The sequence below is a fragment of the Candidatus Woesearchaeota archaeon genome, assembly GCA_021735165.1.
GTDB lineage: Archaea > Nanobdellota > Nanobdellia > Woesearchaeales > 21-14-0-10-32-9 > JAIPET01.
Genome location: JAIPHP010000004.1, coordinates 1 through 57,671 on the forward strand (window position 1 = coordinate 1; position 57,671 = coordinate 57,671).

54 protein-coding genes and 1 tRNA gene (1 of these 55 running past the window's edge) are annotated in these 57,671 nt (G+C 30.8%); 29 read left to right on the forward strand and 26 right to left on the reverse strand.

The genetic code is table 11. The features are described from left to right. Nucleotides 1-187 precede the first annotated feature (187 nt). Nucleotides 188-1,177 (forward strand): SMC-Scp complex subunit ScpB, encoded by a 990-nt coding sequence (gene scpB, locus K9L97_01415; GenBank protein ID MCF7871668.1) that lies wholly within the window; start codon nucleotides 188-190, stop codon nucleotides 1,175-1,177. 38 nt (nucleotides 1,178-1,215) lie between these two features. Here the strand turns inward: scpB and K9L97_01420 are convergent, their stop codons facing one another. From K9L97_01420 to K9L97_01435, 4 genes are all read right to left on the reverse strand, one after another. Beyond that, nucleotides 1,216-2,085 (reverse strand): TIGR00269 family protein, encoded by an 870-nt coding sequence (locus tag K9L97_01420; GenBank protein MCF7871669.1) that lies wholly within the window; start codon nucleotides 2,083-2,085, stop codon nucleotides 1,216-1,218. 8 nt (nucleotides 2,086-2,093) lie between these two features. Then, entirely contained in the window at nucleotides 2,094-2,288 is a 195-nt protein-coding gene (locus K9L97_01425; GenBank protein ID MCF7871670.1) for a MoaD/ThiS family protein, read from the reverse strand. A gap of 55 nt (nucleotides 2,289-2,343) precedes the next feature. Further along, nucleotides 2,344-2,526, reverse strand: coding sequence for a hypothetical protein (locus K9L97_01430; protein ID MCF7871671.1), 183 nt, complete (start codon nucleotides 2,524-2,526; stop codon nucleotides 2,344-2,346). Between the two features lie 227 nt (nucleotides 2,527-2,753). Continuing rightward, entirely contained in the window at nucleotides 2,754-3,020 is a 267-nt protein-coding gene (locus tag K9L97_01435; protein ID MCF7871672.1) for a hypothetical protein, read from the reverse strand. Nucleotides 3,021-3,117: 97 nt separating this feature from the next. Here K9L97_01435 and K9L97_01440 point away from each other — a divergent pair, with 97 nt between their 5' ends. Beyond that, the gene (locus K9L97_01440) at nucleotides 3,118-3,978 is read left to right on the forward strand and encodes a stage II sporulation protein M (protein MCF7871673.1); all 861 of its coding nucleotides are present in this window, start codon (nucleotides 3,118-3,120) and stop codon (nucleotides 3,976-3,978) included. 20 nt (nucleotides 3,979-3,998) lie between these two features. Here the strand turns inward: K9L97_01440 and K9L97_01445 are convergent, their stop codons facing one another. Then, nucleotides 3,999-4,655, reverse strand: coding sequence for an OB-fold nucleic acid binding domain-containing protein (locus tag K9L97_01445; protein MCF7871674.1), 657 nt, complete (start codon nucleotides 4,653-4,655; stop codon nucleotides 3,999-4,001). A 406-nt stretch (nucleotides 4,656-5,061) separates the two neighbouring features. On the opposite strand from K9L97_01445, the gene K9L97_01450 reads away from it, so the two are divergent. Both K9L97_01450 and K9L97_01455 read left to right on the forward strand, forming a co-directional pair. Further along, nucleotides 5,062-6,369, forward strand: coding sequence for a DNA primase (locus K9L97_01450; GenBank protein MCF7871675.1), 1,308 nt, complete (start codon nucleotides 5,062-5,064; stop codon nucleotides 6,367-6,369). Nucleotides 6,370-6,456: 87 nt separating this feature from the next. Continuing rightward, the gene (locus K9L97_01455) at nucleotides 6,457-7,044 is read left to right on the forward strand and encodes a peptidyl-prolyl cis-trans isomerase (GenBank protein MCF7871676.1); all 588 of its coding nucleotides are present in this window, start codon (nucleotides 6,457-6,459) and stop codon (nucleotides 7,042-7,044) included. 36 nt (nucleotides 7,045-7,080) lie between these two features. Here K9L97_01455 and K9L97_01460 read toward each other — a convergent pair whose 3' ends face one another. From K9L97_01460 to K9L97_01480, 5 genes are all read right to left on the reverse strand, one after another. Further along, nucleotides 7,081-7,467 carry a hypothetical protein gene (locus K9L97_01460; protein MCF7871677.1) on the reverse strand — a complete coding sequence of 129 codons (387 nt, stop codon included), beginning with the start codon at nucleotides 7,465-7,467 and terminating at the stop codon, nucleotides 7,081-7,083. 130 nt (nucleotides 7,468-7,597) lie between these two features. Continuing rightward, on the reverse strand, nucleotides 7,598-8,365 hold the full coding sequence (locus K9L97_01465; GenBank protein ID MCF7871678.1) for an alpha/beta hydrolase: 768 nt from the start codon (nucleotides 8,363-8,365) through the stop codon (nucleotides 7,598-7,600). A 9-nt stretch (nucleotides 8,366-8,374) separates the two neighbouring features. Then, complete coding sequence (locus K9L97_01470) at nucleotides 8,375-9,295, reverse strand: Fic family protein (protein ID MCF7871679.1); 921 nt, start codon at nucleotides 9,293-9,295, stop codon at nucleotides 8,375-8,377. An 85-nt stretch (nucleotides 9,296-9,380) separates the two neighbouring features. Continuing rightward, complete coding sequence (locus K9L97_01475; GenBank protein MCF7871680.1) at nucleotides 9,381-10,598, reverse strand: replication factor C large subunit; 1,218 nt, start codon at nucleotides 10,596-10,598, stop codon at nucleotides 9,381-9,383. A 31-nt stretch (nucleotides 10,599-10,629) separates the two neighbouring features. Further along, nucleotides 10,630-11,124, reverse strand: coding sequence for a hypothetical protein (locus K9L97_01480; GenBank protein ID MCF7871681.1), 495 nt, complete (start codon nucleotides 11,122-11,124; stop codon nucleotides 10,630-10,632). Between the two features lie 53 nt (nucleotides 11,125-11,177). Here K9L97_01480 and K9L97_01485 point away from each other — a divergent pair, with 53 nt between their 5' ends. The 3 genes from K9L97_01485 (at nucleotide 11,178) to K9L97_01495 (ending at nucleotide 16,752) form a co-directional block, all read left to right on the forward strand. Next, a complete protein-coding gene (locus K9L97_01485; GenBank protein ID MCF7871682.1) occupies nucleotides 11,178-12,755 on the forward strand; it encodes a hypothetical protein in 1,578 nt (525 codons plus the stop codon). A 19-nt stretch (nucleotides 12,756-12,774) separates the two neighbouring features. Next, the gene (locus tag K9L97_01490; GenBank protein MCF7871683.1) at nucleotides 12,775-15,000 is read left to right on the forward strand and encodes a ribonuclease H-like domain-containing protein; all 2,226 of its coding nucleotides are present in this window, start codon (nucleotides 12,775-12,777) and stop codon (nucleotides 14,998-15,000) included. Nucleotides 15,001-15,126: 126 nt separating this feature from the next. Continuing rightward, nucleotides 15,127-16,752, forward strand: coding sequence for a replicative DNA helicase (locus K9L97_01495; GenBank protein ID MCF7871684.1), 1,626 nt, complete (start codon nucleotides 15,127-15,129; stop codon nucleotides 16,750-16,752). Here the strand turns inward: K9L97_01495 and K9L97_01500 are convergent. The 3 genes from K9L97_01500 to K9L97_01510 all read right to left on the reverse strand — a co-directional run bounded on the left by K9L97_01500 (nucleotide 16,749) and on the right by K9L97_01510 (nucleotide 19,767). Next, entirely contained in the window at nucleotides 16,749-18,053 is a 1,305-nt protein-coding gene (locus K9L97_01500) for a hypothetical protein (GenBank protein ID MCF7871685.1), read from the reverse strand. The two genes, K9L97_01495 and K9L97_01500, sit on opposite strands and share 4 nt — an antisense overlap. A 14-nt stretch (nucleotides 18,054-18,067) precedes the next feature. Continuing rightward, nucleotides 18,068-19,147, reverse strand: coding sequence for a hypothetical protein (locus tag K9L97_01505; protein MCF7871686.1), 1,080 nt, complete (start codon nucleotides 19,145-19,147; stop codon nucleotides 18,068-18,070). Nucleotides 19,148-19,308: 161 nt separating this feature from the next. Further along, nucleotides 19,309-19,767 (reverse strand): DoxX family protein, encoded by a 459-nt coding sequence (locus K9L97_01510; protein MCF7871687.1) that lies wholly within the window; start codon nucleotides 19,765-19,767, stop codon nucleotides 19,309-19,311. Between the two features lie 92 nt (nucleotides 19,768-19,859). On the opposite strand from K9L97_01510, the gene K9L97_01515 reads away from it, so the two are divergent. The 3 genes from K9L97_01515 (at nucleotide 19,860) to K9L97_01525 (ending at nucleotide 21,864) form a co-directional block, all read left to right on the forward strand. After that, on the forward strand, nucleotides 19,860-21,056 hold the full coding sequence (locus K9L97_01515; protein MCF7871688.1) for a redox-regulated ATPase YchF: 1,197 nt from the start codon (nucleotides 19,860-19,862) through the stop codon (nucleotides 21,054-21,056). Between the two features lie 57 nt (nucleotides 21,057-21,113). Next, nucleotides 21,114-21,256 (forward strand) — tRNA-Trp (locus tag K9L97_01520). 98 nt (nucleotides 21,257-21,354) lie between these two features. Beyond that, nucleotides 21,355-21,864 (forward strand): hypothetical protein, encoded by a 510-nt coding sequence (locus K9L97_01525; GenBank protein ID MCF7871689.1) that lies wholly within the window; start codon nucleotides 21,355-21,357, stop codon nucleotides 21,862-21,864. Here the strand turns inward: K9L97_01525 and K9L97_01530 are convergent. The 6 genes from K9L97_01530 to K9L97_01555 all read right to left on the reverse strand — a co-directional run bounded on the left by K9L97_01530 (nucleotide 21,861) and on the right by K9L97_01555 (nucleotide 31,333). Next, nucleotides 21,861-22,184, reverse strand: a complete 324-nt coding sequence (locus K9L97_01530) for a hypothetical protein (protein ID MCF7871690.1) — start codon at nucleotides 22,182-22,184, stop codon at nucleotides 21,861-21,863. The two genes, K9L97_01525 and K9L97_01530, sit on opposite strands and share 4 nt — an antisense overlap. Nucleotides 22,185-22,188: 4 nt before the next feature. Beyond that, the gene (locus K9L97_01535; GenBank protein MCF7871691.1) at nucleotides 22,189-22,692 is read right to left on the reverse strand and encodes a hypothetical protein; all 504 of its coding nucleotides are present in this window, start codon (nucleotides 22,690-22,692) and stop codon (nucleotides 22,189-22,191) included. Between the two features lie 68 nt (nucleotides 22,693-22,760). Continuing rightward, the gene (locus tag K9L97_01540; GenBank protein ID MCF7871692.1) at nucleotides 22,761-25,106 is read right to left on the reverse strand and encodes a hypothetical protein; all 2,346 of its coding nucleotides are present in this window, start codon (nucleotides 25,104-25,106) and stop codon (nucleotides 22,761-22,763) included. Between the two features lie 75 nt (nucleotides 25,107-25,181). Next, nucleotides 25,182-26,483 (reverse strand): putative S-layer protein, encoded by a 1,302-nt coding sequence (locus K9L97_01545; GenBank protein MCF7871693.1) that lies wholly within the window; start codon nucleotides 26,481-26,483, stop codon nucleotides 25,182-25,184. Nucleotides 26,484-26,613: 130 nt separating this feature from the next. After that, on the reverse strand, nucleotides 26,614-29,550 hold the full coding sequence (locus K9L97_01550) for a PKD domain-containing protein (protein ID MCF7871694.1): 2,937 nt from the start codon (nucleotides 29,548-29,550) through the stop codon (nucleotides 26,614-26,616). Between the two features lie 25 nt (nucleotides 29,551-29,575). Then, nucleotides 29,576-31,333, reverse strand: coding sequence for a hypothetical protein (locus tag K9L97_01555; GenBank protein MCF7871695.1), 1,758 nt, complete (start codon nucleotides 31,331-31,333; stop codon nucleotides 29,576-29,578). Between the two features lie 166 nt (nucleotides 31,334-31,499). On the opposite strand from K9L97_01555, the gene K9L97_01560 reads away from it, so the two are divergent. The 17 genes from K9L97_01560 (at nucleotide 31,500) to K9L97_01640 (ending at nucleotide 50,351) form a co-directional block, all read left to right on the forward strand. After that, complete coding sequence (locus K9L97_01560; protein MCF7871696.1) at nucleotides 31,500-32,594, forward strand: NAD(P)/FAD-dependent oxidoreductase; 1,095 nt, start codon at nucleotides 31,500-31,502, stop codon at nucleotides 32,592-32,594. A 332-nt stretch (nucleotides 32,595-32,926) separates the two neighbouring features. After that, entirely contained in the window at nucleotides 32,927-35,719 is a 2,793-nt protein-coding gene (locus tag K9L97_01565; GenBank protein MCF7871697.1) for a hypothetical protein, read from the forward strand. Nucleotides 35,720-35,768: 49 nt separating this feature from the next. Next, nucleotides 35,769-36,071 (forward strand): EamA family transporter, encoded by a 303-nt coding sequence (locus K9L97_01570; protein MCF7871698.1) that lies wholly within the window; start codon nucleotides 35,769-35,771, stop codon nucleotides 36,069-36,071. Continuing rightward, the gene (locus tag K9L97_01575) at nucleotides 36,064-36,405 is read left to right on the forward strand and encodes an EamA family transporter (GenBank protein ID MCF7871699.1); all 342 of its coding nucleotides are present in this window, start codon (nucleotides 36,064-36,066) and stop codon (nucleotides 36,403-36,405) included. The genes K9L97_01570 and K9L97_01575 overlap by 8 nt, the downstream gene beginning before the upstream one ends. Before the next feature lie 2 nt (nucleotides 36,406-36,407). Continuing rightward, on the forward strand, nucleotides 36,408-37,076 hold the full coding sequence (locus K9L97_01580) for a glycosyltransferase family 2 protein (protein ID MCF7871700.1): 669 nt from the start codon (nucleotides 36,408-36,410) through the stop codon (nucleotides 37,074-37,076). Further along, complete coding sequence (locus K9L97_01585) at nucleotides 37,073-37,408, forward strand: DUF2304 domain-containing protein (GenBank protein MCF7871701.1); 336 nt, start codon at nucleotides 37,073-37,075, stop codon at nucleotides 37,406-37,408. Before K9L97_01580 ends, K9L97_01585 begins: the two co-directional genes overlap by 4 nt. 15 nt (nucleotides 37,409-37,423) lie before the next feature. Further along, a complete protein-coding gene (locus K9L97_01590; protein MCF7871702.1) occupies nucleotides 37,424-38,371 on the forward strand; it encodes an NAD-dependent epimerase/dehydratase family protein in 948 nt (315 codons plus the stop codon). 1 nt (nucleotide 38,372) lies between these two features. After that, nucleotides 38,373-40,124: a glycosyltransferase gene (locus tag K9L97_01595; protein MCF7871703.1), complete on the forward strand. Its 1,752-nt coding sequence runs from the start codon at nucleotides 38,373-38,375 to the stop codon at nucleotides 40,122-40,124. Between the two features lie 4 nt (nucleotides 40,125-40,128). Next, nucleotides 40,129-40,770, forward strand: a complete 642-nt coding sequence (locus K9L97_01600) for a class I SAM-dependent methyltransferase (protein MCF7871704.1) — start codon at nucleotides 40,129-40,131, stop codon at nucleotides 40,768-40,770. Next, complete coding sequence (locus K9L97_01605; GenBank protein MCF7871705.1) at nucleotides 40,763-42,625, forward strand: hypothetical protein; 1,863 nt, start codon at nucleotides 40,763-40,765, stop codon at nucleotides 42,623-42,625. The genes K9L97_01600 and K9L97_01605 overlap by 8 nt, the downstream gene beginning before the upstream one ends. After that, nucleotides 42,622-43,764 carry a glycosyltransferase family 4 protein gene (locus tag K9L97_01610; protein MCF7871706.1) on the forward strand — a complete coding sequence of 381 codons (1,143 nt, stop codon included), beginning with the start codon at nucleotides 42,622-42,624 and terminating at the stop codon, nucleotides 43,762-43,764. Before K9L97_01605 ends, K9L97_01610 begins: the two co-directional genes overlap by 4 nt. Continuing rightward, nucleotides 43,761-44,840, forward strand: coding sequence for a glycosyltransferase (locus tag K9L97_01615; GenBank protein MCF7871707.1), 1,080 nt, complete (start codon nucleotides 43,761-43,763; stop codon nucleotides 44,838-44,840). The genes K9L97_01610 and K9L97_01615 overlap by 4 nt, the downstream gene beginning before the upstream one ends. A 4-nt stretch (nucleotides 44,841-44,844) precedes the next feature. Next, a complete protein-coding gene (asnB, locus tag K9L97_01620) occupies nucleotides 44,845-46,719 on the forward strand; it encodes an asparagine synthase (glutamine-hydrolyzing) (protein MCF7871708.1) in 1,875 nt (624 codons plus the stop codon). Continuing rightward, nucleotides 46,701-47,552 carry a class I SAM-dependent methyltransferase gene (locus tag K9L97_01625; GenBank protein ID MCF7871709.1) on the forward strand — a complete coding sequence of 284 codons (852 nt, stop codon included), beginning with the start codon at nucleotides 46,701-46,703 and terminating at the stop codon, nucleotides 47,550-47,552. The genes asnB and K9L97_01625 overlap by 19 nt, the downstream gene beginning before the upstream one ends. Beyond that, complete coding sequence (locus K9L97_01630; GenBank protein ID MCF7871710.1) at nucleotides 47,549-48,334, forward strand: class I SAM-dependent methyltransferase; 786 nt, start codon at nucleotides 47,549-47,551, stop codon at nucleotides 48,332-48,334. Before K9L97_01625 ends, K9L97_01630 begins: the two co-directional genes overlap by 4 nt. After that, entirely contained in the window at nucleotides 48,331-49,509 is a 1,179-nt protein-coding gene (locus K9L97_01635) for a hypothetical protein (protein MCF7871711.1), read from the forward strand. The genes K9L97_01630 and K9L97_01635 overlap by 4 nt, the downstream gene beginning before the upstream one ends. Continuing rightward, on the forward strand, nucleotides 49,506-50,351 hold the full coding sequence (locus tag K9L97_01640; protein MCF7871712.1) for an FkbM family methyltransferase: 846 nt from the start codon (nucleotides 49,506-49,508) through the stop codon (nucleotides 50,349-50,351). Before K9L97_01635 ends, K9L97_01640 begins: the two co-directional genes overlap by 4 nt. Before the next feature lie 201 nt (nucleotides 50,352-50,552). On the opposite strand, the gene K9L97_01645 is transcribed toward K9L97_01640, so the two are convergent. The 6 genes from K9L97_01645 to K9L97_01670 form a co-directional block, all read right to left on the reverse strand. After that, the gene (locus K9L97_01645; GenBank protein ID MCF7871713.1) at nucleotides 50,553-50,858 is read right to left on the reverse strand and encodes an FkbM family methyltransferase; all 306 of its coding nucleotides are present in this window, start codon (nucleotides 50,856-50,858) and stop codon (nucleotides 50,553-50,555) included. Nucleotides 50,859-51,009: 151 nt separating this feature from the next. Continuing rightward, nucleotides 51,010-51,186: a hypothetical protein gene (locus tag K9L97_01650; protein ID MCF7871714.1), complete on the reverse strand. Its 177-nt coding sequence runs from the start codon at nucleotides 51,184-51,186 to the stop codon at nucleotides 51,010-51,012. A 239-nt stretch (nucleotides 51,187-51,425) separates the two neighbouring features. After that, nucleotides 51,426-51,896, reverse strand: a complete 471-nt coding sequence (locus tag K9L97_01655; protein MCF7871715.1) for an HAD hydrolase family protein — start codon at nucleotides 51,894-51,896, stop codon at nucleotides 51,426-51,428. Further along, entirely contained in the window at nucleotides 51,893-53,464 is a 1,572-nt protein-coding gene (locus K9L97_01660) for a hypothetical protein (protein MCF7871716.1), read from the reverse strand. The genes K9L97_01655 and K9L97_01660 overlap by 4 nt, the downstream gene beginning before the upstream one ends. 1 nt (nucleotide 53,465) lies before the next feature. Continuing rightward, entirely contained in the window at nucleotides 53,466-54,143 is a 678-nt protein-coding gene (gene rpe / locus K9L97_01665; protein ID MCF7871717.1) for a ribulose-phosphate 3-epimerase, read from the reverse strand. A 2-nt stretch (nucleotides 54,144-54,145) separates the two neighbouring features. Further along, on the reverse strand, nucleotides 54,146-54,706 hold the full coding sequence (locus K9L97_01670) for an SIS domain-containing protein (protein ID MCF7871718.1): 561 nt from the start codon (nucleotides 54,704-54,706) through the stop codon (nucleotides 54,146-54,148). Nucleotides 54,707-54,835: 129 nt separating this feature from the next. Between K9L97_01670 and K9L97_01675 the strand changes: the two genes are divergently transcribed. Next, nucleotides 54,836-55,477, forward strand: a complete 642-nt coding sequence (locus K9L97_01675; protein ID MCF7871719.1) for a YdcF family protein — start codon at nucleotides 54,836-54,838, stop codon at nucleotides 55,475-55,477. 56 nt (nucleotides 55,478-55,533) lie between these two features. Beyond that, on the forward strand, nucleotides 55,534-56,610 hold the full coding sequence (locus tag K9L97_01680) for a glycosyltransferase family 4 protein (GenBank protein ID MCF7871720.1): 1,077 nt from the start codon (nucleotides 55,534-55,536) through the stop codon (nucleotides 56,608-56,610). A 188-nt stretch (nucleotides 56,611-56,798) separates the two neighbouring features. Here K9L97_01680 and K9L97_01685 read toward each other — a convergent pair whose 3' ends face one another. Next, a protein-coding gene (locus K9L97_01685) for an oligosaccharide flippase family protein (GenBank protein ID MCF7871721.1) crosses the window boundary here: on the reverse strand, nucleotides 56,799-57,671 show its 3' portion. Its footprint extends 678 nt past the window's final position; the window shows 873 of its 1,551 coding nt (coding positions 679-1,551); the start codon falls outside the window, past its right edge — the gene reads right to left on this strand; its stop codon occupies nucleotides 56,799-56,801.

A 57,671-nucleotide genomic window follows, 5' to 3' on the forward strand; every position in this document is an offset into this window, starting at 1 on the left:
TAAGGCCACACATGGCTCTTAGATTTAATGTTCTGGAAACACCAGAACAAGCCTTTCAACGAAAGTTGAAAGCGGAGGTTTAATAAATGATAAAACGAAAAAAGGTATCGAAGGGAAATACTTACAGGATAACACAAAAAGAAAAAAGAGGAAAAGATTTAAAAATACAGATTCTTAATCTTTTTTAATGAGTGATTGGAAAAAAATTGAGGCTTTGCTATTTGCTTCTGGAAGATATCTTTCTGAGGATCAAATTATTGAAATGACAGGAATCCCTAAAAATAAATTAAAAAAAGCAATTAATGATCTTATTAAGCACTATGAATCTATTGATACATCTCTTAAAATTTTTCAAGAGGATGGCTTTTGGAAGATGAATCCTAAGGAAGATTTTTCAGATATTGTGCAAAAAGTTGTGAGTGAAGCTGAGCTTCCAAGGCCTGTTATGGAAACTTTGGCGGTTATTGCATATAAGAATCCTATATTGCAATCAGAAGTCAAAGATATTAGAGGAAGCACAAGTTATGATCATATTCATTTATTAGAAGACAAAGGCTATATTGTTAGAGAAAAATATGGCAGAACTTATAAAATTAAGTTGGCTGAGAAGTTTTTTGAATATTTTGACGTTGATGGAGAAAAAGATATTAGAGCCTTGTTTAAGAATGTTAAAAAACCCGACGTAAGTAAGGTCGGTGATCTTGAAGTTTATAATGCGAATGGTGAAGATAATGAATTTGATTCTCAAATTATGGAAAGAATGAAGAAATTGGAAAGTTCTGTTAATGAAGTTAAAGAAAAAGACGATTTTTTGAACAATTTTGATGAGAAGCTTAGTTTGAAAAAGTCTCTTATTGATAGTGCTGAAAAAGAGCTTGATGATTTAAGGCCCAAAGTTTTGGAAAATGAAAATGGTGTTTTTGACGATTCTGATAATTCTCAATTAGAGAACGATGAAGAATCTAAAAAAAATGATGTGGATGATAATATTGATGGAGATTCTAATAAAGATTTTTCTTTAGATAAAATTAATAAGCAAATTAATGAAATTGCAGGGGATGATTCAAAAGAAGATACTGTAGAAAGTTCTTCTAGTGACAAAGATGAGTTTGAAAATGACTCAGAAGAGGATTCAGATATTTTAGATGAAGCGACTGATGCGGATTCTAAAAATTAAATCGTGATTATGTTCAGGGAGTTGGACTTGTTGTTGGGTTATATTTCTTGTTTGAGTCTACATACTTTACACATCATTCCTGTGCAAGGTGATCCGCATAAATAGCATTTTTCTATTTTTTTTAGTTCGTTGTGTTGTTGTAAATCTTTCTTTATTGTTAAATAATGTTTTAGTATATTCAATTTTGTTCCAGGATTTTTTGTTTCTTCTTCATTTAGCAGATCTCTTACTTTAGCTCTAAAACTTAGTGGAGCATAAGGACATTCTTCAAAATCTACGTTTAGTCCTAGAAGAAATGCGTATATCATTATGTCTTTTTCTTTTGTGAAGTAAAAGGGTTTTATTTTTTGGGTAAATTCTGTAATTTCTTTAGTTATAGGTCCTTGTCTTGCGAAAAGTTTTTTTTGTGCTTTGTATATATTCATAAGTATTGCTTGGGATTCATCGTCTAAGTTGTGCCCTGTTGCTATTTTTTTGTATTTTTTAGAATGTTTGTCTAATAGATGTCTTCTGAATGTTCCACACACAGTACATGCAGGTTTATATTTTTTTGATAATTGGTCTGTTGTTTTTCCTATTTCTTTTTTGTATGTTTTTATTGTTAATTTTATTTTTTTATCTTGACAAAATTTTTTTAGAAATTCTAATGATCTATCTCGGTATCCATTTATTCCTTCATCTATTGCTAGTGCTTCTATATTGAATTTATGTTTATGTAATATGTGTAGCAGTGCTACTGAGTCTTTTCCTCCTGATGCTGCAACGCATATTTTTTCTTTTTTGTTTTTTATTAAAGAATATTTTTTTATTGTTTCAAGGACTTGATTTTCAAAGTATTCTATGAAGTGTTCTTTGCAGTATTTAGGGTTGTCTGCTACCGCCATTTTTTTGCATTTGTCACAGTTCATTTGTTTTTTTATCCGCCACTTATAACGCTTAATATTTTTATTTCGTCATTTTCTTCTAGTTTTGTTTCTAGCGTTATGAGTTTTCCGTTTTTTGCTATTATTACTTCTTCTTTGTTTATTTTTAGTTCTTTTAGAAGTTTTTCTGCTGTTCCAATGAATTCGATGTCTTTTTCTTGTTTTGTTTTTTCTATTATAATTTTCATATTGTAATGGTAGATAAAAGTTGTTTAAAAATTATGTGTATTGTTTGTTTATTTTTTAGAAAACAGAGTTTTTATTGAATGCTTGGCTCAAGTAATATTCTGCTAATGCTTTTGTTGGTTCTTTGAATTCTGATTCGTATGCTTTTGAATAATATTTATTTTGTGGAAGTAGCAAGTCCATTATATTTTTGAAGGAAGCATATGTCTTTGCTTCTGCATAAGCTATGTTATCATTCATGTTTTTTTTTGAGATTCCTTGACCGTTATAATTTGTTGCATCTAAATTTATTTTGAATTTTTTTGAAGCACTTAAAGGTAATTTTATATTGTATAAAAAGTTTAGGTATTTTATGTTTTCTTCTGGGTCTGTTCTAAAAAGTGTAAATGATTCCTGATCTTTACCTTTTGAAGATATTTTTTCATGTTTTAAGTAATTCGGGACAAATATGGGCTTGTCAAGAAAGTTTAATGAATACGAACGGAAATAATTATTTCTGAATCGTTAACTTCCAGTTCATAGTTGTGTTTTGCTTTTTCGGGTATATTATCAAATGATTCGAAAAAATTTGCGTTTTGTTCGCTTAGTCCTTTTAGTAGCTCAATAGATAATTTTATTGTGGCTACAGGTTGTGCCATTTCAAATAAGTGCATCATTTGCATGAATGGTTCGTATTTTTCTATTTTGTCTGAATTAAGAATTTCTTTTTGACTTTCTGATAAAGTATAAATCATTTGTATGTTCTGCAAATGAAACTAACTTTATTAATTCTTCAGTAGCGACTTATTTGTTGACAAAAAGTTTATAAATGCAAGATTTAGATTTGTTTTAATGGTTTTAGAATCTATCATAGATCCTGTTGTGGCTGAAGATAAAAAGTATAGGCTTCTTTGGATTGGCGCTTTATTTTTGTTTATTGCAGTTATTTTGAGTTTGATGGTTTTTGAGGCTTATGCATCTATTTTAGTAGTTACATTAACGGCCATTGCTGCTGTTCCACTTATGTATAATATTATCAAGTTAGAGGAATCTAAAGATATTAAATTGGATAATGAGCGTTCTATTTTAAAAGAGCATGGTAAAGCTTTAGCTGCATTTATGTTTTTGTTTGTGGGAATTACTATTGCTACTGCAATAATATATACTGCTTTGCCTTGGGAAACTGCAAAGACTGCTTTTAGTGCTCAGACCGAAACTTTACAAAATATCAGGGGAAGCGTTACAGGCAATACTATTTTGGAACAACTTGTTATTTTTGAGAAGATTTTTTTTAATAATGTTAAAGTTTTAATTTTTGCGATTTTGTTTAGTTTTATTTTTGGCGCGGGTGCTATTTTTGTTTTGACTTGGAATGCTACTGTTATTGGTGTTGCTATTGGAAATTTTGTTAGGGGCAATTTAGCTAGTTATGCGCATCTTGTCGGGCTTGATAAAGTTGCTAATTATTTTACAACTATAGGTATTGGGTTGTTTAAGTATGCAATTCATGGAATTCCTGAAATTTTAGCTTATTTTACTGCTGCGCTAGCTGGAGGAATTATTAGTGTTGCAGTTATTAGGCATGATTTTGGCACGCCTAAATTTGAGAAAGTTATTTTAGATACTGCTAATTTGTTGTTAATTAGTGTTTGTATTTTATTTATTGCTGCAGTACTAGAAGTTTGGGTTACACCATTAATATTTCCTTTTTAGTTAGTATGTAATTAGTTTTTTTATTCTAAAATTTTTATTTTTCCAGGTCTTGCTTCGAATATTTCTCCTTCGTTTATTAGAAGTGTTATATATTTTTCTGCATCAGAGTTTTTGATTTGATCTATTACTTGTTCTATTTCTGCTCCATCTCCTTTGTCTAGCTTTCTTATTGTTTCTACTATTTTTTGGGAGATATTTTCAGGTTTCTTTATTTCTATTAAAGGAGGTATTTGTTTTTTTAATGGTTTTTCTATTAGTTTGTCTTGTGTGTTTTCATTATCATGATGGTTTTTGTTATCTATGTCTAAGTTTAATTCCATTTTTCTATATTGTATCCATTTTGTATTTTGTATTTTTTTTAGTATTTCTGGGACGATGTATCTTTGGTTGTTGTATTCTCTTGGTTTTCCTATCACAAGTATTATGTCTGCTACATCTATGTTTTCTGCTTTTTCATGGTCTGAAAAGAGCATTAGATTTATTTGGCCAGTTCCGTCATCTATAGTTATTGTGTTGTTTTCTTTGGATACTACCGCGGCTAGTATGTTCACTCTGCTTATTTTTTTGTCATTTTTTTCTAAGTAATTTGGTTCCCAACCTTGCTGTTGTATATATCTTGATGCTAGAACTGTGTTTATGTTACATTTGTATGCTGTTTGTCTTTGGATATCTGGCATTTTATCCGGTAATCAGGGGTCATATTTAAATTGTTTCGATATATATTTTCCATATAGTTAATAAATGGAGTTTGTACATAATATTTATATACAGAGATTCATTTCCTCAGGTAAAGCCCGACACGAGAGTACTCAATGGAGCTTAAGGCGAAAGTTTGTCAAAAACGAACCACCGAAACTTATGTTTCGTGTGACCGAGCAATGAGCTTGGGAGTTAGTGTTTCGGGCTACAATCATAGTCGTAAATTCCCTTAAAGGAACAAGTCAATATCATTATCATTTATTCACAAATTGTTTTTATGTGGAAAAAAGAAGGTGAAATATCATAAACCGCCAGTAATTTGCATGGCTCTACAACTTGTTCTAAAAGGGATGACTAAAATATAGTAACGGAGGATTGAAAGAAATGGCTAAAATAGCACAAGTATCAGCAAAATATATCATACACGCAAAAATTTTTATTGAGGGCGTAGTTGATCGTCCGGATGTAATAGGTGCAATCTTTGGACAAACAGAAGGTCTCTTAGGAGCTGATTTAGAACTAAGAGAATTGCAAAAATCTGGAAGAATTGGTAGAATTGAAGTTAATGTAGATGTGAAAGGCGGTAAGACTTCTGGCGAAATAATAATACCGTCAAGTCTTGATAAAGCAGAAACTTCAATTGTTGGAGCAGCAATAGAAATAATCCAAAGAATAGGACCTTGTAATGCGAAATTACAAGTTGATAAAATTGAAGATATTAGAGTTAGCAAAAGAGCTAAAGTTATTGAAAGAGCAAAAGAGCTTCTTAAAGATCTTATGGACAAATCAATGCCAGATTCTCAAGAATTGAGTGATGAAGTTGCTCATTCTGTAAGAATGATGGAGATTACAAGTTATGGCAGAGAAAATTTGAGTGCCGGACCCGGTGTTGATGAGAGCGATGAAGTTATTATTGTTGAAGGAAGAGCGGACGTTTTAAACTTGTTAAAGCATGGTTTTAAGAATGCTATTGCAATGAATGGAACTTCTGTTCCTCAGACAATAATTGAGTTAAGTAAAGAGAAAACAATCACTGTTTTTGTTGATGGTGATAGAGGTGGTTCTTTAATAACTCAGGAATTAATGGGTGTTGCTGAAATTGATTATGTAACAAGAGCTCCTGATGGAAAAGAAGTAGAAGAATTGACTAAGAAGGAAATTCATAAGGCTTTAAGAGCTAAAGTTGCTTCTGAGCAAGCAAAACTTGAAATGACTACTGATTCTCAAAGAAGCACAAGTAGCTATTCTCAGAGGAGCACAAACAGTAGTTCTGCAAGCAATAGTCAAAGAAGACCTCCACAGTCAAGGCAGAGCAGTTATAGTTCTCAACGAAGTTCAAGTTCTTCAAGTTCAAACAGTAGCAGTTCATCATCTCAATCAAGAAGCATTAAAAAAGATGCTACTGCAGATGAGAAGAAGAAGTTTCAGAGTTTAATTGAAGATTTGATAGGCACTAGAGGCGCATATATTTTGGATGAGAAATTAAGTATATTAGGTAAAGTCCCTGTTAGTGAACTTCAAAGCACTATCAGAAGTCTTGGTTCTGGCATTTACGCAGTTGTGTTTGATGGAGAAGCAGATAAGGATCTTATTAATATAAGCGAAAGAGCAAGTATCAATTTTATAGTTGCTATGAGTTCTCAAGTAAAAGATTCGACAAGATTAAAAATATATACTGTAAATGACTTGTAAACTCGAGTGTTTTCATAATTTTTTTATTTTTTACTATAATTTTATTTTAGGGGGGATTGTATGAAAAAATTTATTGTTATACTAATGATGTTTTTGGTTTTGGTTGTTTTTGGTTGTAGTACTGAAGATAAACAAAATGAGTCTGGAGAAATAAATAATTCTGAGGTGAATAATATGAGTAATGTAGTAGTTCTTGAAACCAATAAAGGCAATATTGAGATTGAATTAGATAGAGAATCTGCTCCTGATACTGTAGAAAATTTTTTGAGTTATGTTAATGAAGGATTTTATGATGGATTAGTGTTTCATAGAGTAATTAAAGGGTTTATGATTCAAGGTGGTGGTTTTACTCAGGAAGGAATTCAAAAAGAAACCAAACAACCAATTAAACTAGAGTCTGACAATGGATTGAAAAACTTAGAAGGAACTATTGCTATGGCAAGAACCAGCGTTCCTGATTCTGCGACGAGTCAGTTTTTTATTAACACAGTTGATAATGACTTTTTAAATTATGCTATCGGCCCTGGTAGAGAAGGATATGCTGTGTTTGGAAAAGTTGTTAAAGGAATGGATGTTGTTAAATCTATTGAACAGGTCTCTACAACAACAAAACAAGGCATGCAAGATTGGCCAGTGGAAGATGTTGTTATTAACAAAGCATATGTTAAGAATTAATTTCTTTCTTTATTTTTTCTTTTAATTTATCTCAGATCAACCATAACCTCCTTTCCACGGACGAATATCTGTACTAAAAGAAGTATAAGTAATTTTGATAAAATCAACATCATTATCTTTGAATTTATGAAATTGTAATTCACATTTTTTTGTAGATGATTTATAAGATATTTTTTTCCCAACCAATTCTTTAATAATTTGGTCAGCATCCTTTTCTGAGTCCGCCACATTTAATGATAAAATAAGTTCGTTTAAAGAAGAATAAGGTATCTTTTTTTCAAAGTTAAAAAATCCGATTGTTTTTTTCTTTAAATCATTAAAAGTTGCATATTTCAACTCTTCTCCAGTCATCAATTTATTTGTATTATTTTCTTTCGCAATCGTGAATTTTTCAATTATTGAATCATCTATGTATTTACTCATACTGAATGGAAATATAAAACAACTTATAAATGTTGTTATCTTCACTACATGACAGTAGCACATCTTTTCGGGCAAATAGGTTCTTTAATTTTAAACTCGTTTTGTTTTCAACTTTAAATTTAGAAATTGTTCATTTTGCATGTTTTATTACAAAGTTAGAGATTATTTTTATCATCTCTTCAAATTCTCCCTCATTCTCAAAGTAATGTGTTGCATTTTCCATTATATGAAGCTCACAGTTCTTGAATATTTTTGATATTTTTTTGCTCTGTTTTACTGGAACATCAACATCTTTTGCTCCGTGAACTATTACTACAGGAATATCTATGTTTTCTGCTGCTTTGTAACCATCATTAGCATCATAGTCTTCAAAGAACGTGTAGTTAAGTTTTTCTTCATCTTGTGGTCTGCTTGATTTATGAGAAATGTATCCTTGTTCTTTCCAATTTTTGAGTTCTTCTTTTGATTTTTGTTCCAAGTGCTTATCTTTATAGTTTGATACAGGACATTTTAGTCCGAGAACGAACAAATCGTTTGTTTTTGAAGCTGCAATTGTGCTGCTTATTCCTCCAAAACTGCTCCCTATTAATCCTATTTTCTTGTATCCTTTTTCTTTCATTAATTCTATAGCTTTGAGTATCCCATCAGTTGCTTTTGTTATTGTTATTTCCTTGAATTTCCCGCCACTTTCTCCGTGGCCGTAAAGGTCAATTCTAAAAGAGGCAATATTGTGAATGTCAAATGTTTCTTTTAGAAATGTGTTTGTAGAATTGTTCTTATGAATAATAAAACCATGAACACATATTATTACTGGTTTTTCTTCTTCTGGATTTGGATCTGATAATATTCCTACAAGCTTTGTTCCAATTGAGTCTTTGAATGTTATTTTTTGTTGCATTTTTTCACCTTAATTTGCCATTTCATAATTAGTTACATATTCTTCATAGCAAAATTTTACTATTGCTTGTTTCTTTCCTCTTCTTGTGTTGTTGAGTGCAGATATATATTTGTTTCTTCTCTTGCTTCTTATTGCGATTGGAAGGAACTCTTTATTCATCAGAAACCAAGCCATCAACAATCTCCCAACCCTTCCATTTCCATCTATGAAAGGGTGTATTATTTCAAATTGTGCATGACTTTGAAATATCACTTCAAATTCATTCATTTTTTTGAATGCTTTTTTTATCCAAGTAAATAACTGCTTCATTTTTTCATCTACAAATAAGTAAGATGTTGTGTATTGATTATCAACATAATTTTGAGATTGTTTGTATTTTCCTAATGTTCTATCTTCTTCAATTGTCTTGTTGACTTTTTCATGCAGAATCATTAAATCTTTTTCTGTAGGCATTCTCTTTTTGTTTTCTTCGATGTACTCCCATGCTTCTAAAAGATTTTCCGCCATGTTTATTTCTTTCTTTGTACTTCCTGAAGGAGAAATGTTTTCAAAGAGATATCTGGATGTTTCTTTTACTGTCATTGTTGATCCTTCTATTGCATTGCTGTTTGCTATGAATATGCTTAGGAATCTTTGTTTTTCTTTTTGTCGCGATATTTTGTCCAAAGATTTAAGATGTTCTTTGTATTCTTCTGAAGCTTTTTTCATTTCTTCGTGTCTCTGATAAGATAATTCATCTTTAAAATCTGTAAGTACCCAATCTTTTTTTTCATATGAGAATTTCATGCAATCAAATTCTTCTTTGGGAATAGGTCTTTTTTTTCCTATGTATTTTATCGTTTTTTGCTTAACTTTGTTTTTTTCTCGTATAGAGTCAACTAAGTATAAGTATTCGTTTCCTTTAATTTTTTTAGTTACTATACTGGCCATTTTAGAAGTTAACCACTACAAATTTATATATTTTTCGACGAGAAACTAATTAGTTTATAAATAAGCAAAGAAGTTAACCACTACATTATTTTGTCTTTAGCCATGCAACTTCTTCATCTGTTAAGTCTAGGTATTTTGATATTTTGTTTGCTTCTTCTTTGTTTTTCTTAAAGATTGCTTGCAAGAATGGAACTGTGCTGTAAAACGCGTCTTTTTGACTTGTGTGCGTTTTTTGTGCTAGTTTTTGTGCTATTCCTTTTTTCTTTGCATTCGCATTATTTATTATCCATATTTTTAATAGTTTAGAAGATGGTTTGAATTTTGAGATTTTTGTTAGTTTTTCTTTTTTACTTAATGCTATTCCAGCGCTTAGCAGTTGATAGCAATATACGTAGAATCTATAATATTGCCATCTCCTTATTCTTCCAAAGAAAACGTTTGCTAAACTTAAATTTTGAAAAGCATTGTTCATTGTTTCTGGTTCTAAATATTGTTTTGGTATATTTTCTTCTACCCATAAAAATATTTTATCTAGGTCTTCTTCTATTTCATCGTATGCAGACAATGCAATTTCAGGGTTTGTTGTTTTGAAAATTAGTGTTAATGCATCTTCTATTTTTTGCGTGTTTTTTCTTTGAGAAATTTCTTGTAAGTCTTTCATTTCTATTTTTTGTTTTCCTGTGCTTATTGTTTGTAAATCATTTATGGCAGCCCTTATATCTCCGTCTGATGTTCTTGCTAGTTGTTTTAGTGCGCAATCTTCATATTTTATTTGCTCTTCTTTGCAAATTTTTTCTAAAACTTGTTTTATTTCGGATATTTCTGGTGTTTTGTATTCTATTAGTTCGCATTCTTTTCTTAGGGCTTTTACTTTGTCAGAATATGCGTCTTGTCCTATTATTATTACGGGAAAGGAAGATTCTTTTATTATTTTGATTATTGATTGTATTCCCCCTCTGTCTTTCATTCCTGAAATTCCTTCTATTTCATCTATAAGTATTATTTTTTTTGTTCCAAACAGACTCATTTGTTTACTTGCACTTCCAAGTATTGATTCTATTGCGTCTTTATTTCGTGTATCTGATGCATTTAGTTCTATTAATTCGTAGTTTTCTTGACCCGCTAATGCGTATACTGAAGAGGTTTTTCCGTTTCCTCTACCTCCATATAAAAATATGCCTTTTTTTCCTTTTTTGTGTAGATTTATTGCTTGTTTTAATTTATTTATTTGTATCGTTTGGCCTATAACAGAACTTGTTTTATTTGGTAAATATTTTTTTATCCATGGCACGTTTTTGTTCATGATGTTAGAGTGTTTCTTGTATTTATATGTTTTATTCAAAGTTTAATGTCAGTTGTTCTTCTTGTTCTTTTTTTAATAAATTGTATAGATCGTTTGTTTCTACTAAAACTTTGTTTAGTTTATTGTATTTTATGTTATGTATTAGTTCTATTTTTTCTTTTTTTATGTTTTTGTATGATTCAAAGTCGGGATTTACTGAGTCAAATAAGTATTGATTGTATTGTGATAAAGGTTTTTTTGAGAATGTTTCTGTCATGTCTGCTTGTTTTGAAATTAGGTTTAATATTAATAGCTTGTGATAAAATGTTTCTATCGCGAATTTTTTTAGATCGCTATGTTCAGGACATATTATCGAAGAAATGTTTATTATTTCGTTTATTACTTTCTTTTGATTTAATTGGGAGCGCGAATAGTATTCTTTTAGTAGCTTTTTTCCATCATTTTTTTTCAGTTGTTCCTCTTTATAAAAGAAGAAGTAATATGGGACTAAATCGACATCAACCATCTCGTTTTTTATAATCATCATTGAGTGGGAAAAAGACAAATATATTTAAATTTGGCTGTTTTTCTAGGAAAATAATGAGAGATTTTATAGGGGGTTTGAGGAAATTACAAAAAGAAGGAGTGTTTGAAAATGTTAAAGTTGATGAATTAAGACTTGTTATTTCAAATAAGGGCATCAATATCCCCACAATCTATAAAGATAATTTAAAAAAAAGTGCGGACTTAGACAAAGACGATAAACCCAATAAAACAAGTTTTTCTAGGATTTTGAAAGATTTATCTGATATTTGTAAAATTTATTTTAAAGAAGAATATTCTGGTCTTGTTTCTTCTTTGAATTATAATTCTGAAATTATTTTTGATAGTTCTGGTTTTTTACCTGGAGATTATTTGACTAGAAATTTTTTATTATCTCAAAATGTGAAAATTGAAGAGCTTTTAAATTATGGATTAGTAAAAAAAGTCGATGATTCTAATTATTTAAAAGATTACCTTTGTGTTGCAGATAATTCGTTAGTATTTACTGCAAAAAATTTCGAGAACAAAATAACAGGTTTTGTTTTAGAGACTGCAAACAGCGATTTGATCGAAATAAAAAATCCTAAAAATGTAAATAATTTGATTTTGGGTCTTGATTTAATTGCGCCAAATGTTGATTCTAAATCTATTTATTTAGCGAGCAGTCCTAGTGACATGCTTAATTTGCAATCAGAAAAGAAACTGAGTATTTATTCAAAAAAAATTAATAATGACTTGTTAAATTTGTTAGATTCATTGCCTGATTTAAGACGTGTTGTTATTAGCTATGACAAAAGAGCCAACAAATATTCAGAAAACGAATTAGGTGACAAAATAAAAAAAATATTGGTGTCAAGTAATAAGATATTAAGATTGAAAAATGTAAATGAAAAAAAAGAAGAGTCTTTAGTATCTTTTTATTTGAAAAAAGATAGTTTGTCAAATAAAAGCGATTTGGATGAGTTAAGCTATGAATGGAAAAAGATCTCTAAATTACTAGTTAATTCTGATATTAGTCTTCAGTTAAGTTATTTAAATGAGTTTTCTAAAAGAACAGGTATTTCAAAAGACATACTTTTATCAAGTCAACCAGATATAATTTTTAGTGAAACCGCAAAAGAAGAATCCGCGTGGCTTAATAATCAAGCAAACAAGAGTTATATTTTTGCTAATTATTTAAGTTTGCTCTTTTGTCAGAGTCAGGACATAGTAAAATCTTATTTGAAAGAAATACCTTCTAAAATGATATTGGAAAACAAACACCTTTTTTCTGAGCAGCATACTAAATTATATTCTTTGTTAGAAGAAAATATTGATAATACTCATTTGATAAATTTCTTTCCGTTAAGAAAAATTAAAGGAAAATCTAAATCGTCGTATCCTAATAAAGGAGAATATTATCATACATTACAAGGTCAACAGATTTATGAGGAATTATATAAAAATAGGCATGGTTCTAATAGTTTCCCTAGTGATGTCTTTGATATGTTAACAAAACCAATTAGTGATTTTGAGAAAATTAGTGTTTATGCAAATGAGATAAAAAACATTTTGCATGAAAATAATTATAAACGTAATATTAATCAACACATATTATCTGTTTTTTTTGATAAAAAAACTCGTGTTGAAAATTAAATTAACAATGTGATAACTTATGAAAGAAAAATTGGTTAAATTTATAGAACGTTCGGGAGGTATTGAAGAATTAATTAAAAAAAAAGAAGCTTTTAAGATCCCTTTAAAATCTAATACCACAATTTTTCCTTTTGATGAAGTTAAAGAAAAATTAAATAATTTTTTTGAAATCTATAAAGATAGTCCTCCTTCTACTTTAGAAGAAACTAAACGTTTGATGAATTTAAACAATAATGGCTTTCATTTAGCTAGTCAAGTAGAGTTTTGGGCAGAACTTATTGAAGGCAAAAGAACGTTTGGCAAAGGCATGAACATTTTCGGTTATGATTTTGGTTTTAGACTTAGAGAAGCTGATGTTGTTAAAATTATAAGAGACAACATAAGCATAGATTATTTGATAGAAGTGCATAACAATATTAAGTATCCTTTATCATTTAAAGATTTAATAAAAGATGATTCTAAGAAAGCAATTAGAGCAAAAAATTATATTAAAAACAACAACAACATCAATATACGCAGCATTTTAGATAAGTCATTTCCCGAAATTGTTGGTTTGACTGGTAAAACTGCTTATGAAATTTTGTATGATTTAGTTTCATTTGATGAAGCTAGAGACGAATTAAAAGACAGATTGTATTCTGGAGAAAAACTTGATAAGAATCATTTAAGAAACGACATATTTGGCAGGAAGATTTTTAATTTTTTATCTAGAAAAAAAGTTGAAATTTTAAAGAATGGAAAAAAAGTTGTTTTGACAAGACCAAGTGATTTAATCGCGTACACAATAAGTCCTCTCTTGAGCGGTCACGATATTGTTCCTGACAAACCAGGCACTATAAAGAGTGCTGCAACTTTACTTGAAAAATTAATAACTTTTTCTTTTTCAATAATTAGTAAATATGACCCTGAGTTGTCAAATTTTTCCGAGCTTAAAAATTTTGGTGGTTCTTTGAACAAAGTTTTTACTAGTTATGGTAAGCGAGCTTTAAATTTAGGCGTTAAGAAAATTTATCCAAAAAATTTATTTAGTAAAGAATGCAGAGAAAAAATAGAAAGAGTTGTCCCGGATGGAAGATTGGTTTTTGACGATTCTGAGGATATGTTGGAAATTAAAACTGCGCAGTACATATTTAAAAATGATTTTTATGAGTCTGTTTCTAAGTTTAATAATTTTAAATATTGGTCGGATGGAAAAAGCATAGGTAAAAAAATACTTTTTGTTAATAATGCTAATGGAGATAAAGAAAGCATCATTTATCTTTGTAATAGAAATAATTGGAAGATTATTTTCGGAGATGATTTTCTTGAAACATATAATAAAAGTATTGATTTGCTTTTTGAAAAAGATGATGACTTTCATAGGATTTCAGTTATGAATGATAAGGAGACATTAAAAAAAGCGTATGACTCTCTTCTGAGCGTTCCTCATATTGAAATGAGAAGACCTAATAAGTATAAATTGAAAAAGACAAGTGAACTTATTGAAAAAAACATTAAGTATTTGAAAGGTTTTGAAAAGATTAGCAAAACAAGAATAAAAAGATATTGCGAATTAACAAAATTCAAATTGTCAGATTTTTCAAGTTTTTATGACCATGATTTATTTGATGATTCTTTTTCTAGGAAGGATATGAAAGGCGTTGTTTTTTATGATAGTGAAACAACAGGTTTTTTGAATCAGGGGTCTCTTATTGTGGCGCATTCCATTGCTAAGCTTTATGGAAATGATGTTTTTGCTTATGTTTATTTTGTGAAAAATCCATATAATGAAAAGTTAATTCTTAAAAAAACAAATAAAAAATTAAAATCTGCTAAGAAAATTGTAACATTTAATGGGAATGTCTTTGATGATAAATTATATGCTAAGCGAAATTATATGAATTTGCTTAGAGAAGGAGAGTCAATTTCTAAAAAAGATCATTTAGATCTTAGAAAACTTTATTGGAAAACCTTTAGCGAACTTAAGGGTTATGCTTCGGGTAGTGTTCAAGATTATGAGCGTGGAATACTCGGGGCGATTAGAAGTACTTTTTTTAAAGAAAATGAAATGTCTGGCAAAGATGTGCCTTTAAATTATGGTGCGTATTTGCTTGGAGAGAAACATGAGGATTTGAAACATATGTTTTTGCATACTGCTTTGGATGTTTTTACTTTAGCTTATATGTATAAAGATTTTTTAAATTATGATTCTGATTTAGTTAAGAAAAACAAAATTGTTGAAGAGCAGCTCGAATTAGGTTTATGAATGGAATTTTAAAGTTAAATGTGGTGATTTGTTTCATTTCCTTTGTTTTTATCATAAAGAATTATCTTCTATATAGTATTTAATTAAATGATAACCTTTTTATTTAAACAGAAATTAACACCATTTATGAATGAAGACAAAGAAGATAATCTTCTAAGCATCCGTGTTGATGAAACTAATAAATCCTTAAAAATGCCGCCTGCGTCCGAAGAAGCTGAAAAAAGACTTCTTGCAGGAATATTGGTTGATAATAAAAATTTAGATGCAATTATTGAAGAAAATATTCTAAAACCTGAACATTTTTACAAAAAACAAAACAAAATGGTATATGCTGCTATGCTTGAAATTCATGAACATAATGCTACGGCAATAAAAGAAAAAAAAATTCAAATAGATGAGATATCAATCTATGAACTTCTTAATAAAAAACAAAATATTTCAGAAGTAGGCGGCGCAGAATATTTGTCTAAATTATCTGAGATAAGTTTTTCCGGTGCCAATACCAATTATTATTCTGCGCTTATTTATGAAAAATGGATTCGCAGACAAACTGTCGTTGCTTGTCTTAAAGCAAGTGAAGAGGCATATGAAAATGTCAAAGACACATTCGAGATTTTGCAGCAGACAATTAATAGACTTGCAAGATTGGCATCTGTACCTGAAAGAAACACAACATCTATTGATTCTGCCATAAAAGAAGTTAAAAATATTTACATAAATACAAAAAAAAGAAACGGAAATCCTGCCCTTTTAACAGGGTACCCTAAACTAGACTTATTAACTTATGGTTTAGCAGGAAATTATATAACTTTAGTGCCTGCTGCAACAAAAATGGGAAAAACAACGTTTGCTTTAAACGTCGCAAAAAATGTTGCCGAGCTCAACAACAAAAGGGTTTTGTATATATCGCTTGAAGAAAATAAAAGACAAGACGCAATTAAAATTCTTTCAAGTATTTCAGGAGTTGATTCTTCTAAGTTTCATTTATATGAAGAATTGTCAAAAGAAGAAGATGAATTGTTATTAGATTCTTTTGAAAAAGGCAGTGATTTAAAAATCGATTTTTATGATGGAGATCCTAATACTGAAAACATATTAAACGCGGTTGATCAGGAATTTGCGTTACATGATGATGTCTGTCTTGTTATTATTGATGTATTACAAGGGCATCCTGTAAGTGTAGATAATTTGCATTATAAACCCGCTATTTATGGTAATTTTATTAGAAGTATTAAACAAGATATTGCCAAACATTATGACACGCATGTCCTTTTGACGTCTCAAGTAAAAGAGGAAGTTTCTACAGACATAAGAAAATATCCGGATTTTAGACCTAAAAGTATTTCAGACATCAAAGATGTGGAAGCAGGAATTGCAGATACTGTTAATAATGTTATTTTTTTATATAGGCCTAATCATTATTTTAAAGAAAAAGTTAATTTAGATGGAAATTATAGGAATCTAATTGATTTTCAATGTGAGTCAATTGATAAAGCAATAGAACACTATAGGTATTCTAAAAAACAAGATAAGGAAGCTAAAATAGATAATTTAAAAAAATCTAGAATATATAGATATAGAGAGGCTTTGAAAGAAAAAGAGGACGGTCTTAAAATCCCTCATTATATGTATAAACCTGAATTCAAAGATGCTATTCAGTTAATTCCTGTTCTTTCTAATATAGCCAGTACCGAGACTGCTTCTTTCATGCTCAAGTTTTATGGCAATACGAGCAGATTGAGTAATCCTTAATTGTTTTTTATTTCAGAAATTATTTTTTCTATTTCATAAACGCCAAGTCTTGGAGCGTCTAGGAATCCATTCCATGCTTTTCTAGCATAAAATCCATTGGCGAGTCCTTCTTCTATCCAGTCAGCTGCGAATTCAGGTTTTAATTGATCTATTCCTGCACCTATAAAATGCAACCAATTTTTATTGTATATTTCATGGGCACCTATAGGAGGACTTAATAATAAAGGTATTCCTAAAGCGCAGTAAAATGATAATTCGGATGGCTTTGTCCACAGGATGTCTGTTTTGTTTAATTGTTCATTAAATTTTTTAAAATAGTCTTTTTTTGTTAATTCAAATATTATGTGAACATTTTTATTAAAGGTTTCTGCAAGTCCTATTTCTTTTATTTTTTCTTCAAAGTATTGTTTTACATCCAGATGTGTTCCTGCAACAAGGCATAACTTCATTTCTCCTAATAATATTTTGTTTTTCAAGCTTTTTATTATTTTTGTAGCTAGTTTTTTTTGTGCTCCCGCACCACCCACAACGTATGTTATCATTATCGGTTCTGGTTTTTTTTCTAGGTTAAATTCTTTTCCCAAAACTTTTTTTAATGCGGGTTTATGTGTGTTTAAGAAGTGTTTATTAGGATCTAAGTTTATTAGTCTTCTGGATAGTGCTTTTTTTGTTATTGGACTTTCAGTTCCTCCAATACATTCTTTTGGCAGAGGAAATCCTGTGAGATAAATGTTTTTTTTGGGAACACCATACATTTCTAGTCTTTTGTATGCATGATTGCAGGGCACGAAATATTTTATGCTTGTTTCTTTGCTTTTTAGTGGAACCCATATTCTGTTTAGATCAGTATCGCATATTATACAGTATGTATTTGGTAGTTTGTGGTGGTTTGCAGCTATTGCAGTTATGAAAAACGTGTGGATGCTTGGAAGGTTTGATTTTTTTATGTATTCTATTAATCCTTTTGATAGTCCTTTTTGTATCTTTTTTTGTAGATACCATGTTGGAAACGTTGGCAAGGAATCTTCCCTTAGAGGATAGTACGGATTTATTTTTTGTGCTGCTAATAATAATTTCATACTTAATTTGCCTATTATTGGAAGCTGACTCATTTTGCTTATTGATTCATAAAATATTCTTGCTTTTCGCCAAGATTTTTTTTCTTCTTCACTTATTATTTTATCTGAATTTGCAGTTATGATTCTTTCATTTGCTATGTCTTTTAAGGGGTATGCAGCGCGTTGGTGTCCATATCCCATGTCCGCAGATATTATCCATGATTTTTTTGTTTGTTTTTTCATTTTTTGTTTTATTATTATATTTTGTAATTGTTCGTGTTTTGTTTAGGGTGTTTTTTTAGTTTTTCTATGGTTTTTTCTATTTCTTGAAATATTTTATCGTTATTCCAATTTTTTATTTTTTCTATTTTTTTATAATATTTATCAAGATTTTTTTCGAAGTTTTCAAGATCCTCAAAAGTCAGTTTTTTTGTGCAATTGCCATAGCCTGTTTTTTTTAGAGCGTATCCGTTTATTTCTTGTTCTATTTGTTTTTTTATAGGTATTGCAAGAATTGGTTTTCCTAAGTATAAAGCTTCACTTATTACTGTGAATCCTCCATTTACAATCACATACTTTGATTTTTTTAGATCGTTTATGAACTGTTTTTCGTTGAAGTCAATAAATTGCAGATTTTTTTGTTTTCCTTTTTTCTTCATACCATATATTTTAAATGCGTTTTTTGATTTTTTTAGTTCTTTTAGCATGTCTTTATTTGTTGGTGTTGTTTGATATACTAATACGTGTTGATGTTTTTTTGGTTTTGTTTGTTTTATTTCGTCTCTTATTATGGGGTTTACTAGCTTTACATTTTTATTGTATGATTTAGTTTTGTAATATGTTGGTATTATGTATTTGTCTGATTTGGGAAATAGCAATCTTATTGCAATTATTGTTCTTTTTAGTTCTGCTTTTTTTATTTCTGGCAATTTTATTTCACATTCTGATAGAAAATGTATGTTGTCTATTGTTATTATTGGTATTTTTAGTATGTGCGCTACTTGGCTTGCTGTAGGTTCAAAATCTGTGATTATTATTTCTGGTTTGAATTCGGGTATTATTTTTTTTAGAATTTTTATGTTTGTTTTTGTAACATATGGGATGCGTTTGAAGAAGTTCTTTACGGATTTTGTTATTTTTACAGTGTTGTTCTCATAAATCCATTTTAAGCTTTCTATTTTGTGTACGTTTTGGTGTTTGTTTTTTAGATATTCGTATGCCTTGTCTGAGGCAGTTATTAATATTGTGTGTTTTTTTTTAAGTTCTTGTATTATTGTATGGCTTCTTATCGCATGTCCTAACCCATCACCTTGAACTGAGTACCAAATTTTTGTCATTTAGATTTATTGATATTTTTTGTTTATAAATTTAGTTATAATAAGCTGTTTTTTGTATTGTTTTACGTGAATATTTAAAAAAAAGAAAAAAATTTACTGAAACAATCTATTCCCACCCTAAATGGCGGGGCTTTAACAATTGTTCCTTAATCTCAAATTTTTTAGCAGGTTTTATGTTTGAATGTTGTTGCTAAAATTGCTGCTATGTATAACAAGTGTTGTAATAATCCTCTCATAACGTCAAAGAAGTTTCCTTTGAAAACTGTTAGGATTATAGCAACAATCAGTATAATTATTAGTAGCATGCCCATTTCTACTCTTAGTATTCCTATTGCGAGTAGTAATCCGCCTATTACTTCAACTATTGCAACTATCCATGTTAATACCATAGGGATTCCTAGTCCTGCTAAGGGATTTGTTGCTGAAAATAGTGCTATTAATTTGGGCAATCCCATAAATAAGAAAAATAATCCTGTTACTATTCTTAGTGTTGTCCAAGTCCATGCTTCGCAACATTTTTTTGGTTGCTTCTCTGATTTTGTTGGTTTTGGTTGCGGTGTTTTTTTTACAGTTTTTGGTGTCTTTTTCGTTGTTTTTTTTGTTGTTTTTTTCTTTGCCATAAATATCATACCTCCGAATAATGTATTTGAGGCTGTAGAATATATAAGGTTTTTGCTAACTTTTATATATAAAATTGTTTTTTCGTTTTTTTATGATAATAGGAGTTGTTGGAAAAGCAAATGTTGGTAAAAGCACTTTTTTTAAAGCTAGCACTTTGATGGATGTAGAAATCGCTAATTATCCTTTTGCGACTATCAAGCCTAATAGCGGAGTTGGTTTTGTTAGAATTGATTGCGTAGATAAATTTTTTGGAAAACAGTGTAATCCTCGGGTTGGATATTGTGTTGATGGACAAAGGTTTGTTGCTATTGACATGATTGATGTTGCAGGACTTGTGCCTGGTGCTCATGAAGGCAAAGGTATGGGTTTAGAGTTTTTGAATGATTTAAATCAGGCGGATGCGCTTATTCATGTTATTGATGTTTCTGGTAGTACTAATGAAAAAGGTGAGCCTGCTCAGCCTAATACTCGTGATCCTGCTCTTGATATTAAGTTTATGGAAGATGAGCTTGATTTTTGGTATTTGAGCATTTTAAAGAAGACTTGGGAAAAGTTTAGTAGGCAGGTTCAACAGACTAATTCTGATGTTGATAAGGCGTTGCATAAACAGTTTTCTGGGCTTGGTAGTAGTGAAGATATGATTAGAGGAATTTTGAGCTATTTAGACTTAGATGCTAAAATTTTGGTGGATTGGTCTGAGGATGAGCTTTTTAAGTTTGCTAGGGCTTTGAGAATTAAGACTAAACCTATGCTTATTGTTGCTAATAAGATTGACGTTCCTGGTGCTATGGATAATTATTTACGTTTAAAAAATGAGTTTCCTAGTCAAATAATTGTTCCTTGTAGTGCTGAGAGTGAGTTGGCTTTAAAAGAGGCTCATAAACACAAACTAATTAATTATGTTCCTGGAAATGCTCATTTTGAAGTTATTGGCGCATTATCTGATAAACAAAAGGTTGGTTTAGATTTTATTAAAAATGATGTTCTTGATAAGAATACTGAAGGTACAGGCGTTCAGGCCTCTTTGAATGCAACTGTTTTTTCTCTTTTAAAGTATATTCCTGTGTTTCCTGGAGGGGTTAATAAATTGGAGGATCAGCACGGTAATGTTTTGCCTGATTGTTTTTTGCTTCCTGAAAAAAGCACTGCTTTAGATTTTGCGTTTAAGATCCATACTGATTTGGGCAAGGGTTTTATTCGTGCTATTGATGTTAAGACTAAGAGAACTGTTGGTAAGGATCATGTCCTTAATTTTGGGGATGTTGTTGAAATTATTAGTGATAAATAGTTGTTTTAACTTTTAGCAAAAATCTTTATAAACGAATTAGTTTCTCTTGTTAATGATGGGGACATAGTATAACCTGGCTAGAATGGCTGGCTCCAGTACTTTTATTGGAGCGATGAGACTTGTTTGTCGATGATTAGCGTTTTAGCGCGTTTTAAAGTGAGAGATACCAGCAGATTTGGGTTCGAATCCCAATGTCCCCATTTTTTTCTTTTATTATACATTTTTATAATTTTTTTGTTATGGAAACTTTTAAATAGTAATGATTATCAATTGATATGATTATTATGTCGAGTTTAGGGTGGTTAAGATAGATAAAGGTGAATTTAACAGAGATATGGATGATTATTTGAATAGTAGGAAGGGTGAATCTCAAAGTTCTATGCGAAGTGGGGCTTTGAAGCTTTTTAGTTTTTTTCAGCGCAGGATCCCAAATGATGAGGAAATAGAAATGAGAGCTCGGGAAAGAGAGGTTGAAAACGTTAGGGAGTTGGAAAACATGCAAGATGATGTTGAGGATATTCAGGCTGCTGAGGACGCTATGGAATTAGAGCGTGAAGGTATTTTTAAGAGGTTTCTTAAGCTTCTTAGGCTTGGTGGTCGTTCTGATTTTCCTGAGGAAGAAGAAGTTTTAGAGAGTGTTGCAGAACAAAAAGCTTTAGAGTTAGAGGAGTCTTTTAAGGATACTGTTAAGATGCTTCATAAGTGGTTGGAGATGTTACCTGCTGAGAAGATGGATCAGTTTAAGAGAAGTGATGATTTTCAGAGATATAAAGAGGTTTTAAAGAAGCTTGGCATGATTAAGAATTAGTTATTTATTATGTCGCATATGAATGATTTTTGTTCTATTGCTTTTTTTAGTTGATTTATTTTTTTGTTTTTTAGCATGCTTTTTGATTGTAAGATTATTTTTCCCTTCGGTCTGATTGTTATGTTGGTTTTGTTTGATCTTATTCCTTTTGAGTATACTTCAAGGGTTGTGAAATTATACGTAAATGGTATGAATGATTTCCCCCATCCTAATCCTGCGTATTTTGGGTCTGGAAGAATTGTTGCATTTTTTCCATAGGATTCTTTTATAGCGTTTATTACTGCTTTTTCTCGTTTTTCCAGATCTGTTTTGTATGTCATTTTTTTATTTAATGTATTGATTTAGTTTTTCTCTGAGTTCTTTTGATAGATTTTGAGAGGGTTTTTGTATTGTGTTATAATTTTTTCCTGATTTTAGATTGTATTTTCTTTTTAGTAAATTTTCATCGAATTCTCCATGTATTATTATTGGCGTTTTGAGTATGAGTTTTTCTGTTATATCTGTTAATTCTTGAATTTTTGATTTTTCTTTGTTTACTTGAGGTTCTATTATTACAAAAGAATATTTTTCTTGTTCTGTGAAATCTTTGAGATCTTCATTGGAATATGCTGTTTTTAAGTTTATTTCGAGTTCTTTTTGAAGATATGTTTCTAGTATTGATGCGTATGAATAGGTACTTGCTAAGTATATCGCTGTTTCTTTTTTTCTATGACTCAGTGAGTTTTTTCTTCCATGAGGTCCTAGTTTGTAGTTACTTGGTATTTTGTCACTTAATTCTTGGCGTGTTATTGTTGTTCTTCCTTGTCCTGGTTTATTTCTTAGTTTCATTTATTTTACTTCTCTTAAGTCTTCATCTTTTATCTCTGAGTATGAATCTTGTGTGTTAAATTCTGTTCTCATTTTCTTTTAGAATTTTTCTTTTTGGTTGTTGGTTTCTTTTGTATTATTGGTTCTGGTTGTTTTTGTTGTTTTTTTTTAAAGTATGGCGTGAATAGTATTATTATTAGCAGAATTATTATTAGTGCGTTGTTTATGAATGAACAGTTTTGTTCATAGAAGTCTAGCGGCTTTATTTCTGCGGTGTCTATTACTTCTAGTCTTATTCTTGGACTTTTTATTTCTTCCTCTGCAGGATCTTTTGCTATTATTTTAATTTCGTCTTTGCCGTACCAGTCTTTAGTTGGTTTTAGTGTTGCTTTGTTATCTTTGAATGTTATTTGTATGTTTTCTAGTGGTTTTTCTAGTTCGTACGATAAGGTGTCATTGTCTGGATCTTGGAAGTATTTTGTTAGATCTAATTCGTATTTTGTGTCTTCGTACCATATTAAGTAAAATTTATCGTTTACTTTTTCTTGGTCAAGTTCTGGTAAGTCGTATTTTGGTATGTTGTTTACTAACACATTTATTATAATTATTAGTATTATGATTATTGTTGTTATTAGTATGAATGTTGTGTTGTGTTTTGATTTTTTTATTGAGTATCTTATTATGAGCATTATTGTTGCTATGATTATTAGTATTAGTAGGATTGCAGTTATTTTTTTGCAGGTTGTTTGTGTGAAGTATTTGTATAGTGTTTCTTGTATTGGTTCTGAGACCATTTTTAATTTGAATTGTTGTGTGTATTCTTGTTTTGTTTCGTCTGAGGTTATTTTCAGTGTGAAGTATTGTGTTTCTTGTGGCGCTTCTGTTTCTTGGTTTGCGTATAGTTTTATTTGTATGTATTCTGTTTCTTGACTTTTTATTTCTATTTCTTCTGTTTGTAGTTCTATGAATTTTGGTCCTTCATATTTTATATTGTAATTTGTTTCTAGTATACCTATGTTTTTTATAGGTATTGTTGCGTAGTTTTCTTCATATCTTACTTTTAAGGATTTTTCCGGAAATTCTAGTTGTGTGCATTGGTAGTTGTCTTTTATGATTATTTTTTGCGAATCTTTGAATATTTGGTTTACATCTTTTTCGTGTATTGTCGCGGAAACATATATTGTGAATTCTTCTGTTCTTTCGTATTTTTCTATTAGGAGTTTTGTTTGTTCTGTTTCTCCTGCTGATATTTCTAGTTCTTGGTCTTCTAGTTGTGTTATTTCTGTTGGGTCGTAGAGCCATAGTTTTATTTTTTCGTCATTTAGTCCGTTGTTGTGTATTTTTATTGGTATTTCGTGCTTGCCTGTGCATAGTTCTTGTGGTTTTGGTCCTTGTATTTCTACTTGCATATCAAAGCAGTTTAGTGTTTTTATTGTTGTGTTTTGGCTTGTTTTTAGATCTCCTTTTTTAGATTCTGTGTTTATTGTTATTGTGTGTTCTCCTTCTGCTGTTGGTTGTATTTCTAGATATGTTTGTTTTTCTTTTCCTTTTTCTATGCTTATTGTGTTTTCTGTGGTTTTTATGAAACTTGGCGTATTTTGTAAGTTTATTGTGTATTCATTGTCTACTTTTCCGTTGTTTTTTATGTCTATTGGAATTCTTGTTTTTTCGTTAACACAGTAGTATGCTTCTTGATGTATTTGTACGTCGTAATTGTATGCTCTGTTTATTTCTATTTGGTGTTCTAATAGAGATATTAGTTGGTTGTTTATTGATTCTATTATGAATTGATTTGTTTTGTTGCCATAGTCTTCACAAGATGCTTGGTATGTGAAGTTTTGTGTTCCTGTTTGATTTGAGTTTAGTGTTAGTTCGTATGTTTGATTTTGAAATTTTAGTAAATATTGTTCTTGGAATGGGCTTGGGTTTGTTAGGTATATTGTGTATGTTGTTGATTGGCAAGGATCTATTTTTTCTTTCGCAGTATATAATTGTGCATCTATTGTTTGGCATCTTATTGTTTGTAGATTTCGTGTTATTGTTTTTGTATTGCCATAGTTGTTAGTTATGTATACTTCATAGTTTTTTGTGTGTTCTTCTTGGCAATTTGCTTGTAAGAATAAGTCTACGTATATTTTTTCTCCAGGTTCTAGGTGTATTTGTCCAGGAGGCGATGCTACGTTTTGTAGGTTTGATGTTACTTTGTAGTCTGCTCCGAAGCTACCTGTGTTTTCTATGTATATTTTGTCGTATTGTGTTGCACAAGAACAAATTGTTGGCGTTGGTGTGATTGCTCCTGCCATAAAGTCGTAGCTTATTTTGTATAGATTAACGTCAAAATTTGTTGCTGCTGATGTTGTTTGCAGTATTAGTATAAACATTAAAGTAACTACACCTAAGAATTTTGTGATTTTTGTAGTTTGGTGCAGTTTCATTTTTAATATTCACACTAGTTTTGAACTGTTTTTTTATTTATTTTAAAAAATTAAGAAAAAAAAGTTAAGGAAGTTTCAGTAGTAAGTTTCTGAATCTTCGTCTTCTTCCTTGTCTCCTTTTTTTACTTTTGCTATTAGAACTATAAGTCCTAGCAAAATCAGGATTATTACAAGGATTACTAATGCCCATTCAAGTACGCTTCTTAGGTTGTTTGATGTTTCTTCTCCTGCTTTTACTGTTGCCAGTACGTTTGTTGAGCTTACTTCATCTCCTGCGGTTACTTTTACTTGGAACACTTTATCTCCAGCTTCTGCATCTGCAGTTGCTTGAAGGTTTACGTATACGGTTTGTGTTTGCCCTGCTTTTAGTAAAACTACGGAAGATGGTTGAATTTGCATTGTTGCCCAATCATTTGTTCCTTCAACATTCACAATGTATGTTTTTGATGTTGCTCCTGTGTTTTCTATTAGTACTGGGTATACAGCAGTTGTTCCTTTTATTATTTCTACTGATTGTGGCATCGTTATTATTGTTGTATCGTCTTCTTCACTGCCTGGTGTTTCTTCTCTTCCTGTTACAGTTATGGTTTTTGTTTCTGATTGTGCTTGGTATTTATCAAAGCTAACTGTTGCTACAACATCATAATCTTTTACTTCTGCGTCTAGAGGAATTCTTAATAATAGTGCTTCAAAGCTTTCTACTTCTTCTTCTAGTATTGTGTCTATTGTTTCATAGGTTGTTAGGCCTAGTTCTGGTATGCTTATTTCTACACTTACATCATCTAGGTCTTTTTCTCCCATATTTTTTACTTGTACTTTGAAACTTAGTGCTCTTCCTGCTTCTATTTCTGAGGATGGACTAATGTAGAATTTTCTTATTTGTACTGCTTTGTCTTTTGCAAGACCGTCGATTTCCATTGGAAACATGTATTCAAGTGAAGGTACATCATTTCTTGCGGATACAAAGACTCTTAAGAACATTTCATCTATTTTTTCTATGTCTTCTGGAACTTTTAAGTGCAATGTGTATGTGTCTGAAGATCCTTCACTTAGATCGAATACTTCTGAGTATGCTACTACATCTTCATTTTCGTAATCTGCATATTCATATCCTACTATTTCTGCTCTTATTCTTGCGTTTTCAACGTCTCCATTCATTGCTTTTACTGCAACGACTACTTTTATTTCTTCTCCTCTTTCAAGTCTTACTCTTGATGGGAAATCATCGAAATCATTTATATCTACGTCTGTAACGTTTAGAAACAGACTTGTTGGATCTACAACACCTGGTTCGTAATTAAAACTTTGTGCTGATACTTGAACTACTAGCACTGCTAGGAGCACTATCATAATTGTTGTTATTTGACTAATCTTCATTTGTACTGACCTCCGTAGTAATTTTTTCCCCTACGATTTTTGTAGGATAAACTTTGATATTTATAAATGTTTTGTGTATGTTCTCATTTTTTAGTGAATAACTTTTGTTATTTCTCAAGGATTGTTATAACTACTCAATTACTAATGGGTAGTATTTTGTTCTTAAGATATCTTCTGCATTCACTGTTATGAGTGCTATGTATTCTCCTGGCGGCACCTCCTGCTCTGTAAATGGTAAATATCCCATGAAAGATATTGTTTCGTAGTCTCCGTTATCTTTTAGGTCAAACTTGTGACTTTTGATTTGAAAACCTAGTTCTGGCAAGCTAAAAGAAACTGTAGCGCCTCTTATGTCATCTTTTCTTTCATTTCTAACTCTTGCAGATATTGAAAATTCGTCTTCATAAGTTATTGTTCCGTAGTTAGTTCCATATATATCAAAGTAGTCAACCCAAATTCCGTCTTCTTCTCCCATAGGCATTATTTGTTCTGGTTGTTTGTAAATATTTTTAACATTTACAGTAAGTGCTGTATAAGCTGTGTTTCCTTGATTGTCTGTAACAAATAGTTTTACGCTGTAAGTTCCTTTTGATGGGAACACATACTCTATTTTTAGCATATGCACTCCTTGTTCTTCGTGAAGTGTTGTTCCCTCTTTTATTATTTGCCATCTGTAGTTTACAAGTTTTCCATCAGGGTCATACGAACCAGATCCGTCATAAGTTATTGTTTTTTCTGTTCTCACGGATTTTGGACCAGTTATTATTGCTTTTGGATCAATTACTGTGTTTGGTATTTCTGGTTCAAAGACTATATTTCTTGTTACTTTTGATCCGTCTGTGTCATCTGCTGTGAATTCTACATTTGTTTTTTTATTGAAGTTTTCTGAGGATTCTATCAGGAATGTTGTATTTGATATTTTTGTTATAGAAAGCAAAGGGTTGATTTTGTAAGTTGTTAATATTTCATTTTTCTGCGTTTCTATATCTGATAAGTAACTTGCTAAGTTAAGAGTTGTTGTTGATCCAGGATGTATTTTGATCTTTGGTGGTTGGTTGAAGATTAATTCGTTGTTTAGTACGTTTACATCTCTTGTTTCTTGACCAGCAGTATTGTCTATGAAATTTATTGTGAAAGCAAATACTTTTCCTTGACCTAAAAAGTCGTCTGTTATTGGTATTTCATTTAAATGAAATTTGTATAACCCCGTATTTTTTATTCCAAATGTTTTTAGTAGTTTATTTTTGAGAACTGTGAATAATCCATCTTGATTTACTTTTGATAGTTTAATAGGTGTTGTCCATTCTTCTAGTTCTGCAGAACCCGTGTTCACCTTTAGGTATGCACTATTTATTACGTCGGCATCATTAGTTCCTGGCACTAGTTGTTCGTCATTTATAGTGTCGTATATGTCAAATGCTATAAACATTGGTTCTTTTCTAAAAAAAGAGTAACTCTCTGTGCTGAATTCATCTTCATATATTTTTAGATTTCTTATTTCATATCTTTGAGTCCATACTTGAACTGATATTGGTCCAATTGTTGTGCTTTCATATCCTTGTTTTGTTGCTGTTGCGTAGACTGTGTATGTTCCAGGCATATCATTCACAGTTATGTCTGAAGCGCAGTTACCTTTAAAATCTGTGTAACAAATAGGGAAATTTTCCAAACCTGAAAAATCAAATTCTATTCTTACATCTTGTATATCTCCTTTGACGTGAACTGCACATCTTAATTCTTCTCCATATACTACGTCTGAAATGTTATCTCCATTTATGTCTGGATTGCAGTCGAAATTATCTATTTGTAGAGCGGGTATTATATTTTCAGTTACATTTATTGTGAAAAATTGGTTTATAGCGGGGTTTATTCCATCACTAACATACAATACAACGCTAAATTCTCCCTTTGTTGTCGGTGTCCATGTTATTAATCCTGTGTCTTCATTTATTGTCATACCGTTTGGAGCTTGTGATAGACCAAATTCTAAAACATCATTTTCATCATCTATTGCATTTGCATCATAAATATATTCTTCACCTACAATTCCTTCTGTAACTGGAGAAGATGTGAAATAAGGCGCTGAATTTGCATTTATTACATTTATAGTTTTTGTTTTTGTATCTGTCAAAGCATCATCATCTGTGACTGTTAGAGATACTTGGTGTGATCCTGCTGATGCAAATGTGTGCGTCATTGTTTTTGAAGTTCCTACGATATCGCCATCTATTTTCCAGGCATAAAAAACTATTGAGCCATCAGAATCTGTTGAGTTACTTGTAAAAGACATCACAGTACCAACTTGAGGATTGAATGGTGCATAATAGAAATCAGCAATAGGACTTGTTGCAACAGACACGACATTAACTGTTTTTGTTTTTGTATCTGTCAGACCATCATTATCTGTTACTTTAAGCTCAACATTATGTGAACCTGTATTTGTAAATGTGTAAGATAATGTATTTCCAGCGCCTACAACTGTTCCATCAACTTTCCATTCATAGTTTGTTATTGTTCCATCTGCATCTGTTGATGTGCTTGTGAATGTAACAGCTTCATTTACTTCCGGACTTGAAGGACTGTACGTAAAATCAGCTGTAGGATTTTGTAGAATTACTGGTGAAGTTACAAGCAGATTTAATCTCATGCTTCTTGTTGTTGTTTCTGTTGTTCCGTCTATTTTTTGTGTTGCTTGAATGTGTATTCTGTAATCTCCTTCTGTTAAGTAATAATCAGGAGTTACTAATAGATTTCTTTCTGTAAATATCAGGTCAGCTAATGAACCTGTATCTGGTGTGAATCTTTTATTATATATTTCTTGTAAAAAATTTTGGTCTCCGACTTTTAGTAAAAAAACTTTTATGTCCGAGTATTCTGTTCCGTAATCGTGTACTATTTTGAATGAGTAATCTGTTGTGTCTCCAAAGTTTATTTCTTGTTCATAATCATCAACGTTTGTTATATCTCCAAATGTTGCAATTATCATTGGAGCTGCGTTTGCTAATGGTGAAGTTATAAAAAATAAAAGTAGTGCAATCATTATTGTTTTGTGTTTTTTTTGTATCATTTTTTTATGCACCTTATTCCAAAATTTATTTGAAAACTTTGTATGGATTTATTCCTACGCCGATGTATGCTTTAGGGTTCTTGAATTTTGTATCTGTTTTTGCTCCTGCAAGAAGTTTGTATGCCTCTGACACTTTTGCTTGTAATTGAGCGCCTAATTCAAGTTTTTTATCTTCATTTATCAGTTTTGATTGCCCTGCTATTATTCCTGCAGACAAATTTTTGTGAACGTCATAATTAAGTCCACCTCCTAAGAAATTCTCTTCTCCTGGAACATACATCCCTGTTATTGAGAACTTATCATATCCCAGATTTATTCCTGCACCGGGTCCTTCGTTTGTATAGATCGCCATGAGTTCTGGTTTTATTTGCTTTGCAGTGTTTAAAACAGCATCCAAAGCTTCATTGTATGGAATTTTTGGAAGTCTTTTTTCTAGATCTCCGAAATTAGCTCCAAGAGTTGCGCTGAATTCTGGGTTGTCAGATACGCTCCAGTTCGCTGCTAATTTTATTGCTAAATAATCTGTTGGATTTACTAAAACCCCGGCTCCGAATCTTAGTGCATGAAATTTATTTTCATAAATTTTCATATCTGGGTCATCTTGAGATATTGCTTCTGGTCCTCCAAAGCTAGCTGATTTTTTGGAAGACATATGTAGTGAAGATGTTTTTATTTTATCTCCTATTGTTAAGAAAGGAGTTAAATTATTCATTATTCTGTATCCTGCTAAGATATCCCATGCCAAATTTTCTTTTTGATTAAATTCGTATTTTGTCTCGTTATTTATTGTAAATCCATCTTCGTCTGTGTAAGGCTCTGAGAATGGTTGGGAATTTTGTGATGAAGTACCTTCTGTAACACTCAATCCTAACATGATGTTTTCTAGTTCTGCTGATAAATATCCTGTTAGGTTTCCTTTCGTAGTTAATCCTACGCCGCCTGTTGCTCTAAATATCCCTTCGTTAATTGTTTGACTTAAAGAATCATTTTTTGCTTTAAGTTTGTTATTTCTATCTCTTAGTTCTCCGTTAATTCCTTGCAGTCTTGTGTTTGATGAATAATAATCGCTTAGTTGTTTTTCTAATTCTGTTAAGTCTTTGCCATCACTATTTAGTATCATTTCAACTATAGGCTTGTAGACTGACTCGTTCAAATAAAATTTTGTTCCTGGTTCTTGAACATCAGGATTTGAAGAAACAGAATTACCTAATTTATCCTGATTTAAATAATTCAATACGAACAGTTTTGTAGGATTATTCATATTTTCTTTTTCTTCTTTAGAAATATCCTTCCAGTCAAATTCTTCAAAAGATAATTTTGAGTATTTATTTACAACATTTGGAGTTATTTCATTTTTTTGAAAGTATTCCGGTGTGAAGTCTTGATTTTGTGTGCTTTGCGCTCTTGCCGGATCCATTAAGCTTTCTAGGGTTGTTGTTATGTTATTCACATATTTCCATTCATTCCAGGACTTCATGAATTTATTTGCATTAACATTTGAGAAGTCTTTTTTTGTTTGTTCAACCGATTTTAGTTGAACATAAACACCTTGATCGTCTTTTCCTACATATCCTAATTCTTTTAACATTTGTATTTCGTTTTCAAATACTTTATTTTGTTGTGTCTTTGTTGTGTCTTGTATTTGTTCTATTTGCAGTGGATTGTTTAGTTGTTCTAGTGCTTTTTGATTTATTTCCTCAGGAGTCATTGAACCATCAGATCCTAGTAATCCTGTGTATCCCCTTACAATGTCAAACCCATTTTTTATGAAATTTAATACCATTTTTTCAACCTCGCCGTTTAATAAGTACCAATCAGTAGTGCTTCTTTCCTATCTGGTAGTGAAACACTATATATAAATCTTTCGTAGTATTCACTACTAGAAAATTGAAACAAAAACAAAGCATTAATTTAATAATCTTTAAAATAAAAACAAAAATAACAATGAAATGACATTAATAATAGGTGGAGGAGGAGCAGGACTGCACTATGCTAAACTTCTAAAAGAAAAACATCCAGAAATAAACACAACAATAATAGAAGAACATAAAGACATAGGAAAACCAATTCAATGCACAGGCATATTAACAGACGAAATAACTAAAATTCTGCCAAAACAAGAAATAGAAAAATTCACGTTAAACAAAATAACAAAAACAAGAGTCTACTCTCAAAACAACCACGTAGACATACCAATAAATACAAACTACATAATCTGCAACATTACATTCATAAAATACCTCCATGAACAAGCAGAAAAACAAGGCGTGAATATAAAACTAGGAAAAAGATATTTAAAAAACGAAGGAAAAATAACAACATATAGAGATACAGAAACAAAAAAAATAGAAGAAATAAAATTTGAAAATTTAATTGGCGCAGATGGCCCCGCATCAGCAGTGGCAAGAAATAACAATTTAATGCAAAAAAGAAAATACTTAACAGGAGTTCAAGCAAGAATTAAATTAAAAGATTTTGACAAAGAAAAAATAGACTTTTATCCTTACATCGGAGAATATGCTTGGTTTACCCCAGAATCTGATGAAATTGCCAGAATAGGCGTTGCCGCAGAAACAAACGCAAAAAAAATATTTGATGATTTCATAAAAAAATATCCTGGACAAATAATAGAAATGCAAGGAGGACCAATACCAATGCACAAACCAAAAACGCCGGTGCAAAACAAAAAACAAACAATAAGCCTCCTAGGAGACGCAGCACTTCAAATAAAAAACACGACAGGAGGAGGAATAATACCAGGACTAAAAGCAGCTGAAAAATTATCAGAATCAACAGAAAAATATCAAAAAAACCTAAAAACACTAAACCTAGAACTATATGCGCACTACAAAATAAACAAAATACTAAAACAATACAACCAAAGAGAATGGGATACACTCATAAAAAAAGTAAATACTCCAAAAATAAAAGAGATACTTCAAAAAACAAACAGAGACAAACCAATAAAAATGCTCTTAAAATTAGCAACACAACCAAAAATAATCATGCAAGGTTTAAAAGATATGCCGAAAATACTAAAATAAGACACAACAATACCCAGCAAAACTGAAAGAAAAATCAAAATAAAACCATAAAACAAAAACATGCTACAATACTCAAAAAAATACACAAAACAAAGATATAAAATACAAACGTTCCACAAACAACAGTATTGCCTTGGAGAGCAATTGAGAGAAACACAACGCAACACGCGTTGAAATTACGTGTTTCTCGGTAAAAACTTTAGACTGCAAAGTAGCTAACAAAAATCCGCAACACGAAAAAAAAGACTTAGGACACAACCACAAAACACAAAACATTAAAAAACAAACAACAAAACTAAAACACAAAAACACAAAAAAATAGGGGGATAAACTTGGAAGACAAAGAAAATCAGGAAGAAGAGCTAAACATTGACTTTGAATCAATAAAGAAAAAAACACAAAAAATAACTCGCAGCATCTCAAATTTATTCAAAGCAAAATACGCACAAACAGCACTCATAATAATCTTCTTAATATTAATAATAACAATATCTGCATTCTACAGACTATACCCTGCAACTCTTCCAGTAACAGATATTTGGGCAAAAGACACTGTTGCAAACAATATAAAAAACCAAATAGCTTCCCAAATTCAACAAACTAATCCAGGAATAACACAAGACCAACTAATAGCGCAAGCAAACCAGCAATACGCTTCTTATTATACTCAAAACAAAGAATCATTAGATTCTCAAATACAAACACTATCACAACAATATAAATCGCAACTTCAAAACGAAAACGGACAAACATACCTATTAGCAATAGACCCATACTTGTGGTATAGCTACGCAAAATGGTATGAAAAAACAGGATTCTACGGAAATGAAATAGTAGACGGAATAGAAAAATTCACACTAAGAAACGGAAGAATAGGAGAAATAGCAGGAGTAATATACCCTTCTGCAGCAATAGTATTTTTCCACAAAATAATACAAATACTTAATCCATCACAAGACATACTAGCAACGAGCTTTCTAATGCCTGTAATATTGATAGGACTAGCAATAATACCCGCATTTTTCTTAGGAAAAAAAATAGGGGGCCTGGGAGGAGGCATCTTTGCAGCAACACTATTTGCATTATCATCTCCAATACTTGGAAGAACCGCAGCAGGATTCTCAGACACAGACGCATACACATTCATATTTCCATTCCTAATACTTTGGGTATTAATAGAAGCAATAGATGCAAAAACACAAAGAAACAAAATAATACTCTCCGCGCTAACAGGACTTCTAATAGCACTATTCATGTTTTTCTGGTCAGGATGGTGGTTTACCTTTGACTTCATGATAGGCGTAACAATAATATACATTGCTTTCCAAATAATAAAACATCTAATAAAACACAAGAAAAAACCAAGTTTAAAAGAAACATACAAAATAACTAAACCAGGCCTAACAATACTTGCAATTCTTATAATTTCAACAATAGTTTTTTCATTTATGTTTGCAACAATAAGCGGACGAACTGGAACAAAATCAGTCATGACCGTTTTAAACGCACCAATAGAACCTCTAAACTTCATACTAGGATTCAAAGGAGCAGCAGAAGGCGTAAGTGTTGGTTCAGGACTAAACTATCCCTTATGGCCAAATGTGTTCACAACAGTAGCAGAACTAAACCCTGGAAGCCCGCAGCAAATAATAAACGGGGGAGGAGGAAAAACACTAGTCTACGCTGCAATTTTAGGAATAATCCTTTTATTATTTAGAAAAAAAGATGGACACTACGAACCATTACTTGGAATAATACTAATAGCTTGGTTTGCAAGCACATACTACGCAGGACTAATAGGAATAAGATTCATAGCACTGTTTGCACCAGTAGTAGCATTTGGAATCGCAGGACTAATAGGCTCATTAACAGGAGAAAGAATGAAAAACATAGCTAAAAAAACAAATATTCCTCTAAATCTGACAAGAGCAATAATACTAATAGCTGCATTCTTTATAATAGTATACCCGCAATTCGCGATAGCACACCAAACATCAATAAATGAAATACCAAGCTATGACGACGTATGGGATTCTGCTATGAAAACCATTCAAAATACATCAGAAAAAGCAATAATAAGCAGTTGGTGGGACTTTGGACACTGGTTTGAAGCAATGAGCGAACGATCAGTAACATTTGACGGAGGAGACCAAGGAAAAAGAATACACTGGATAGGAAATACCCTGCTAAACCCAAACGAAAAAGAAGCAATAGAAACACTAAAAATGCTAAACTGCGGACAAGAAGAAAGCTATAATCTACTAGAAATTGCATTAAAAGACAAATACCAAGCAACAAAAACGCTCAAAAAAATAATATTGCAAAACAAAGAGGAAGCAAGAAAAACCTTGATAGCACTAAACATCAACGAAGAAAACATAAGCCAAATACTAGAATACACACACTGCTCAGATCTCTATGACATGTACTACATAACAAGCGGAGACATGGTAGGAAAAGCAGGAGTTTGGGGACACTTTGGATCATGGGACTTTGACAAAGCATACATGTACTACAAACTAAAAAACATGCCAATAGATAAAGCAATACAAGAAGCCCAAGACACGCTAGGACTAACACAAGAAGAAGCGAAAAGTACATACATAGAAATGCAATCTATAACAAACGAAAACCAAGCAGCAGCATGGATAAGCCCTTGGCCAAACTACGTAACAACAAACCCAATAACTTGCCAAGAACAAAACAATTCGATAGTATGCGACTACAACCTAAACATAGGGAATCAAAACGGAGCAATAATAAGCCTATACAGAGGAGTCTACTATGAAGACAAACCAGAAGAATCATTCATAATATTAAGAGCAATAAACCCGAATACTGGAACAACACTATCACAAAACATGATAAAACCACAAGGACTAGCATTCTCAACAAAAGACGAAATAAAAAAAACAGAGTTTGAAACACCAGGAATAGGATACGACGTGCTAATATATGAAGAAAACAGTATAAAGAAAAGCCTGATAATGCACCCACTACTAACAGAATCATTATTCACAAAACTGTTCTACCTAGACGGAAAACACACAGAACACTTCGAAAAAATATTCGACCAACAAGCAATGGGAGAAGGCAGAGTAATTGTTTGGAAGGTAAATCCTTAAAATGAAAAATAACTTAAAACCTATTTTTCTTGTAATTGTGGTTACACTCATGATCGCAATTGGACAATACTTTCTAAAACTATCTACCAATGAAAGTGGAGAACTTACAATTTTGATAACTAACTGGCACTTATGGCTCGGCCTCATATTGTATGGTGTTGGAGCCATATTTCTTGTGCTCGCGCTAAGAAAACTTAATGTCAGCACAGCATATCCTATGATGTCTCTAAGTTATATCTGGGTCCTTATAATTGCTGTAATATACTTTGAAGAAATAGTTTCATTTTGGAACATATTAGGAATGCTTTTTATAATTTCAGGAATTATTGTGCTGGGAGGAAAGAATGAATAATTTGTTTATTGTGATAATTGGAATGATAATAGTTTCTTTTCTTGGAGCTTCAGGAATAACACTTATAAAGAAAGGAATACCTAGCAAGTTTAGTCTTAAAGGATTTATTAATGAATGGATAATTTATGGAGTTGCTTGTTATGGTATTTCAACAATAATATTCATACTAATAATAAAAATGGCTGACCTTTCAGTTGTTTATCCTTTAACATCATTAAGTTACATTTTTGTCATATTACTAGCAGCCAAATTCCTTGGAGAAAAAATAAATAAACATAAGTGGATAGCAATAATGCTGATAATTATAGGTAATGCCTTAATAAGTTTCGGATAAAAATGGAAAAAATATGTATAATAATACCAGGTTTTAATGAAGAAAGACACATTGGAGAAGTTATAAAAAGAACTAAAAATAAAGGTTTTAAAAATATCATATTTGTTGATGATGGAAGTGATGATAAAAGTGCCAAAATCGCAGAAAAATGTGGTGCAATTGTGCTAAAACACATAATAAATCTTGGCAAAGGCGCAGCTGCTAGAACAGGATGCGAATATGCAATAGAACACAATTTTGATATCATAATATTAATGGATGCAGACGGGCAACATAAACCTGAAGACATCCCAAGATTTTTGAATGCACTAAAAGAAAAGGATATTGTTTTTGGATATAGAAAACTTGATAAAAAAATGCCTCCGATAATGAGATTTGGAAACTGGTTTATTAACAAAGTTTCTGAAATAGTTACGGGATTAAAGATTAAGGACACACAGTCAGGATTCAGATGTTTTTATACAAAAAAATACAAAAAAATACAATGGAACGCAACAAATTACAGCATGGAAAGTGAAATGATTGTTAAAGTTGCAAAGAATAAACTAAAATATACAGAAATCCCTATAGATACAATATATTTGGATACATTTAAAGGAACTACTATTTTCGACGGAATCAAAGTGGTCTTAAACATTTTAAAATTTAAAATATTAGGAGGGAGAGAATGATACCAGGAATTCAAATTATTGGAATAATATTTGCATTAATCATGCTTTATTTTACATATGTTTATTATAAAAGAAAAAATTACGGCTACAGAAGCCTTATACTTTGGGGTATTGTGTGGCTTGGAGTCTTATTTTTAGTTACATTTCCTCAGATAGTATATGGAATAATGGGAACATTACAAATACAAAGAACTGCTGATTTCTTCGTCATGGCAGGATTTGTGTTTTTTTCCATAATAATTTTTCATCTTTATATAACTGTAAAAAAGAATAATGAGAAAATGGAAAAACTTGTAAAAAATATTGCTAAAAAAGAAAAGAAAAAATACTGAGAGGAATATTGAAAAATGAAAATTTTAATTACGGGAGGAGCTGGTTTCATAGGAAGTCATTTATGTGATGTGTTTCTTTCCAAAGGGCATGAAGTTATAGCCATAGATGATCTTAGTCTCGGAAGAGAAAACAATCTACTCAACGCAAAAAAAGACCATAAATTTAGATTTATAAAGATGAATATTTTAGAAAAAAATGTCTTAGATAAATTATTCAAAGATAATAGGTTTGATATGGTCATTCATTTGGCAGCAAATTCAGATATTTTAGCAGGAACCAGCGATCTTAGAAGAGATTTGAATCTTAATTTTTTAACAACAATAAACATTCTAGAGTGTATGAAAGATAATAATGTTAAACAAATATGGTTTGCATCTACTTCAGCAATATACGGAGAACACGAACAAAAGCTTTCTGAAAACTCAGGACCGTTGTTTCCTATTTCTTTTTATGGCGCAAGTAAGTTAAGTGCTGAAGGATACATAACTGCATATTCACACAACTTTAATATTCAAGCATGGATATTCAGATTTCCTAATGTTGTTGGTTCTAGAGCAACACATGGTGTCATCTATAATTTATTTCATCAACTCAAAAAAAACGATTCGGTGCTGGAACTTTTAGGAAATGGTATGCAAGAAAAACCATATCTTCACGTATCCGAGTTAATAGAAGCTATGAACATTTGTTTTGAAAAATCAAAAGAGTCATTAAATTGTTTCAATATAGGTTGTAACTCATCAACTACAGTTACAAAAATAGGTGAATTGGTAATTGATAGATACGGAAAACATATTCCAATTAAATATGCAGGAGGAACAAGAGGTTGGAAGGGAGATGTAAAAAAATATCTTTTTGACCTTTCAAAGATAGAGACTTTAGGATGGAAAGCTAAACTAACATCAGAAGATGCAATAAAAAAAGCAGTAGACGAAATATATGAAGAGATAATAGGACTGTAAAATGCTAGTTGAAGACGAATTAAGTCAAAAAGTTTCCGATATTAAAACAGTGGTTCTCGCTGAAGGACTGGGAACAAGACTCGGAAAGAGGACTAAAAAAGTTCCTAAACCCCTGATAAAAATAAAAGGAAAGCCTCTGCTAGAACACATTATAAACAACAGTAAACGACAAGGATTCTCAAATTTTATAATAAAAGTAGCCTATCTATCAGAAAAAATAGAAAATTATTTTGAGAGAGGGAAAAAATGGAATTGTAAAATAAGATATATAAACAGCCCAGAGCCTACAGGCACAGCAGGAAAACTAAACTTTTTGAAAAAAGAAAAACTTCCTGTTGTAATACTTTATGGAGACGTTCTTCTGAATTTTAACATAAAAAAAATGCTACGATTTCACATAGAAAAAGGTGCATCTGCCACACTCGCAGTACACACATCTAAACATCCTGAAGATAGTGATGTTGTCTCACTTGACAAAAGTGGAAGAATAAAAAAAATGATTCATAAACCGGGAAACACAAAATATGGAAATATTACTAATGCAGGATTATACATACTTAATCCTGAATGCTTTAAAAACATTCCAAACAAAGACCTACCTGATTTTGGAAAGACAATTCTACCTGAATTGATAAAAAAAGATTTCAAAGTATTTGGATATTTTTCTGATGAATACATGAAGGATGTTGGAACCGAAGAAAGATTGAAGGAAGCAGTAAAGCACATATTAGAAACATTAAAGCGAAACAATATTAGCGGAGAAGTAATAGTTGTGGACAATGATTCTAGTGATAGAACTGGAGAATTTGCCAAAAAAAGTGGTGCTAAAGTTATACTTCAAAAAAAAAGGGGTTATGGAAACGCCATAAGAAAAGGATTCGAAGAATGCAATGGAGAATATGCTCTGTGTATGGATCCTGATGAAAGCTACGACATAAAAACAATACCCCTTATGCTAAAAACATTGAAAAAGGGATATGGTTATGTTAATGCAAACAGGTTTGCTAATATGCAAGAAGGATCAATGCATAAAAGCCACATAATAGGAAACAAAATAATAAATTTTTTGGGAAATTTTTTCTTTAGAACAAAAGGAAAAGATATGCTTAGCGGATTTAAAGGCTTTGAAAATAAAACTCTAAAAAAAATGAATTTGAAGGCGCCAAGATGGGATTTAAATATAGAGATACAATCAAAGCTTAGAAAGAACAATATAAAATATACAGAAATACCCACCAAGTACTACAAAAGAGGAGGAGAATCAAAATTATCAGGAATACGTGCAGGCTGGAACAACTTAAGATATATGCTATTATATTCTCCGAGAGCAATATTTTTTCTTCCATCACTTATTTTAATAATACTGAGTGGGACTGGAATGATTTTGTCAATTATCGGTTTTTTTGGTATGGTTGCGATGATATTATTTTCTCTACTTTACTATTTAGGCGTCCAGACACTATTATTAAGCAACATATCCCAACTTCAGTTACATAAAAGAGAAAAATTAGAACTGAAAGGTGTAATTAGAACTATCGCGGGTAAAAGTCTTGAGAAAATACTAGCGGTAGCAGGCGGATTCTTTATCATAAGCGTAATAGGATTTTTGACTATATTTATCAAATGGATACATACAGGAGTACTAAGCCCTGAATATGTAGTACTTGGACTGTTATTTTTTGATATATTTATAACCGGATTCTCTTTAGGAATATACAGTCTCATTCAAGAACAAATACTAATAGGTGATTAATAATATGGAAACCAAGAAAATAATAGATACATGCCCAGAATACGAAAATAAAAATCCGATTATAAGAAAGCTTTTTTGGAATAGGATTAATTATGCTGTTGAACTTAGCAAACTAGAGGAAAATGCCCAAAAAAATCTCAAGATATTGGATGTTGGCTGTGGAAGAGCAAAATTGTTTGAAAGAATTAACAAAAAAAGAAATAAATTTTCATTTAATGGAATTGATATGAACGAAGATATATCTAAACTTAAAATAAAAAATGCCAAGTTTAAAGTAATAAAACCTGAATCTTCTAAGTATCCATTTAGCAAAAACACGTTTGATGCCGCCTTTGCGCTTGATTGTTTTGAACACATAAAAGACTTAAGGAAAGAAATAAAAAAAATGAAAGACGTACTGAAGCCTGAAGGAATATTTATAATAAGTGGACCCACTGAAACAGTTTTCTATAGACTTTCAAGACTTATAATGAAAGGAACCTGGCTAGAAGTATACGAGGGGGAAATACACCACCATACAATATATCAGATTAGAGACGCATTAAAAGATGAAGGATTCAAACTACTGGAAAGAAAAACTCTTCCCTTCAAGTTGCTTCCCTTTTTTGAAATATATTCATTCAGGCTAGGAGGTAAAAATGAGTGAAGCACTCAGCATAATATACTTTTTTGCAACCATTTATTTGTATGGCTTTGCAGCAAACAAAATATTTTCATTCAGTAATTTAATTGATAAACAAATATATGTGGAACTAGCTAAACTTTGTGTTGGATTCGGATTATACAACTTGTTTATATTTGTGTTTGGATTACTCAACATTCCTTTAATGCCTCTTCTTATACTAATTCCTCCTGTTCTAGTTATGCTGGTATATTTAATCATAGCTCAAAAAGGAAAAATAAATTTGTCGTTAGAATCTCTAAACATATTAAAGAGCGAGAAAAAAACAATTCCCCTAATTCTGATTGTGTGTTCAGTTGTTGCATTTGTTTTGTTATTGACGGGTTCTTTTTCATATCCATATCTGGAAGATGGTGACCCTTGGGCATATGCTTCTGGAGCAGAATATGTGTCCCAATTCCACACATATAAAACTGAGGATCCTGCCTTATCATATAATTTTTATCTATTTCCGCACAGTACCCCGACTTTAACAGCACATTATGGCCTGATATTCCAGATAACTTCGAACAATTATTGGGCAATGAAATTTTTCATAAATGTATACATCTGGATTGCGTTTATATCTGTATTCCTGTTCGTATATATTCTTACAAAAAAGGAGCTTCAAGCACTCATATCTTCATTAATACTGATGATTGTTCCTTCATTCATAGGTCATTTTATTTTTAATTATACTCTGGCAATATCTTTGTTGTGTGTGATGTTAATAGGACTAGCACTAGCTAAAACATCAAAAAAGCAAACTGTATTGGCTGCTCTGTTGCTCGCTTCTGTTCTTATGAGCCATCAAATAGTTGCGATACAAGCAGGAATAATAACAATATTATTCTTTTTGGTTATACTATATGAAGAATTTGTTGTTGAAAAGAAAAAAGAAATTTTTAAAACAAAAGCAGCAACCATTTTTCTCGTAGGAATTCTTGCAATAATGCTGTGTTTAATATATTATGGAGATTTTATAGGGAGTGTTGATGTGAATTCATGGTATCAAGACAGAGCTAGTTCTTTTATAAGTTTTAGTGAAGGATCTATAACATACGATCTAGAACCCAATCCTTTGTCTGAGTTTTTTATTGCAAAAAATGTTTCGAGGATGGACCAACAAGAAGGTATTGGTTTGCTGCTATTCTCAATATGTTTACTTGCAATACCATTTATGTATTTTTACAGAAAACAAAAAAATAAGAACCACACATTCTATGCTTTAATGTTTTTATTCTATCTTGTGTTTCTTTGGATCCTTACCGGAGGAATATTTAAATTTAGTGTTCAAAACTATAGATGGTGGTCTGTTATGGCTATAGGCGTTGCATTAATAGCGGGTTGGTTTTTGTATTCTCTGTGGACTCAACTTAGAAAGAAACCTGCAGCACTTATAACTCTATTCGTTCTAATTGCAATAGGACTCATAGTTACATCTGCAATACCGAGATATACTGTACAAAGATCTTACTGGGGGCCTGGAGTTCAATGGACATCTAATGAAGAGCTTGTAGGCTATGTTGAATTAAAAACTCTTCCTGATGAAACTCCTGTTTATAGTGCTTGTCAGGAACAAAAAACGGTCATCGCAATGAACAAGGAAAGTTATCCTTGGATACAAGAAGTGAGAGATTATGATGCGATAAACAAAAGCACCGAAAATACATACAACTTCCTAAGAAAGTATGAATATGAATATATTATATTCAGCTCTAAATGTGCAGCAGATTATGGACCAGATGCAACAAACAGCAAACTACAAGAAGTGTCTAAAGACAGTAGATTCCAATTAATAAGAAGGAATAACGGTTTTTTACTTTTTAAGATACTATGAACAAAAAAATCCTTATTTACGCGACGCATTTCCATCCATATAAAGGCGGTTTGGAAAACTTTGCATTAAGCCTTGCAACTAGATTTGCAAAGAGAGGGCATTCTGTCAATATTTTTACATACAATCTGGACAATCTTAAGGAAATAGAAAAATATAAAGGTGTAAACATATACAGATTGCCATGCATAACTATTCTTGGAAGAACTTACACTTTGCCTAAATTTGGAAAAACTTATTCAGAATTGTTAGAAAATGTTTTGAATCAAAAATATGATGCAGTATTTACTAATACTCGTTTTTTTACCACATCCTGGCTTGGCGCAGCGTATATGAAAAGAGTTAGGAACACCAATAAATCAGCAAAATTCTATCACATAGAACATGGAAATGTTCATGTTATTCACAAGAATCCTATTGTAACTGCTCTAGCTTGGATTTATGATCAGAGTGTTGGCAGGTATATTTTCAGAAAGGCTGACAAAGTTATTGGGATATCTACTCCTTGTGCTGACTTTGCCAAAAAATTAGGCGCCAAAAAAACAACAGTTATCTACAATTCCATAGATACTAAGCAATTCAAACAAGTAAACACTAATCTAAAACAAAAATTAAATATAAAAAAAGAAGATTTTGTTGTAATAAATGGTATTGGTCGCTTAATCTATGCAAAAGGATTACAAGACACTTATGAAGCAGTAAAAAATATGAAAAATGTTTTTGTTATAACAATAGGAGAAGGTCCATTTGAAGAAAATCTTAAAGATTTAGCGAAAAAGCTTGATGTAAAAACAAAATTTACAGGAAGACTTAATACAAAAGAAATAATAGAATATTTAAGTATAGCAGATATTTTCATAAATCCATCTTATTCTGAAGGACTACCAACATGTGTTCTTGAAGCAGGAGCGATGGGTTTACCAGTAATTGCAACTGATGTTGGAGGAACAAAAGAGATAATAAAAAACAAAAAAAATGGTTGGCTTATAAATCCTAAAGACATACAAACAATAAAGAATCTTGTAGACGAAATAATAAAAAATAGAGCGGATGCTAAAAAGAAAGGTGAAAATTTAAAAAAGCACATAAAAACAAATTTTGACTGGAATAAGAACATAAAAAGATTTGAGGAACTGTTATGAAAAAAATTTTTTTCTTGATAAACTCGCTTGAAATGGGTGGTGCAGAAAGAGTTATAACGAACATATTTCCAGAACTAAGTAAAAAATTTGACGTTACAATTATAACTCTTAAAGAAGGCAAATTCTACGATTTTGATGAAGTCAAAATAGAGAGTCTTTCAAAATCAAATAGCAACAAATCTATGTTTTTGAACTTTCCAAAATATGTCTATAAAATCAAAAAAATTAAGAAATTATATCCTGAAGCAAAAGTTGTAAGTTTCTTAGAAATTGCGAACTTTGTAAATATTTTGGGAAATAAGGAAGCTGTTATATCGTTCAGAACAAATCTTGATTTTTTTAAGAAAAGTACATTAAAAAATAGTATTTACAAATTTCTTATAAGAAAGCTTTATCCTAAAGCGAAGAAAATTATTGTGAATTCCGAGGAAAATAGATTGAAGTTTTCAAAAGAATTAGCTATGGATAAAAACAAAATATTTACAATTTACAATCCATTCATAAAAGACGATGTTAAGCTTGATGATGATATTTTAAAAATTATCAATAACAAAATAGTTTATGTTACAGTGGGCAGGCTGATTCCTTCTAAAAATCCTAAGTTATTAATTAGTAACTTTTTACAAAACTGCAAACCTAAAGATATATTGCTTATAGTTGGCGATGGCCCTGAAAAGGAAAAACTCGAATATGTTTTTAACTCAGATAAAATTGCGTTTTTAGGAAAAAGAAAGTGCGTTCAAGCAATTCTTTCAAAATCAGATTATTTTATTTATGCATCAGAAGTAGAAGGTTTTCCAAATACTTTAATTGAAGCAATGTTTGCAGGACTTCCTATAATAACAACAGATTTTAAGACAGGTGCTAGGGAAATCATAGATCCTGAACTTAGCTTTACAAAGAAAATAAAATATCCTTATTTCGGACCTAATGGGTGTCTTGTCAGTCTGAAAAACTATGGACAAGATATGGTCAAAGCTTTTAAAAATTTAGATAAAATAAAACAGGAACAAAAAAGCAAATACCTATTTGAGAAAAAAGAGACAATTAAAAAATGGAGTCTTTTACTTAAGTGATATTATGTGTGGAATTAACGGATTTAATTGGAAAGATGAAAAACTTGTTAGTGCAATGAATACTACAATAAAACACAGAGGCCCTGATGACTCTGGTAAATTCATTTCAGATACAGTTACTTTAGGACATGTAAGGCTGTCAATTCTTGATTTAAGCGAGAAAGGACACCAGCCAATGGGTATTAATAAGGATTTGTTAATATATAAAGACAATAAACTCGAAACTGCAGATTATGTTGTTGTATACAACGGAGAAATTTATAATTTTGAAGAAATTAATAAAAGACTCAATTGTAAATTAGAATCGAGCTGCGATACAGAAACTCTTCTTAGAGCATATGAAAAATGGGGTGTTGATTGTGTTAAAGAATTCAATGGAATGTGGGCGTTTTGTATTTATGACAAAAAAAAGAACATTTTATTTTGTTCAAGAGATCGTCTAGGACAGAAGCCTTTTCATTATTATTATAATAAAAATAATTTTGCTTTTAGTTCAGAACTAAAAGGCTTACTTAAGATTCCTCAAAATTTTAAAACAGCTGTTTCCAAAGAAGCGTTGGAACTATATTTTACTCTTGGCTTCATACCCTCGCCTTTGACGATATATGAAAACAATTTCAAATTAGAAGCAGGACACAATTTAATTTTTGATTTGAAAAAAAATACTTTGAAAAAAATAACATACTATGAACCGTCAAAGTTCAAACCTGAACATAATAAAAAGAAGCTTATTTTAGAGGGCAGAAAAATATTTTCTGAAGCGACAAGACTGCGAATGATTGCAGATGTACCTGTAGGTGCCTTCCTTTCAGGAGGACTTGATTCTAGCGCTGTTGTGGGAGAAATGAGAAAGAATACTAAGGCCAAGAATCTTAATACATTTAGCATTGGCTTTGATAAGGAGTATGATGAAACAAAATATATTGATCTAGTTAAGAGGTTCTACAAAACCAAACACCATCACCACTATTTCAAAAGAAAAGACTTTGAAAATCTTATTGAAACATATTCAGAAAGCTATGATGAACCCTTCGCGGATTATTCTGGATTTCCAACACTAAAAGTCTCAGAAATGGCTAGAAAGCACGTAACTGTTGCACTATCAGGAGATGGTGGAGATGAAATTTTTGGCGGTTACAATATGCATAAAATGGGAGCTCAGATGGATCTGCTTAGTAAATTACCCAGATTTGTAAGAAAGATTATTGCAAAACTTCCAATAAAGGAAAATATTGGCTCTATGGCTTCATTTTATCTACTAAAAGAAGCAGCATCATTATCCCTTTATCCAAAAGAAGAATTCTATGCTAAGGCTCTAGCAAAAAATAAGTTAAAGAGTAAAGCATTTGATGAATGGACCAAAAGAACTCTTAAAGAGTCTTTAACAAAAACAGATGGCTCATACGCTGAAATGCTCAGATATCATGATTTGATGTATAATACGCTAGGAGATAAATTCCTCGTCAAGGTAGATAGAGCCTCGATGCAATACGCTTTAGAAGTAAGAAGTCCCTTTTTAGACTACAGATTTGTGGAATTTGCTCAGAAAATACCTGTAAAATGGAAAGCTACTGTATTTAAAACCAAGATACTTATGAGAGACATTATAAAAGACAATGTTCCGAAGGAAATACTTAATAGAGGAAAACAAGGATTTACCCCGCCACTAGATAAATGGATTCTTGACAAGAAATATGAACCAGTCCTAAAAAGCGGTTTAAAATCGCTTGAAACAATACATCCTGAAATTGCTAAATACTATAAAGAAAAGGTTTTTAAAGAATATAAAAAGAACACAAAACAACAAGAAAAAAACAGAATAGTCATAAACAATAAAATAAAACTATTCATCTTTCAAAAATGGCTCAAACAAAATTAAAATACTTATACGAAGAAACCTACTTATCTGACAAACATTTTAGTTTTGGAGAAAACTGGAAAATCTATCTTAAAAATTTGAACAACAAAAAAATAAAATTAGCAGAGAAATCATTAATTGACTTCTTAAAAAATAAGGATGCAATAAAAAACAAAACTTTTTTGGACCTTGGCTGCGGAAGCGGGCTTTTTTCACTTGCATCAATTAATCTGGGTGCTAAAAAAGTTGTCAGTGTAGATGTAGACAAAGATTCTGTGGCTTGCGCTCAATTCTTAAAGAAAAAATATTGTAAAAATAATAATTCATGGAAAATAATCTATGGTTCTGCACTAAATGACTCTCTTTTGAAAAAATTAGGCAAATTCGATATAATTTACAGTTGGGGTGTTTTACACCACACAGGCGATATGTATAAAGCTTTTAAAAATATTGACTATGTTGCCAAAAAAGGTTCTTTTATATATCTTGCAATATATAATGACAATAGAAAAGTTCTGGAAGGTAAATCTGTTTTTTGGCATAAAATAAAAAAAATTTACAATAAGTCAGGAACATTTGTAAAACAACTGATGTATCAAACGTACAAAACATACCTTATATTGGGAATAACTACATCTGGAAAAAATCCTGCAAAGTATATCCGTGAATACGAAACATTAAGAGGTATGAATTTTTATACAGATATAAAAGATTGGTTAGGAGGATATCCATATCAATACGCGAGTGTGGAAACATTGACAAAATATTTTAGAAATAGGAATTATTCAATAGAAAAAATAATAAAGGCTAGATCTATTGGTTGTAACGAACTGTTACTTAAACGGAAAAAATGAAAAAACTGACTAATAAAAAATATTGGAACAAAAACTATGATGGTACAATAAATGTATTTATACAAAAGGCCACAAAGTTATCCTCTAAAAGCTTCTATTTTTACGATTTGAGAAAAAAAATAGAGAAGTATTTAAAGAAAAAATCTAAAATAATGGAAATAGGTTGCGCCCCCGGAAATATATTAATATCTCTTTCAAAAAAATATGACTTGATACCTCACGGCGTAGAATACTCTAAAGAAGGAGCAGAAATTACAAAAAGAAATTTTGAAAAAGAAAATTTTGAAACAAAAAATGTTCTGTTGGCAGATTTTTTTTCAGAAAAATTTCAAAATAAAAACAAGGAAAAATACGATGTGGTGTGCTCTTTTGGGTTTATAGAACATTTCAAAGATGTGAAAAACGTTGTTAAATTACATCTAGATTTACTAAAAAAAGAAGGCACACTAATAATAGGAATACCTAATCTTTCTAAACAAAGCAACATTTTCTTAGAAAAAGAAATCATAGACAAACACAACCTAAATATAATGGATATAAAAAAATTAAAACAAATAATGCCGAAGAATGTTCAAATAAAAAAATGCTGTTACTACGGAGGCCCTTTTAACATAGGTCATTATAAATATGAAAATAAAATTCTCGAGATTCTGAAAACAATCTTTTTTATTTTTCAAAGAGCGATATTAGATCCTTTATTTTACCTACTGAGTTTGATAAAAATATATTTAAATAACAAATATTTTTCTCCAGGAATAGTGCTTGTGTGTGTGAAAAAATGAAAATAGGATTTGGAATAATACTGTATGACAAATTTGAAGAAACTAAAATACTAGCAGACATCATAAAAAGTTTCGACAAAAATTTTTATGTGTTAGCATGTACAAATAAATCTGATTCTGAGCACAAATTAAAGTATGAAAATATAGATAGACTGGTTATTGGCGAAGATTTGCCTTTCGATACAAACAAATGGTCTACAGAAAGACACAATATTAACTTGATAATGAGGGTCACGAGAAACATACAACAGTGCAATCAGGAACTTATAAAAAATAAAGATTTAGATTATTGTGTTTTTCTACATTCTGACTCTTGGATGTTAGACCCTAAAAAAATTTATGAGCTGATAAATACTTTAAAAAAGAAGGAAAAAATATTTGCCGTTATGGGTGTCGGATTCGGAATGATGACAAAAAATGCTCCTCTTGGTAACATATTAGATATGCTCTGGATTTATGATAGGAAAGAGATAGAAACCAGAAGATTGTTTGAATTTGATGTTGTAGAAATGATGCCGCATCAATTTGATTCTCATGGCATAATTGCAAACAACCTAGTAACAAAAGTAGGTTTTAGTAATATCTATTATTATGCAAATACAGGAAATGCATATTTCTGGAAAAATAAATATTCTACGCAAAGCAATTCAAAATATAAATATACTACCAATGCGACGCCAGCCTTAATAATTCCAGAATATAATTTTATACACATACATACAGGTGCATTTCCAGAAGACTTAGGCTTAGAACTTCAAGCATATTATCTTCGTGAAAATAATATACTTAAAGGTAAAACAATAGAACCATTTTTGAATAAATATACGATGAGTCCAAAAAAACTGTTTGAGAAAATAGAAGAAACCGACAGGAAAACAAAAAGAAGATTGTTTTGGCATGGTTTAAGCTATGAATCTTTAAGATGGGGTAAAAATTATGAAAAAATAAATCGTTTTTTAAATAGGAAAATACACAAAAAAATAAAAACGATTTTTTGGTGCTGGGCATTAACTATATTTACAACAATAGTGAAGAGAGAAGCTTATTATCAATATTTTTATGGTTCAAAAATAAAAGAACCGCTTAATGTATTTTATTCAAAAAATTTATTCAAAAAAGAAATAATTGAAAAACAAGGCCATAGTAAATGGTATTATGATAAAAATTTAAAATGAATGCACTCAATAAGATTACCAACATATTAACATACATATACTTATTAAAAGAAGAAAAAGAAGAACCTAGAAAGCTTTTTTTTTCTTTTATAAAACTAGGAATTTTAAGATTGATAAAAACAAAAAGAAAAAAAATCAAGGTCTTTGATTATAAAATATTATTTTATGACTTTAAAACATTTCACGAAATTTTTCTGGCCCTGTTTGTAAATAAAGAATACTATTTTAAATCAGACAAAAAAAAACCTAAAATAATAGACTGTGGCTCAAATATAGGTTTGTCGATTCTGTTTTTCAAAAAAAAATATCCTGGCTGCAGTATCTTAAGTTTTGAACCGGACAAAGACACATTTAAAATACTCAAAAAAAATCTTGATATAAATAAAATAGAAAATGTTGTTTTGGTTAATAAAGCAGTAAGTTCTAAAATCGAGAAAAAAAGTTTTTATATAGATTCTAAAATAAGATTTTCGCCTGGTATGAGTCTTTTCTCAAGATTGGAAAAACAAACGAAAACAACAAAGAAAACTACAATACACACAACAAAATTGTCTAAATATATAACTGAATGGATAGATTTTATGAAAATAGATATAGAAGGAAGTGAAATCGATGTTCTATTAGATTTAGATAAGACAAAAAAAATAAGCATAGTTAATGAAATGGTTATAGAATATCATCACAATACACATGACAACAATAAATTATCAAAAATTTTAGAAATTTTGGAAAGTAACAATTTTGATTATGAAATTCAGTCTTTGACAAAAACACCATTTAAAGGGGAAAAAAGCAAATTCTATAATTTGCTAATACACGCTTTTAGAAAAGATGCTGAGTAAATACTCTTAATAATTTATTTTTTCTTTACTGAATAAAATATTAAATAAAACAGCATTTCCTTTTTCAAAATCTTTTTTCGAGTAAACAGGCATATTTTGAGATAGTGTATTTTTTAAAATATTTTCATAATAATAATGATTAAAACTGTGTTTGCTAAGCCGTTTTTGAATATTATCAAATTTTTTTGAGCTAGTCTCAATTCATAAATATTTAATGTGCTTGAGATTTCTTTTCATACCTTCTAACACTTCTTCTTCATGCCCTTCAACATTTATCTTCGCAAAGTCTACTTTAGACTTGAAAAAAGAGTTACATCTTTTCACAGCGATATTTCGAAAAGAAGTATAATTATATCCCTGATTAAATTTTGAAAACTGCTTGTCTAATGTGTGCGCACCGTCGTTATCTTCACAAACCCACAATTTTAAAATAGTTTCATTATTATAAAGAGCGTATGACTTCACAACAACATTATTCAAATTATTTAATTGTATATTTTTCTTCAATTTTAAAGGATTTTTTGTTCTGGTTCAAAACAAAAGATTTTTACACTTAGTGGCTACGGCAATAACCACAACGCCATTATTAGCACAAACATCTACAAAAACTGTGTTTTTTGTCAATTTTTTTGAAGTAAAATCATAAATGATGTTAAATTCATCCAAAAAAATCTCGTCTATCAACATAATATTTTATGTTTATCATTAAAACAAATTGTATATCCCGATGTTTAATTTCTTTTAGAATTTTTATTGATTTCTTTTGATTTTTTAAATATCCATCAAAAAAATAATGTCCTACTTTTCTTGTTGTTTCTGAACCTTTTTGAAACATTTTTGCTAAACCCGCCTTAAAATAATGAAAATCTCTGTTCCGAGTCTATCCGCGCCCTAAAAGATGCGGCATTACGATTCAGTCGCCTAGACGGAATTTTCAGATTGCGTACTATCGACCTAAAGGTGGGTGTATTAAACCCCCTTCACTAGCGCGCAATAATAATCACCGAACAAAGAAAAAATAAGCTAAAAATCTTCAAAACATTAAATGAAATAAATTTTATATTCATAAAAAAACTACTCAAAATTGAGGCCCCCCAAAAATTTTTCGATTATGTGTAAACACGCATCAAGCACAGCGCCTTCTCCAGAATTGTGCTCAGTAACATAATCTGCCTTATCTCTTGTCAATTTAAACGCATTCTTTGGAGCAATACTATACCCTACTTCATCAAAAATTTTAGCATCGTGAATTCCATCACCCACATATATCGTTGTTTTCAAATCAAAATTTTCTTTCAGCCAATCAAGTCTTTCTTTTTCGGATATAAGTGTTAATTTTATGCCCATGTCGTCCTGAATCCTTCTTTTAGTTATTTCAAATCCCCTTTTATCAGCAGAAATGGCTTGAATTTTTATTTTATTTTTTAGCAATTTTATACCATCTGCATCGTGAGCGCCAAACATCTTTCCTATTTTACCATCTTTTGTATAGAGAAATTGTCCTGTTGTAAATACCCCATCCACATCAAAAATAACACAGTTCATTTTTCTAAATTTTCGTACAACATCAATTTTCCAAAGTAATATAAAAACTTATCGTATGGATGATGATGAAGTGGAGCAATATTTAGATAAATTAGCGCGGTTAAAACTTTTACTTTCTTAATATCGTAATTGTTTTCCTCTAAAAAATCAAGATAGATTTTTTCACATTCTACTAACTGCTGAGGTCTTAAAATGTCACATTTTACCCCATTTGAAGTGTTTTCGATTGTATAAAGATCTTTTTTTACAATCCCATGATTAACAATCATTCCGTGGTACAATTTGGCCAAATCATAATATAAATCTCCGCAATCAAATAACCCTCCAAAATTTTGTCTCCAGTCTAGCAATAAAAATGAATCTTTTGTGATTAAAGTATTTTCAAAATGTAAATCGCCATGAAATTTTATGGGCACTCCTTGATTGAGCCATCCCGAGAAATCTATTTTGGACAAAATATTTTTTAAAGGAGGGGTATATATACCATTAATAACATCCGTTTCGTCTTTAAATTTGTGTTTTTCATAGAATTTTATTATTCTTTCATTTGTTTTTATTCTATAAAATTTGTCGCAGACATCCACGAATTTTCCGTTTTCTTTGTAGTCTATATCAACGAATAAATTTTTCTGCAACCAATGCAGATATTTTTTAAACACTTGCGTATCTATGAATTCTGCAAGAACATCGCCTTCTATGAATTCATATGAATAAAAATGTTCGCCTGCATCTATAATCTTAGGAACTAAATTTCCCAAGATCTTTGCACGCTTAAGTCTGCCAGAAACTATTTTTTTGTCATAAAAAAATTTTATTACTTTGTCATCAAATATGAATAGGGTCTCGTCTATTTTTTCTAGAATTTCAAATTTGTCCGGAAATTCATCTCTTGCCTTATTTAAAGCTTTAATATTGCCTATATCGTACCATTTGTTTATTGATTTGTATTTAAATTTTGCACCTTTTGAGATCATGTCTTCTATACCTGATATGTCATTCAACGAAGAATCCTCGGGGTTATTTTTATACACAGATTCCAAAGATTTCCAAAAAGTGGAAAAATCGCTAATGCCTACTAAACCTATATGAATGTAATCGTAATCTGAGGCTCCTTTTTTTAAAAATTCGGTAACATTTTCTTTTTGGGTTACAAAACTAGCATATTGACTACTATCGTCCAGTTTGTAGCCTGCAACCCAATTATCTGTTTCTGGATTTGGAAGTTCTTCGTCTATAATTGTATCTGCTGCATGAAAAATAAATGGGCATTGTAACTCATTTTTTGCCTGAAGCATGGAATATGCTAAACTCGTTCCCGGACCTTCATATTTATCTACAGTTACAAAAGTTATGTCCCTATCTGGGTAAGCTAACTTACAAAATTCTTCTACTTGATTTGCGTAGTAACCTACCGTAATAACTAAAGGCGTTGACTTAGGATAATTTTCAATTATGTACGACAACGCGGGTTTTTTACCTATTCTTACTAAGGCTTTATTTGTATACTTTGTCAATTCTCCTAGTCTACTACCAATTCCTGAAGTTGTTATCAAAACTTTGTATGTCATTTTAATTATCTAAGTTTTTATCTATTTTTTCTCTAAACTTTTTTGTGGTTTGAATTAAAGTGCCTTCTTTAGGTCTAAAAAGAGATGACGTTCCACCCACCAAAATATCAGCACCACTTTTTATCATTAAATGTGCTGTTTCTGGATTAACACCACCATCAATCATTATTTTTATATTTGTGCCCTTTATTTTTTCTTTGACAGCTCTAATTTTATCATATATTTTAAGGATAATCTTGTGTCCTACAATGCCCGGATTAATTGCCATTAACATGATATACTCTATTTCCTCCAATATATAATCCAAGGACGATAAAGGTGTTGCAATATTTAGTACAACTCCTGCTTTAACATTATTTTCTTTTATAATTTTTAATGTTCTATGCAAATGTAAATTATTTTCTACATGAACATAAATTATGTCCGCTCCAGCATTTGAAAATATAGGTATGTACTCCTCCGGGTTTGAAATCATGAGGTGAACATCTATTGGTTTCTTTGTCAATTTTCTTATTCCAGATAGCATTTCTGGAAATACACCTAGTCTTGGCACAAAATGACCATCCATAACATCAAAATGAATATACTCTATTTTGGATTCATTTATATTCTTTACTTCATTTTCAAGATTCATTAAATCTGCACAAATTAAAGACGCACTTAATTCGTATTTTTTCATTTTTACTCCAAATTTGAATGTCTTTCCCACATAGTTTCGTGAGATTCATTAAGCTTTTCCATTAATAACAAAACAACAGCGTCAAAAAACAAACCTAAACATTGCTCATTTAGCGAAGTCATAGGTTGGACCGATATTAGACCCTCAACGTCCTTGATTTTTGAAGGCGCTTTAAGCAACAAAACAACATCTGCTAATTTCGCCATTCTTGATTCCTCATTTCCCGTTATCAAACAAACCACAGCTCTGTTTTTTTTGGCAATTTCAACAACATCAAAAATCGTTTGAGTTTCACCTGAACCAGAACTTACTAGTAATAAATCATTTTCAGATATGTTAGGCACATTACTATCTCCCAACATATAACTATCTAATCCTAAATGTTTTAACCTCATAGCAAAACCTCTTGTAGCATAACCAACCCTACCTGCTCCGATACAAACAATTTTTTTAGATTTTAAAATTTTGTCGATAAACTCAGAGATATTAGAAAAATCAGAATGTGAAAAAACGTGGCTTATTTCATTTATAATAACATTAACTTTTTCATTAATTTCTACCATGCATAAAAAAAAAACTGATGTTTTATATATTTTTGCAATATCAAAACACAGAAAAAAAAAGAGTAAAGTTGCCACTGAATAATAGTTAAAAAGCGAAAAATTTATATATCCAAATGAATTATAATGAGCATGAAGAAAATAAATCATGAAAAAATTAAAGAAATATACGATTACATGATCTCAGAAACTGTACCCCTAGAGAAAGCAGAACCGACAGATTTAGCGTTTGTTTTTGGACGCTTCGATCCAAAAATAGCAGAGAAAACAGCGGAAGCATATAAATCAGGCAAAATCAAACGAATATTAATTACAGGAGGAATAGGAAAAGACTCCGGAATACTTGCAGAATATGGCATTTCAGAAGCAGATTTTCAAAAATCTTTATTAATATACGAACACAAAATACCCGAAAATGAAATAATTACAGAAGAAACAGCAAAAAATGCTGGAGAAAACAGCAGAAAAGGAATAGAAACAATACTGCAAAAGGAAATACCTCACAAATCTATGATTATGATTATGCATCCCTTGTCAGCAAAAAGAGTCTACTCCGTGTTTAAACTAGAAGCTGAAAAAAAAGGATTCACGTCTGAAATACAACAAACAACATCAGACTATGCATTTGATATCAATAACGAACAAGACGTGAATGAACTGATGACTGAAATGATAAAATTGTACGAATGGCCTAAAAATGATTGGTGTGTAAAACAAAAAAAAATACCCTCAAAGCTAGTAGACTACGCAAAAAACAATCTTGCACGAGGTTGAGAATCTTAAAAAATGTTTCAGACAAAATTTATAAATTACCCGGAATTATTTAACATATGAAGAAAATACTTTGGTTAGCTTATGGACCCAACACGATATATCTTGAATTAGCTAAAGAATTGGGCAAAAATGCTGAACTTAAACTAATATTTGTAGAAAAGTTCAAAGCATTTGACATAAAGGATAAAAATTACGAAATAATTATTAAAAAACACAAAACAAACTATGTTTATTCTACAAAAAAGTTTTTTGAAAAAAGAGATATAGCTTATTTGATATATTTTCCCGGATTAGAGAAAACTATAAGCGCTATTAATCCAGATATAATTATTTCTAACCTTTGGTACATGCCGGCCACATGGCAGGCAGCAAAAATAGCCAAAAAACTTAACACTCCTTTTTATCTTCAAACAGAAATGCAGTTATTTCCAGGAGGCATTTCTGGAATAATTAGTAAAATCTTATTCAAATTCAAAAAGAACATGTTTTATCAGGCAGAAAAAATATTGCCGTGGACAAATAGATCTAAAGATTTTTTGATTAAACAAATGCCTGAATTAAAAAACAAAATAGAGGTTGTTCCTGCAGGAATAGACAACAAAATGTTTTATCCTGTAAAAAGAAAAAAAAGCAAAACTTTGCGTCTGCTTTTTGTGGGTAGAATGGTTCCTTATAAGAGTCTTCATCTTCTTTTAGAAGCAATAAAACAATTAAAAGAAAAAAACATAACTTTGTCTGTATATGGTGAAGGTCCACTAAAAGAGGAATATGTTAAGTTTGTAAAAACGAACAAGTTAAAAAATTGTGTGTTCTTCGAAAAGCCATATAAGCGAGAAGCTTTCAAAAAGATCTGTGCTGAGCATGACGCTTTAGTTCTTCCAAGCTACAACGAAGCAATCGGCATGGTCGTTCCAGAAGCATTAGCGTGCGGTCTACCTGTAATTGTCTCTGATACTGCAGGAGCAACAACGTATGTCGAGCATGGAAAAAACGGTTTGATATTCAAGACAGGAAACCTGAAAGATTTAATAAATAAAATTAAGATTATTAAAAAAGACAAATTAAAAGGTTATTTGAACAAAAAATATTTTTTACAAAATACCGGGCTAAAATCACTTATAACCCAAGTTTGACAGTTTGCTAATTATTTTGTTTCTGAAAAAGTGTCCGTTTTTTATTAAAAAAGCGTACTTTTGTAAGTGAAATGTGAACAAATCCACAGTATTATAGAACCAACCCTCTCTTTTTGTTTTGTTTATTAAATATCTTTTTAACGATTTCATCTAAAAAAAGAAGAGCAATAATTTAAATAATTTTTCATTCACAAAAACTTTCTTAATACTTTCCTAGGTTTACTTAAGTCCAAACCTATTTTCTTTTCAATAACAAGCATCAAGTCGAAGTCGTCTTGAGAAAATGTTTTCGTTGCAAATAACAAAAATACAAAGAAAGCAGAATATATTATTCCTGCGATAATAAGCTGCGCAATTAAGTGAATCGGAGTTAATGCAAACAACAGGAACACACCTTTAGTAATTACTCCTGAAATTATTCCTGAAAAAAGAATTTTCAGTACAGACCCAAATTCAAATTTAACCATAATAAGTTTTTGAGAATAAACATATTCAGAAATTCTTAGCAGAAGAAGACTTAGCCCTGAAGCTAGAGCAACACCAATAATTCCAAAGATATTTACAAAAAATAAATTTAAACATAAATTGAATATTGCCCACATAAGATTATTATAAAACAGGAATTTTGACTTTTTCTTTATAAGAACAGGAATATAATAAAAGGCGAATATGTTAACAATGCTAAAAAACACAGACAAGATTATCAAAGACATAGAGCCACTCAAAAATTCTTCTCCAAACAAAATAAAAATTATTTGATTTGAAAATAATACCAGAAGAACAGAACCAAAAATTGTCGCGCCAAAAACCCATATCGTTGTTCTTGAAAATATTTTCTTATAGTCTGCAGAAGACTTGTAATACGTCTTAGTTAAAGTTGGCATAAGTAAGCTTCCAAACAAACTTGGAATAAATAGAAGAAATGCAGCTAACGAGTAAGCTATACCATAAATTCCTACAGCTGAAGAATCGATGAATCCTGCAAGAACGAAGTTGTCTGTCCAGCTCAAAACATAAGCCATCAATCCCATTAGCATAAGGGGAAGGGAAAAAAACAACCA

Bases quoted from the DNA above. Each gene is read 5' to 3' on its own strand.
- scpB (MCF7871668.1), top strand. From the start codon at position 188: ATGAGTGATTGGAAAAAAATTGAGGCTTTGCTATTTGCTTCTGGAAGA.
- K9L97_01420 (MCF7871669.1), bottom strand. From the start codon at position 2,085: ATGAACTGTGACAAATGCAAAAAAATGGCGGTAGCAGACAACCCTAAA.
- K9L97_01425 (MCF7871670.1), bottom strand. From the start codon at position 2,288: ATGAAAATTATAATAGAAAAAACAAAACAAGAAAAAGACATCGAATTC.
- K9L97_01430 (MCF7871671.1), bottom strand. From the start codon at position 2,526: ATGAATGATAACATAGCTTATGCAGAAGCAAAGACATATGCTTCCTTC.
- K9L97_01435 (MCF7871672.1), bottom strand. From the start codon at position 3,020: ATGATTTATACTTTATCAGAAAGTCAAAAAGAAATTCTTAATTCAGAC.
- K9L97_01440 (MCF7871673.1), top strand. From the start codon at position 3,118: ATGGTTTTAGAATCTATCATAGATCCTGTTGTGGCTGAAGATAAAAAG.
- K9L97_01445 (MCF7871674.1), bottom strand. From the start codon at position 4,655: ATGCCAGATATCCAAAGACAAACAGCATACAAATGTAACATAAACACA.
- K9L97_01450 (MCF7871675.1), top strand. From the start codon at position 5,062: ATGGCTAAAATAGCACAAGTATCAGCAAAATATATCATACACGCAAAA.
- K9L97_01455 (MCF7871676.1), top strand. From the start codon at position 6,457: ATGTTTTTGGTTTTGGTTGTTTTTGGTTGTAGTACTGAAGATAAACAA.
- K9L97_01460 (MCF7871677.1), bottom strand. From the start codon at position 7,467: ATGAGTAAATACATAGATGATTCAATAATTGAAAAATTCACGATTGCG.
- K9L97_01465 (MCF7871678.1), bottom strand. From the start codon at position 8,365: ATGCAACAAAAAATAACATTCAAAGACTCAATTGGAACAAAGCTTGTA.
- K9L97_01470 (MCF7871679.1), bottom strand. From the start codon at position 9,295: ATGGCCAGTATAGTAACTAAAAAAATTAAAGGAAACGAATACTTATAC.
- K9L97_01475 (MCF7871680.1), bottom strand. From the start codon at position 10,598: ATGAACAAAAACGTGCCATGGATAAAAAAATATTTACCAAATAAAACA.
- K9L97_01480 (MCF7871681.1), bottom strand. From the start codon at position 11,124: ATGATGATTATAAAAAACGAGATGGTTGATGTCGATTTAGTCCCATAT.
- K9L97_01485 (MCF7871682.1), top strand. From the start codon at position 11,178: ATGAGAGATTTTATAGGGGGTTTGAGGAAATTACAAAAAGAAGGAGTG.
- K9L97_01490 (MCF7871683.1), top strand. From the start codon at position 12,775: ATGAAAGAAAAATTGGTTAAATTTATAGAACGTTCGGGAGGTATTGAA.
- K9L97_01495 (MCF7871684.1), top strand. From the start codon at position 15,127: ATGAATGAAGACAAAGAAGATAATCTTCTAAGCATCCGTGTTGATGAA.
- K9L97_01500 (MCF7871685.1), bottom strand. From the start codon at position 18,053: ATGAAAAAACAAACAAAAAAATCATGGATAATATCTGCGGACATGGGA.
- K9L97_01505 (MCF7871686.1), bottom strand. From the start codon at position 19,147: ATGACAAAAATTTGGTACTCAGTTCAAGGTGATGGGTTAGGACATGCG.
- K9L97_01510 (MCF7871687.1), bottom strand. From the start codon at position 19,767: ATGGCAAAGAAAAAAACAACAAAAAAAACAACGAAAAAGACACCAAAA.
- K9L97_01515 (MCF7871688.1), top strand. From the start codon at position 19,860: ATGATAATAGGAGTTGTTGGAAAAGCAAATGTTGGTAAAAGCACTTTT.
- K9L97_01530 (MCF7871690.1), bottom strand. From the start codon at position 22,184: ATGACATACAAAACAGATCTGGAAAAACGAGAAAAAGCAGTAATAAAC.
- K9L97_01535 (MCF7871691.1), bottom strand. From the start codon at position 22,692: ATGAAACTAAGAAATAAACCAGGACAAGGAAGAACAACAATAACACGC.
- K9L97_01540 (MCF7871692.1), bottom strand. From the start codon at position 25,106: ATGAAACTGCACCAAACTACAAAAATCACAAAATTCTTAGGTGTAGTT.
- K9L97_01545 (MCF7871693.1), bottom strand. From the start codon at position 26,483: ATGAAGATTAGTCAAATAACAACAATTATGATAGTGCTCCTAGCAGTG.
- K9L97_01550 (MCF7871694.1), bottom strand. From the start codon at position 29,550: ATGATACAAAAAAAACACAAAACAATAATGATTGCACTACTTTTATTT.
- K9L97_01555 (MCF7871695.1), bottom strand. From the start codon at position 31,333: ATGGTATTAAATTTCATAAAAAATGGGTTTGACATTGTAAGGGGATAC.
- K9L97_01560 (MCF7871696.1), top strand. From the start codon at position 31,500: ATGACATTAATAATAGGTGGAGGAGGAGCAGGACTGCACTATGCTAAA.
- K9L97_01570 (MCF7871698.1), top strand. From the start codon at position 35,769: ATGATCGCAATTGGACAATACTTTCTAAAACTATCTACCAATGAAAGT.
- K9L97_01575 (MCF7871699.1), top strand. From the start codon at position 36,064: ATGAATAATTTGTTTATTGTGATAATTGGAATGATAATAGTTTCTTTT.
- K9L97_01580 (MCF7871700.1), top strand. From the start codon at position 36,408: ATGGAAAAAATATGTATAATAATACCAGGTTTTAATGAAGAAAGACAC.
- K9L97_01585 (MCF7871701.1), top strand. From the start codon at position 37,073: ATGATACCAGGAATTCAAATTATTGGAATAATATTTGCATTAATCATG.
- K9L97_01590 (MCF7871702.1), top strand. From the start codon at position 37,424: ATGAAAATTTTAATTACGGGAGGAGCTGGTTTCATAGGAAGTCATTTA.
- K9L97_01595 (MCF7871703.1), top strand. From the start codon at position 38,373: ATGCTAGTTGAAGACGAATTAAGTCAAAAAGTTTCCGATATTAAAACA.
- K9L97_01600 (MCF7871704.1), top strand. From the start codon at position 40,129: ATGGAAACCAAGAAAATAATAGATACATGCCCAGAATACGAAAATAAA.
- K9L97_01605 (MCF7871705.1), top strand. From the start codon at position 40,763: ATGAGTGAAGCACTCAGCATAATATACTTTTTTGCAACCATTTATTTG.
- K9L97_01610 (MCF7871706.1), top strand. From the start codon at position 42,622: ATGAACAAAAAAATCCTTATTTACGCGACGCATTTCCATCCATATAAA.
- K9L97_01615 (MCF7871707.1), top strand. From the start codon at position 43,761: ATGAAAAAAATTTTTTTCTTGATAAACTCGCTTGAAATGGGTGGTGCA.
- asnB (MCF7871708.1), top strand. From the start codon at position 44,845: ATGTGTGGAATTAACGGATTTAATTGGAAAGATGAAAAACTTGTTAGT.
- K9L97_01625 (MCF7871709.1), top strand. From the start codon at position 46,701: ATGGCTCAAACAAAATTAAAATACTTATACGAAGAAACCTACTTATCT.
- K9L97_01630 (MCF7871710.1), top strand. From the start codon at position 47,549: ATGAAAAAACTGACTAATAAAAAATATTGGAACAAAAACTATGATGGT.
- K9L97_01635 (MCF7871711.1), top strand. From the start codon at position 48,331: ATGAAAATAGGATTTGGAATAATACTGTATGACAAATTTGAAGAAACT.
- K9L97_01640 (MCF7871712.1), top strand. From the start codon at position 49,506: ATGAATGCACTCAATAAGATTACCAACATATTAACATACATATACTTA.
- K9L97_01650 (MCF7871714.1), bottom strand. From the start codon at position 51,186: ATGTTTCAAAAAGGTTCAGAAACAACAAGAAAAGTAGGACATTATTTT.
- K9L97_01655 (MCF7871715.1), bottom strand. From the start codon at position 51,896: ATGAACTGTGTTATTTTTGATGTGGATGGGGTATTTACAACAGGACAA.
- K9L97_01660 (MCF7871716.1), bottom strand. From the start codon at position 53,464: ATGACATACAAAGTTTTGATAACAACTTCAGGAATTGGTAGTAGACTA.
- rpe (MCF7871717.1), bottom strand. From the start codon at position 54,143: ATGAAAAAATACGAATTAAGTGCGTCTTTAATTTGTGCAGATTTAATG.
- K9L97_01670 (MCF7871718.1), bottom strand. From the start codon at position 54,706: ATGGTAGAAATTAATGAAAAAGTTAATGTTATTATAAATGAAATAAGC.
- K9L97_01675 (MCF7871719.1), top strand. From the start codon at position 54,836: ATGAAGAAAATAAATCATGAAAAAATTAAAGAAATATACGATTACATG.
- K9L97_01680 (MCF7871720.1), top strand. From the start codon at position 55,534: ATGAAGAAAATACTTTGGTTAGCTTATGGACCCAACACGATATATCTT.